This window comes from Paraburkholderia sp. HD33-4 (assembly GCF_021390635.1).
Taxonomy (GTDB): Bacteria; Pseudomonadota; Gammaproteobacteria; order Burkholderiales; family Burkholderiaceae; genus Paraburkholderia.
Map to the genome: position 1 here is coordinate 1,085,078 of NZ_JAJEJS010000001.1, position 56,376 is coordinate 1,141,453.

Genomic DNA, 56,376 nt, shown 5'->3' on the forward strand with positions numbered 1-56,376 from the left:
ACACTCGCTTTATCTGTCCGCCCGCGCGTCGGCACGCGCTTCAATCGCCACGGAGTCAGCCATGAAAACCAGCGCACGCAATCAGTTCAGCGGCGAAGTTGCCGACGTCACGCACGGTGCCGTCAACGACGAAGTCACGCTGCGCACGTCGGACGGTCTCGAGATCGTCGCGATCATCGCGCACGGCAGCGCGAAGTCGCTCGGGCTTGCGCCCGGCAAGCAGGCATTTGCGCTCGTGAAGGCATCGTCGGTGATCGTGATGGTCGACGTCGCGAGGCAACAGGTATCGGCGCGCAACTGCATCGAGGGGACCGTCGCGGCCGTGACGAAGGGCGCGGTCAATTCGGAGGTGACGATCAGCGCGGGCAGCGCGCAGATCGCCGCGATCATCACGAACGATAGCGTCGCGCGCCTCGGCCTCGCCAGCGGCAAGCCGGCGACGGCGATTTTCAAGGCGTCGAGCGTGATTATCGGTGTCGATCAGTAACAGGCTCTCGCGTGAATCTCCGCGAAGCGCGCGCGGGGATTGCGCTTGCTTTACACTGCACCCCTTCTCGCATTCCATCCCGCTCTGATCACGGACGCCGTCATGTTCGAAGTTTCCTCCACCTCGCATCTGCCCAAAGCCGCGCAATACGAAGAGCTGGTCGCGCAGGCGCGCGCGCTGCTCGCCGGCGAAACCGACTGGATCGCCAACGCGGCGAATTTTTCATCGTTCGTGTTTCATTCGTTGAGCGATCTGAACTGGGCCGGCTTTTACTTTCACGATGGCCGCGAACTGGTGGTCGGCCCGTTCCAGGGCAAGCCCGCGTGCGTGCGCATTGCGCTCGGCAAGGGCGTCTGCGGCACGGCCGCGCAAACCCGTCAGACCCAGGTCGTGCGCGACGTGCACGAGTTTCCCGGCCATATCGCGTGCGATTCGGCGTCGCAATCGGAAATCGTGGTGCCGCTCGTCGCACCCGACGGCACGCTGATCGGCGTGTGGGATGTCGACAGCCCGGTCATCGCCCGCTTCGACGAAGAGGACGCGAAGGGCATGGAAGCTCTGTGCGCGGCGTTCATCGAGGCGGCGCTGCCGCGCGGTGTGTAGGGTCGCCGCACACCGCTCCGGGCACCTCCCACGGCGTCGTTGGCGTTTGCCCGCGACGCGTTCGTTCGTTGTCTGTTTTCGCGGCTTGTTTCGAGGCTTTTCTCCACGCGTCAGGCCGCCGGATCGCGAGCGAAAGTCGATATCATCGGCACACTCGCCACGCGCGACGAAAGCGCAGCGCAATGCGCCGCTGTGACGTCTGCGCGCCATGCGTCGGGAACACGCGGATTCGCTTGGATCACCGGGGACAAAGGCCGGCGCGATGCATCATTCCATTCACGTCGAAGCGCGCACGCGGGATGCCGCCCTGGCAGCCGCGCCGTACGGCATGTTCATCTGCACGGCGGACGGCATCTTCGAGACCGTCAACGCCGCTTTCGAAAAGCTGACCGGTTATAGCGCGCAAGAACTGGTCGGCATCCGTTCGTTCGAGTCGCTGCACGATCCCGCCGAACTGGTCAAACGTCGCGCGGAGTTGCCGGCGCTCGCGGCCCTGAACGCGCGTTACGAAGGCGAATGGACTTATCTGCGGCGCAACGGCTCGCCGCTGCGCGTTGCGTTTGCGCTCGCGCCGCTGAACGCCGAAGGCGCGCAGGCGACGTTTCCTGCGCTGCGCTATGTCGGCATCGCGGTCGACATGACCCGCTATGCGCAATCCGAAGCGCGCCTGTGGTACGTCGCGCATCACGATGGCGTCACGCGTCTGCCGAATCAAACCCTGTTCATCGAACGTCTCGAACTGACGATCGCGCGCTGTCAGCGCAGCGGCGGCGGCTTTGCCGTGCTGATCGTCGAGCTCGATCACCTGCGCAAATTGCGCGACGCGCTCGGGCTGCATGCGGCGGAGCTCGTGTTGCAGATCGTCGGCGAACGGCTGCGCGGCATGTTTCCGCACGATGGCACGATCGCGTCGATTGGCGGCACGCAGTTCGCGCTGCTCGTCAATGAAACCGGCGCGGGCGCCGATGCATTCGCCGCCGAAGCGCTCGGCCGCCTTGCCGAAGCGATCGATTACGCCGGCACGTCGCTGAACCTTGCCGCGAGCATCGGTCTCGCCGCGTATCCCGCCGACGGCGCCGATGCGCCGACGCTGATGCGTCGCGCGGGCGTCGCGTTGTCGGCGGCATCGGCGGTGAGCGGCAACGCGGTGCGACGTTTTTCGACCGCGCTCGAAGGACAGGCCGCGCGCCGCTTCGAACTCGAGACGATGCTGCGCGAAGCGCTCGAGCGCCAGCAACTCCACCTCGTGTATCAACCGCAGATCACGCTCGCGACCGGACGCATCGCGCAGGTCGAGGCGCTGCTTCGCTGGAATCATCCGCAGCGCGGCATGATCAGTCCGGTCGAGTTCGTGCCGATCGCGGAAGAGGCTGGGCTGATCGAACGGATCGGCGAATGGGTGATCCGCACCGCGTGCCGCGACGCGGGCAAGCTGCTGCGACAGGTCGGCACGTTGCCGCGGTTCGCGGTCAACGTGTCGCCGCAACAGTTCGCACATCAGGACCTGTTCCACACGATCCGCGACGCGCTGCAGGATGCCGCGCTCGACCCGGCGTATCTCGAGGTCGAAATCACCGAGGGCGTGCTGCTCGGCGACATCGAACAGGCGTTGCAGACGCTGCATGCATTGCGCGCGCTCGGCGTCGAAGTCGCGGTCGACGACTTCGGCACCGGCTATTCGAGCCTCGCGTATCTGACGCGCTTTCCGCTCAATCGCCTGAAGATCGACCGCTCGTTTGTGACCGGCATGTCGCGCGATCCGCAGAGCGCGGCGCTCGTCGGGGCGATCATCGCGATGGCGCATGCGTTGCAGTTGCGCGTGACCGCCGAGGGCGTCGAAACGGCCGAACAGGCGGCACAACTCGAAGCGCTGGGCTGCGATGAGGCGCAGGGCTTCTGGTTCTCGCGTCCGCTGACGATTGCGACGCTGCGCAATGTGTTGAAGCCGTAGCGGGCGGTGTGGTCGGCTAGTTGTCCGTAGTAATTTCCTCGCGCGCCGCGCTTCAGTGCGGTTCGACCATTTCAATCGTTCAGGCGCTCGAGCGCATCGCCGCGGTGCACCGCGCGTATGCCGCTTTTCTCGCTTTCCACTTCGTAGCGCGGGTGCGATTTCGATGCGGCGACGGTCCTGCCATCTACTGTCTCGCGCGTAGAAATGACACGCACGATCCGGCCGTGCGTGACACCTTGCGGCGTGTTCCACCTGACGCGATCGTGAAGTTTCAGATGAGCGGACATGGGATGGGTCCATCGGGAGCGTGGGCGACGGCGACGATATCGACATCCGCTAAGCAAGTCGCGTACCGCGCTGGGTAACGGATGGACGGGAACGCGTCGTGCTTCATCCGCGTTGGGATCAACCACACGAATCAGGCCGCCGATGAACGACTCCCTCTACCGTCTCTTTCATCTTCAGCCGTCGCTGCTCGTCACGCTGACGCACGACGTCGTTCATATCGCCATTGCCGTGCTGATCGTCGCGATCGGCTGGTGGTTGTCGAACCGCGTCGGCGCGATGTTCGCCAAGGCGCTCGCGCGCACCCACGCGGACCCGACCCTCGCGCCGATGCTCGCCGCGATGGGCACGTGGGCCGTGCGCGTGCTCGTCTTCATCGCGGCGCTCGGTGAGGTGGGCATCGCGACCGCGAGCGTGTTGGCCGTGCTCGGTGCGGCTGGCCTCGCGATCGGCCTCGCGCTGCAAGGTACGTTGCAGAACATCGCGGCCGGCATGATGCTGCTGTTGCTGCGGCCGTTTCGCGTCGGCGACGTGATCGAAGGCAGCGGCGCCGCGGCTGGCATCGTGCGCGAGGTGGGGCTCTTCACGACGCGGATCGAACGCGGCGACGGCAACATCGTGTTCGTGCCGAACAGTCAGATCTGGAGCAATCCGGTGATCAACTACAGCTGTGGCGGCACGCAGCGCATCGAGGTCGAACTGGAACTCGCGCAGCGCAAGGACGTGGATGCGGCTATCGGGCAACTGCAGAAACTCGTGGCCGACGAGCCACGCGTGCTGAGCGGCTCGACGCTGGCACCGGTGGTGTCGGTGGCGGATTATCCGGCGGATGGTGGCGCGACGTTGCGGATCGCCGCGTGGGTCAGGTCGCCGGATGTGTCGTTGGCTGGCGGCGACCTGCATCAGAGGGCGCAGGTCGTGTTGGAGAAGGCGGGGTGTGAGGTCGCGGCTTAGGGGTTAGGGTTGCGGGGCATGACATACGGCCTCGACGCGATTGCCAGCCGGGTCGCGCAGAAATGCCGCGTAGTAGTCGGGGTGATAGTGAGGCCTCAGGCCAGGCTGTCCGTCGGATTTGCCACCAGTCGAGAGCCCCGCTTTGCAGAATGCATCGACATGATCGCGGGACGGCGCTTTGAAGCACCAGTGCCGCTTGTTCTCGTTTATTTCGCTTGGGTCGAGATACACGGCCAGATAGGTCGACGAGGTGTCGTCGCCCGTACAACGCTCGCCATAGCCTATGGCGGTGGGGCGGTCGTAGACTTTGCTCGCGCCGAGGGCCGTCATGATGGCGTCGTAGAAACGGCGTGCTGCATCGATGTCGGGTACGCCGATCGAGACGTGGTCGAGAAGCTGCATTGGATGTCTTCCTGTTGAACTTGCGCTGAATTTATACGCGCAACTTGCTCCTGCAGAGTGGCCCGTGGGCTGCGCGCCGGGCCGTGCGCGAAGGAACGTGCGAAGTTCGTCCCTTGGTGCTCGTCTCTATCCTCTTTTCATGAGATCACGAATGATTTTTTCCACCTCGGCCTGATCACCATCGCGCGCACCACCGCCTAGATCGAGGTACTTTTGGTAATCGGCAATGGCCGCTTGGTATTCGCCCCGGTTCCGATGCGCACGGCCCCTGTTGTAGTAGGCGTTGGCGTAGTCGGGCTTCAGGCGAATCGCTTCGTCGTATTCGCCCAGTGCACCGTCGAGGTCGCCCTTGTCGCCGCGCGCATTGCCGCGATTGTTGTAGGCGTCGGCGTCGTCGGGGTTCAGGCGAATCGCTTCGTCGTAGTCGCGCAGTGCGTCGTCGAGGTGGCCCTTGGCCTTACGGGCTAGGCCGCGGTTGTTGTAGGCGTTGGCGAAGTCAGGTTTCAGGCGAATCGCTTCGTCGTAGTCGCGCAGTGCGCCGTCGAGGTCGCCCTTGGCCTTACGGGTCATGCCGCGGTTGTTGTAGGCGTTGGCGTAGTCGGGCTTCAGGCGAATCGCTTCGTCGTAGTCGCGCAGTGCGCCGTCGAGGTCGCCCTTATCCTTACGGGTGATGCCGCGGTTGTTGTAGGCGACGGCGTAGTCGGGCTTCAGGCGAATCGCTTCGTCGTAGTCGCGCAGTGCGCCGCCGAGGTCGCCCTTGGCCTTACGGGCATTGCCGCGGTTGTTGTAGGCGTCGGCGTAGTCGGGCTTAAGGCGAATCGCTTCGTCGTAGTCGCGCAGTGCGCCGTCGAGGTCGCCCTTATCCTTGCGGGTGATGCCGCGGTTGTTGTAGGCGTCGGCGTAGTCGGGCTTAAGGCGAATCGCTTCGTCGTAGTCGCGCAGTGCGCCGTCGAGGTCGCCCTTGTCGTCGCGCGCATTGCCGCGGTTGTTGTAGGCGATGGCGTTGTCGGGCTTCAGGCGAATCGCTTCGTCGTAATCGCGCAGTGCGCCGTCGAGGTCGCCCTTGTCCTGGCGGGTCATGCCGCGGTTGTTGTAGACGTTGGCGTAGTCGGGCTTCCGGCGAATCGCTTCGTCGTAGTCGCGCAGTGCGCCGTCGAGGTCGCCCTTGTCGCCGCGTGCATTGCCGCGGTTGTTGTAGGCGACGGCAACATCGGCATCGGCATCGGGCAGCAGGCGGATGGCTTCGCTGTAGCAGCGCAACTTTTCATCCAGATCGGTTGCATTGAAGCCTTGCTCGAACCACTGCTGCGCCGTGAGCTCCTTCTCTTCAACCGCGGGCGCAGCGGCCGCTACTACCTGATCCTTTTTCGCGGCCTCTTGCGCGGAACTCGAAGCCGGGTGGATCACAGCCGTGAGCGCCACATTCAAGTGCTTTTCGCGCAGGCGGTTCATGGCTTCCATGAAATACTCCACGGGCACGCGCAACGCGTTGTAGCGCTTGAGCGCTTCCAGCTTGCCGGTGAGTTGATTCGCTATTGCCGGGGTACCGAAGTCGAAACTCTCCAGCATCAGCGGCACGATATTGCGGCGGTTATCTAGTGCAGCCTCGATCTCACGGCGCAGCCAGTCGTTGGGCTCGCCACAGCGCTCCAGCGCGGATGGCGTGAGCAGGATCAGGAAGTGCGCGCGGGCCCTGATGTTTTCAAGAATGATGCTCTCGAAGTCGCCGCCGGCGATACCTGTGAAGTCGAAAAAGACGTCGTAGCCGTGCTGGGTCAGATTCTGAAAAATCGCTAGCGCCCACGGCGCATTGGTGCGGCGGTAGCTGATGAAAATCGTTTTCTCGACCCGTTCCATAGCGTCTCCTCCACAAACTGAAGATGCCTGTTAGAAGCGCCCATTATAGAGTTCGCCGGTTCGAAGCATCCGACGCAACCTTGCCCCAGGTGTCTAAATTTCTGGTGGACTTCCTTACGTTCTGTGCGATACCTGATAGTCAGCTACTTGAGCGATCTGGAGCGAGTGAAGGCCGCTGCTTTGATGATCGAAGAGGCCGAGGCGATTCAACGGAAAAGCGATGAATGGAAGGCAGCCGATTTGTAGAGGTAGTGCGCGGGGACAAGTGACGGACAAGCTGCGACAGGCGGCGCTACCGGCCGAAGGGTAAGCGTTCAACGTTGCGCGGCGGGTGCCAGGGCGAGAGCCGCGTGCGAGGCACTTGTCGTTGATGCATCGTCGCTTGTCCGCGCTTAGAGAGAAAACGCTCATCAAGTGAGCCGTGTACGACCGTATGGGGGATCGGATCTCGCTTTCGACACGTCATGCCCTGCGCTTGCGACAACTGCGCGGTTGCTTGCTGGCGACGCGGCCTGTCTTTCTGCCACCAACTGCCCAGCAGCATCTCGATCCAGCCGTCGACCATCCATCGTCGAGCGTCGGCGCTCCTTCATGGCGCGGCGTAATCGAGCTCTCATCATGCTGCATTCCTCGGGCCACTGGGCGTCGAAGCCGCCGCGCGCATCACATAGCCGGGGCGCGAGGGTCGAGCCACTAGCCTCGGACCGGCCTATTCACGGCCTGCTTCCCATCAGGGGAGGGCCGCTTAATTGCAGTGTAATCAGGTAGCGCTCGTCCTGCGGCCGGTTTTCATGAACGAACCGGCGAATGTCGAGCGTTGCCTGATACTTGCCCGCGACCTGCCAGAAGGTCTTCGGATCATCCCCTCGCCGGATGCTCTCGATCATCACAGGTGTGTTGATGATGGGCGGGTAGCGGCTGGCCAGTATGGGGTGCCAGTCGCTCCGCCGTAACTGTTCCTGCAAATCCAGCAGGATCGCCATTGCCTGGTCGAGCGGCAGGGTTTCAACCTGCGGCGAAAGCGTCACCGACCAGACGTTTCCGTGTTCGTCGTACCCCACGTTTAGGAACTTCGATGCGGGCGTCACGAATCCATGTGCGGGATCTGCGAACCGCAGCCGGGCTGGCCGAATCACAACACCGCTCCAGGCTGCACCGGGTTCGAGTGGTGGGAGCGTTGACCGGGATTGCTGGCGCACCTTCTCGTAAGGCTCACCGAGCGTCAGCACAACTTCATCGACGGGCTTTGTCATCGCGTAGAGACCCCACGCGACTGCGCAGCCAATTAATGCGCATGAGAGATACCCGAGCCGTCTGATATTTCGACGCTGCATGACTACCTCGGGTGCGCGATAAGAAAGATGGAGTTTTCGACTGAATACTTATCGGTCGGGTGGTGCAACAGATCGTCAAAACGCTGCGCTGCGCGCAGTACGAACGCCATCCGCTGGCGTGGGTCAGCGAGGTTGGCGAGCGGTTCCCTGCTAAACCTCTCGATTCGCGCGTTCGCTCCGGTCACGGTGCATTGATTGACGAGCGCCAACTGGATTTCCCGCGCCGATCCGGTTGGGATGTTCAGCGCCCACGCGAACTGGTTGGCGCGCATCAGCATGGCGAATGCCGGATCGTCGTACATGGCAGGTTGAAGTATGTTGATCTGTTCATGCTGTGCGAACTGCGTGACACCTCTCGTGATGGCTCCTGCATCGATCGCGCGAAACCCGCGAAGCACTTCTTCCGTGACGTTGGCGAACTGCACGCGATCCGCAATCGGCCAGATTACGGAACCCCGTAATTGCGCGCGCTCCTCGAGGCACTTCTCGAACCGCTGGAGCCCGAACTTCTTGTAGAACATGTGCAGCGGCCAGATGTCGAGAAACAACGCCGTGTTGCCCTTCGCCAACATTTGATAGACCTTGGTTGCGCCTTCGCCGGTCGCCTGATCCGGTCCAGGCATACGCGGCTATACAAAGGGCGATAGACGCTCAAGCGGCGATGCGGTTTTTTCCCACTGCTGGTAGGCGTCCCGCTGACGGTTTGACTTGCTGATCAGTTCGGCGGCATTGAGCAGGCCGCAGCCAACCTGCTTTGATGCGAAGGCCGCGAGCCCGGCCCACTGGAAGCGGCGATCGTCCAGCCATAATTGCCCGTAAGCCCGGTTGATACGGCGGTTGCGTGCGATCGGATCATCTACTGCGACAATCGCTTCGGCCTGCTTCTGGTAGAAGCGCCAGCAGTCGATACAGTCTTGTTTGTCATCTTCCGCCCGCTTTTTTTCGGCAGCCTCTTCTTCTTTCCAGTTCGGATAACAGATCGGACAGCGGGGGTTTTCACACTCTGGCATGAGTTGTTATTCGCGTTGATGTTGTTCTTATGCACAACGCAAGATGCTTGTGTGCAGTCCTCGGCCTGGTCAGGCCCAGCACCTCCCGGCCGGCTTGTCTGCCCGTTGCGCTAGCGGAAGACCGCAGTAGGTGCCCGCTTTTGGAGTAGGGGTGTACAGGGGCCGCTAACCCTACTGCAAGTTCGGCATTTTGTCTGCGCCTGACCGGTGTGGCGGGTAAACCTAACAGATTGTTGACGGGCTATGTTTTTGGGATGCGGCTTGCTTGCGAGGGGAGGGAATGCGTTTCTCGCGTGCACTTCGCCACACGGTCGGAACTGCGCAGCCGTACAGGCCGGCCACCACACGCACACCTACGCGCGCCGAATCGGGGAGGGAGTCGAACGCCCCAAGGGCGTCTGGAAGGGTTGCTGCGGGCATGTATCGCTACAGAACGGCGCGATACGTATAGCCCTCGCCGTATCGCGCCCGCTAGTGATTCATGCGGGGCGGTACGATTAAATAGCGAGGAGATTCCGGCGAATAGGCGGTCTGCGGGCGGACCGTCAGCTCTGCGCGCAGTTTCATGAAACGGGATGATGCTGAATGATCCAGCTTTTTGCTAAAAGCCCCGTCACGCGGTGGTTTGGGGGCGATTGATAATCTGGCGTGATCAGGCGCGATTCTTACATCAGCACGATGTCGTACTGCTCCTGACTCAAATTCGACTCCACCTGCAACGACACCGGCTTGCCGATGAAATCGATCAGCATCGCCAGATGCTGAGACTCTTCCTCCAGAAACAGATCGATCACCTGCTGCGAAGCGACCACGCGAAACTCGCGCGGATTGAACTGCCGCGACTCGCGCAGAATCTCGCGCAACACGTCATAGCAAACCGTGCGCGCGGTCTTCACTTGCCCCTTGCCCTGGCAAACCGGGCATGGCTCGCACAGCACATGCGCGAGCGACTCACGCGTACGCTTGCGCGTCATCTCCACGAGCCCGAGTTGCGAGAAGCCATTGACGGTCACCCGCGTGCGATCGCGCGACAATGCCTTCTTCAGTTCCCCGAGCACCTGGTCGCGATGCTCGACGTTTTCCATATCGATGAAATCGATGATGATCACGCCGCCAAGATTCCTTAGCCTCAGTTGCCGCGCGATCGTGTGCGCGGCTTCGAGGTTGGTCTTGAAGATCGTGTCGTCGAAGTTGCGCGCGCCGACGTAGCCGCCGGTGTTCACATCGATCGTCGTCATCGCTTCGGTCTGGTCGATCACGAGATAGCCGCCCGACTTCAGGTCCACGCGACGCGACAGCGCACGCTGAATTTCCGCCTCGATGTTGTACAGATCGAACAGCGGCCGCTCGCCGGTGTAGTGGTGCAGCTTCGACGATACCGCCGGCGTGAACTCGGCCGCGAAGTCGGCGAGCATCTGATGCGTCTCGCGCGAATCGACCTGGATGCGCGACGTTTCATCGTTGACGAAATCGCGCAGCACACGCTGCGCGAGATTCAGATCCTGGTAGAGCAGGCTGGTGGGCGGCATGCGCTGCCCTTGCGACAGAATCGTCGCCCACGTCTTGCGCAGATACGCGACGTCGGCCGCAAGCTCTTCGCTCGTCGCATCCTCGGCGATCGTGCGCACGATATAGCCGCCTTTCTCATCGGTGGGCAGCACGGCGGTCAGTCGCGCGCGCACGGCCTCGCGCTCGGCCTCGCTTTCGATCTTCTGCGAGATGCCGATGTGCGGCTCCTGCGGCAGATACACGAGCGTGCGCCCGGCAATGCTCACTTGCGTGGACAGTCGCGCGCCCTTCGTGCCGATCGGGTCTTTGACGACCTGAACCATCAGCGTCTGACCTTCGAAAACGATCTTTTCGATCGGCTGATGCGGTGCTTGATGCGGCGCTTCGCCGGCGATGCGCGGATGCCAGATGTCCGCGACATGAAGGAACGCGGCGCGTTCGAGGCCGATGTCGATGAACGCCGATTGCATGCCCGGCAGCACGCGCACGACCTTGCCGAGATAGACATTGCCGACGCGCCCGCGCGACAGCGTTCGTTCGACATGAAGTTCCTGGACGGCGCCCTGTTGAACGAGCGCGACGCGCGTTTCCTGCGGCGTGACATTGATCAGGATTTCTTCATTCATGGTGTTGTTCTAGAAGTCGATGCGCGCTGCACGCAGGAGGGCAGCGGTTTCAAAAAGCGGCAAACCCATGATACCCGAATAGGACCCATCTATATGCTCGATAAACTCCGCCGCGCGTCCCTGCACGCCATAAGCACCCGCCTTGCCGAGCGGCTCGCCGCTCGCCGCGTAGCGGTGCAGCGCGTCTGCGTGCACTGCAGCAAAACGCACCTTCGAGACTGACAACGCCGCGGGCAGCAGCGCGCCATCGGCATCGATCACGGCGAGCGCGGTCAGCACTTCGTGCGTGCGGCCCGCGAGGCGAGTGAGCATGGCGACCGCATCGTCGGCATCGATTGGCTTGCCGAGAATCGCGTCGTCGATCGTGACGGTGGTGTCGGCGACGAGGATCGGGCGCACCGCGTGGCCGCCGTCGACGAGTCGCGCGCGCGCCGCATGCGCCTTCGCGACGCACACGCGCTGCACGTAGTCGCGCGCGGCTTCGCCCGGCCGTTCGGCTTCGAGTGCTTCGGCGTCTTCATCGGCGCGCGGCAGCAGCAACTCGAAACGCACGCCGAGTTGTTGCAGCAGCTCCTGACGGCGCGGACTTTGCGAGGCGAGGTAGACGAACGGATGCAGCGAAGCAGCGGGCGTGGGCATGAACGGGTCTCGATCGAGCGGGAAACGGATGGCGTGGGGGCGGCGAACGCGGCGGGTGTGGAAGAGTGGGCAGGGCGATGTCGACCCGGCGACGCGATCGCATCGATGCCGTCAATGGATGCAGCGCATTGCACAGCGCGTGGGGCGCATCATCGCATGAAGTGGCGGCGATACGTTCACGCGCATCGAGCAGAGCAGCCGCGATGCGCCCTCAGCAACGAACGGATGCCAGGCGTCGCCGTGCCCGGCTCCAGCACTCACGCGCGATGATACGGATGATTCTGCGTGATGGTCCACGCGCGGTAAAGCTGTTCGGCCAGCAGCACGCGCACCATCGCGTGCGGCAGCGTGAGGCTCGACACGCGCAGCATCATATCGGCGCGTGCCTTCAGCTCGGGATCGAGCCCGTCCGCGCCGCCGATCAGAAAGGCCACGTCGCGGCCGTCCTGTTGCCAGCCCGGCAACGCGCCAGCAAGCTGCATCGTGGTCCAGTCCTTGCCGCGTTCGTCGAGCGCGACGATGCGTGCGTTCTTCGGCAACGCGGCTTCGATCTTCTGCCGCTCGGCGGCCATCACGCTTTCGGCCGAACGGCCTGACGAGCGCTGCTCCGGTTTGATCTCGCGCAGCTCGATGCGCAGCTCGGGCGGCATGCGCTTCGCGTATTCGTCGAAGCCGGTCGCGATCCAGTCCGGCATCTTGTGGCCGACGGCGAGGATATGCAGTTTCATCGCGAGGAAAGAAGCGGTGTGGCTGACACGCCGCGCTTACTTGCGGCGTGCCGAGGTCTTGCGCGCGGGCTTCGCGGCCGGCGCTTCCTCTTCTTCCTCGTCGTCGGGCTCGCTTGCGTGCGCGCCGCCGAACGGGTTCGGCGTCGACAGCTTGATGCGCACCGGCTTGTCGCCCCAGATTTCCTCGAGGTTGTAGTACTGGCGCAGTGCCGGCTGCAGGATGTGGACGATCGCGTCGCCGCAATCGACCAGCACCCATTCGCCGATGTCCTCGCCCTCGGTGCTGATGATCTCGCCGCCGGCTTCCTTCACGCCTTCGCGCACGCTCGACGCGAGCGCCTTGGTTTGCCGGTTCGACGTGCCGCTCGCGACGATTACGCGATCGAACAGCGAGGTGAGGTGGCTGGTGTTGAACACCTTGATGTCTTGCGCCTTGACGTCTTCGAGAGCGTCGACGATTACGCGCTGCAGTTTGCGAATATCCATGGAGTTACCGGTGGTACAGATGATGTTGAAGAATATAGTCCCACACCGCGGCGGGGACGTGACTCGCGGCCTGATGCTGTGTTGCGCTGCCCGCACCCGCGTGGGCGAGCCGCTGGTTGACCTGCTCGCGCAGATGCGCGCGAATGTCGGTGGCCGATACGTTGAACGCGAGCGTCGTGTCGATCAGCAGATGGCCGCAGGGCGTAGCCTGCAGCACATCGGCGCGGGCACGACGCGCGGCGATTTCCTTGGCAACCTCGGGGGCGACCGACCCCAGGTCGAAGCCGGGCCGCGTGGCCGCGCCGATATGCGCGAGCTCGAACAGGCGCCGCCAGTCGCGCCATGTGTCGAGATGCACCAGTTGATCCGCGCCGATCAGCAGCGTGATCGATGCGTCGTCGCCTTCGCGCTCGCGCCAGCGTTGCAGCGTGTCGACCGTGTAGGTCGCACCTTCGTGCTCGATTTCGTCGGTCGCGACGCGCACCGTCACGCCGGGAATCGCGAGCGATGCGGCCGCCGCGCGCGTCATCGCGAGTCGATGCTCGGCGGGCGACACGTCGGTCTTCTGCCACGGCTGGCCGGCCGGCAGCAGCACCAGTTCGGTCAGCCGCAGCACGTCGGCGAAGCGCCGCGCGAGCGCGAGATGGCCGTCGTGGATCGGATCGAATGTGCCGCCCAGCAGACCGATCCGGCGAGGCAGGGCGACAGGGTGAGCGTTCGGCTTCAGGTGAGGATCCTTTGTCGTGACCGTAAGCAAGACAGGCGGCGCGTCACACCCACTCGCGCGGCACGAGGAAGTCGCTGTACAAACGCGCTTCCGGCGTGCCCGGCTCGGGCTGCCAGTCATAGCGCCAGTTCACCACGGGCGGCATCGACATCAGGATCGATTCGGTGCGTCCGCCGCTCTGCAGTCCAAACAGTGTGCCACGGTCGAAGACCAGATTGAACTCGACGTAGCGGCCGCGCCGGTAGGCCTGGAACGCGCGCTCGGCCTCGCCGTACGGCGTGTCGCGGCGCCGCTCGATGATCGGCATGTACGCTTTCAGAAACCCCTCGCCGACGCTTTTGAGCATCGCGAACGACTCGTCGAAGCCCGGCGCCGAGAAATCGTCGAAGAAAATCCCGCCGATGCCGCGCGGCTCGTTGCGGTGCTTCAGGAAGAAGTACTCGTCGCACCAGCGCTTGAAGCGCGGGTACAGGTCCGCGCCGTACGGCGCGAGCGCGTCGCGGCACACCTGATGGAAATGCCGCGCGTCCTCTTCGTAGCCATAGTAGGGCGTCAGGTCCATGCCGCCGCCGAACCAGAACACCGGCTCTTCGCCTTCCTTCGTCGCGACGAGCAGGCGCACGTTCATGTGCACGGTCGGGCAGTGCGGATTGTGCGGGTGCAGCACGAGCGACACCCCCATCGCCTCGAAGCCGCGCCCGGCCAATTGCGGCCGCGCGGCGCTCGCCGAGCCCGGCAGCGCGTCGCCGGCCACGTCGGAGAAGCCGATGCCCGCGCGCTCGAAGAACTGACCGCCTTCGAGAATCCGCGTGACGCCGCCGCCGCGCAGCTTCTCGCCGGGCGCGCGCTGCCACGCGTCGGTCGCGAACGCGGTGCCGTCGAAGGCGCCGAGCGTGTCCGCGATATGCGATTGCAGGCCTTGCAGCCAGCTGCGCACGGCTTGTGCGTCGTAGCTCGAATTGCTCATGAATGCAGGTTCTGAGGGCGGCACGCTCGTCGTGCCGCGGGTTCTTCGAAAGAGGGCGATGGCCGCGTTCGCGTCAGGCTGGCTGCCTGCGTGCCCGGACCGCTCATTCGGATTGCGTGGGTGCCGAAGGCGAATTTGGGAGGCGGCGTGCCGCTTCGGTCGATTCGCGGGCTTCGGGCCCGTCTGCCGCGACGAGCGCGAAAGATTCAGTGTAGCGCGCGTCGTACAGCGGACCCGCACTGCAGTGCCTGTGGCACCGTCAGTGCGCAGCCCGCAGCCCGCGGCGCGCGGCGCGCCGCGCGCCGCTCGCGCGGCGGCCGGCGCAAGCGCCGCTTACTTGCCGTCGTGCTTGCGATTGAGCGCGCGATAGCCGATGTCGCGGCGATACTGCATGCCGTCGAACGCGATCTGGTTGATCGTGCCGTACGCGGCCGATTGGGCACTGCGCACCGAATCCGCCAGACCGACGACGCACAGCACGCGCCCGCCCGAAGTGGTCAGCTTGCCGTCCGCCAGCGTGGTGCCGGCGTGGAACGTGACCGAATCCGCGGTTTCGGCGGGGATGCCGTTGATGCGGTCGCCCTTCCTCGGCGTGTCCGGGTAGTTGTGCGCGGCGAGCACGACGCCGAGCGCGGTGCGGCGGTCCCATTCGAGCTCGACGGTGTCGAGCGTGCCGGCGATCGCGTGTTCGACCACCTTCGAATAGTCGCCCTTCAGGCGCGCCATGATCGGCTGCGTTTCCGGGTCGCCCATCCGGCAGTTGAATTCGAGCGTCTTCGGGTTGCCTTGCGCGTCGATCATCAGGCCGGCGTACAGGAAGCCGGTGTAGCGGATGCCTTCCTTCTCCATGCCGCGCACGGTCGGCAGGATGATTTCGCGCATCACGCGCGCATGCAGCTGCGGCGTGACGATCGGCGCGGGCGAGTAGGCGCCCATGCCGCCCGTGTTCGGGCCCTGGTCGCCGTCGAGCAGACGCTTGTGATCCTGGCTCGACGCGAGTGCGAGCACGTGCTTGCCGTCGACCATCACTATGAAGCTCGCTTCCTCGCCGGCGAGGAATTCCTCGATCACGACGCGCGCGCCGGCGTCGCCGAGCTTGTTGTCCGACAGCATCATGTCGACCGCGGCGTGCGCTTCTTCCAGCGTTTGCGCGACCACCACGCCCTTGCCGGCGGCGAGGCCGTCGGCCTTGATCACGATCGGCGCGCCCTTGGCGTCCAGATACGCGTGCGCGGCGGCGACGTCGGCGAAGGTTTCGTATTCGGCGGTCGGGATGCCATGGCGCTTCATGAACGCCTTGGCGAAATCTTTCGAGCTTTCGAGCTGGGCGGCCTCTTTGGTCGGCCCGAAGATTTTCAGACCGCGCGAGCGGAACAGATTGACGATGCCTGCCGCGAGCGGCGCTTCCGGCCCGACCAGCGTGAACGCGATCTGTTCTTTTTCGACGAAATCCGCGAGCGCGGCCGGCTCGGTGATGTCGATGTTGAGCAGACGCTCATCCTGAGCGGTGCCGCCGTTGCCCGGCGCGACGTAGACGAGCTGGACCCGCGGCGATTGCGCGAGCTTCCATGCGAGCGCATGTTCGCGACCGCCGGAACCGACGACGAGTAACTTCATGTGAATCCCCGAGACTTAAAAACCATAAACGGCCGAGCGGTGTGCTCGGCCGTGCAATAAACCATCAACAGCAAGGACCAGCGGCCCCGCGTCCACCGCCATCATTCGTCGGCGATCGACGCGTTTGTATAGACTTCCTGCACGTCGTCCAGATTTTCCAGCGCGTCGAGCAGCTTCTGCATTTTCACGGCATCGTCGCCGGTGAATTCCACTTCGGTCTGCGGCTTCATCGTGACCTCGGCCAGTTCGGCCTTGAAGCCCGCTGCTTCGAGCGCAGCCTTCACCTTCGAAAAATCGTGCGGCGGACACAGCACTTCGATACTGCCGTCGTCGTTCGTCTGGACGTCGTCGGCGCCCGCTTCGAGCGCGGCTTCCATCAGCGCGTCTTCGGCGGTGCCGGGCGCGAACAGGAACTGGCCGACGTGATCGAACATGAACGACACCGAGCCGTCCGTGCCCATGTTGCCGCCGTTCTTCGAGAACGCGTGGCGCACTTCCGCGACGGTGCGCGTGCGGTTGTCGGTCATCGTGTCGACGATCACCGCCGCACCGCCGATGCCGTAGCCTTCGTAGCGGATTTCTTCGTAGTTCGCGCCGTCCGCGCCGCCGACACCGCGCTGGATCGCGCGGTTGATGTTGTCTTTCGGCATGTTGGCGTCGTACGCCTTGTCGACCGCGAGCCGCAGACGCGGGTTCGAGTCGATTTCGCCGCCGCCCAGACGGGCCGCAACCTGGATTTCCTTGATGAGCCGCGTCCAGACCTTGCCACGCTTGGCATCGGCCGCTGCTTTCTTATGCTTGATGTTGGCCCATTTCGAATGACCCGCCATACTTTTCTCCGTCGCGCGCGCCAGCGGGGCGCACGCATAGTGCAATTGTCGTTGCGATGTCGGGCGCCTCGCGTGTTGCGCCTCGCCTGTTGTGTCCCGATCCCAAACCGTCAGGTGAAAGGCTGCCGGCCGCTCGTGCTCGTTGCTCGCGTGGGCCCGTCGGGGCCCGTCGGGGCGGCCGCCCGTGCCGCCAATCTCAGTCTGGCCGTTCCCGCGCGTCGCTCCACGCTTGCCCGCCGCCAGGCGTTCGTCCCGGTTCATGCATGACCGCGGCCCAGGCGGGGCCGCAGGGCGGCAGCGCGGTGGGGGGCGGTCAGCTTGCGCGGCCAGGCGCCGCATGACCTGATGCGAAGGCGCGGGGCGCCAGTCGAAATTGCAGACAATGGTGCGAGTGATCGTGCGGGTCGAGGCGCTCGTCGAGCGGATTCGAATTTTATCACGCCGCGTGGGTGCGGCAGAGGGGGCCGCGGCGCGAAACCGGCCGCAAATGCAGCGAAATCGACGCGAAATTGAAATGGATGCGGCGCGGATGCGTCGCCGGGACGGGGCGGATGCGGTCCCGGGCGGGGCCGGCTTTGGGGCCGCGGCCCCGCCGGGCGGTCCGCGCCGTATCAGTTCTTGGTGCCGAACAGGCGGTCGCCCGCGTCGCCGAGACCCGGCACGATGTACGCATGCTCGTTCAGATGGGAATCGAGCGACGCGACGAACAGCTTGACGTCCGGGTGCGCGTCCTGGAACACCTGCACGCCCTCGGGCGCGGCGACGAGCGCGAGGAACATGATGTTCTCGGCGGCCACGTTGCGGCGCTTGAGCACATCGACGGCGTGCACGGCCGAGTAGCCGGTCGCGACCATCGGATCGCACAGGATGAACACGCGGTCTTCGAGATCCGGCAGCCGCACCAGATATTCGACCGGCCGATGGTCCTCCGCGCGATACACGCCGATGTGGCCGACCCGCGCCGACGGCACCAGCTCGAGCAGACCGTCCGACATGCCGACGCCCGCGCGCAGCACCGGCACGATCGCGAGCTTCTTGCCGGCGATCACCGGCGCGTCGATCTCGACGAGCGGGGTGGTGATGCGGCGTGTGGTCATCGGCAGGTTGCGGGTGATTTCGTAGCCCATCAGCAGCGTGATTTCGCGCAGCAGTTCGCGGAACGTGCGCGTCGACGTGTCCCGGTCGCGCATGTGCGACAGCTTGTGCTGGATCAGCGGGTGATCGAGGATGAAGAGATTGGGGAAACGGCTGTCCTGGGTCATGGCGGGCTCGCGCGGGGCGGCAAGGTGGATCGGTTCGGCGCGCTCATCCGTCGGTTCGTCCACCCCGGGAAACCGGGCGGAGGGTAGGAAAAGCGCGCCACCGCGCAAGTTTACCGAAAGAGTGCCGCCCGGCGATACCTGAGATTGCAGCGACGCGCCACAGTCCGGCACCGATTCTTCTAGAATCTGGGGAAACTTCGCCACGAGGGCATACACATGGATCTGGGAATCGCAGGACGTACCGCGCTCGTTTGCGCGGCCAGCAAGGGTCTGGGACGCGGCTGCGCGGAAGCGCTCGCCGCCGAGGGCGTCAACCTGACGATCGTCGCGCGCACCGCCGAAACGCTCGAAGCGACCGCCGAGGCGATCCGCCAGCAAAGCGGCGTCGAGGTGAAGGCCGTCGCATGCGACATCACCACGCCCGAAGGGCGCGCCGCCGCGCTCGCCGCGTGCCCGCAGCCGGACATCCTCGTCAACAACGCGGGCGGGCCGCCGCCGGGCGATTTCCGCAATTTCACGCACGAGGACTGGATCCGCGCGCTGGAAGCCAACATGCTGACGCCGATCGAGCTGATCCGTCAGACCATCGACACGATGAGCGCGCGCGGCTTCGGACGCATCGTCAACATCACGAGCTCCGCGGTGAAGGCGCCGATCGACGTGCTCGGTCTGTCGAACGGCGCGCGCTCGGGGCTGACCGGTTTCGTCGCGGGTCTCGCGCGCAAGGTCGCGCCGACCGGCGTGACGATCAACAACCTGCTGCCGGGCCTGTTCGACACCGACCGCATCGCGGTCACGTTCGAGGCGCAGGCGAAGACGCACAATATTTCGATCGACGAAGCGCGCAAGCAGCGCATGAAGACGATCCCCGCCGGGCGCTTCGGCAATCGCGAAGAATTCGGCCGTGCCTGCGCGTTCCTGTGCAGCACGCACGCGGGCTACATTACCGGGCAGAACTGGCTGATCGACGGCGGCGCCTATCCGGGCACGTACTGAGCGGGCACCTACCGAGCCGCCGCGCGCGGACGGCACGCGTCACATCACAACAACGATAGTCACAACGGCTTGAGGAGTCTTACGTCATGAGCACCCGCATTGCGCTGATCGCGCACGATCACAAGAAGGACGACATCGTCAAACTGGCCGGCGAATTCGTCGACACGCTCGCGCGCTGCGAGATCGTCGCGACCGGCACGACCGGCGGACGCATCAGCGACGCGCACGGCCTCAAGGTCGAGCGCATGCTGTCGGGCCCGCACGGCGGCGACCTGCAGATTGGCGCGCAGCTTGCCGAAGGGCGCGTCGACATGGTGATCTTCCTGCGCGACCCGATGACGCCGCAGCCGCACGAGCCGGACATCAATGCGCTCGTGCGCGCGTGCGACGTGCACAACATTCCGTGCGCGACGAACATTTCGACCGCGCGCATGGTGCTCGACGCGCTGAGGCTGCGCCTGTCCGGTGACGCGTGAGCGCGCGGCTCGCCGCACCCCCATCCCTAAAGAACAAGGAGACATGATGGTCAAGGCAATCCGATTCGACAAAACCGGCGGCCCCGAAGTCATGAAATGGGTCGACGTCGACGTGGGCGAGCCCGGCGCGGGCGAGATCCGCATCCGCCAGACGGCGGTCGGCCTCAACTACATCGACGTGTATTTCCGCACCGGTCTGTATCCGTTGCCGCTGCCGGGTGGTCTCGGCATGGAGGCGGCCGGCGAGGTCAGCGCGCTCGGCTCGGGCGTGACCGGTCTGAAGGTGGGCGATCGGGTCGCCTATGTCGCGCGGCCGCCCGGCGCGTATGCGCAGGAGCGCGTGCTGCCGGCCGCGCAGGTCGTCAGGCTGCCCGATTCGATCAGCGACGAGCAGGCCGCGTCGGTGATGCTGCAAGGCCTGACCGCGCAGTATCTGCTGCGCCGCACGTATCGGGTGAAGGCCGGCGACACGATCCTGATTCAGGCCGCGGCGGGCGGCGTCGGTCTGCTCGTGTGCCAGTGGGCGAAGGCGCTCGGCGCGACGGTGATCGGCACGGTCGGCTCCGACGAAAAAGCCGAGATCGCGAAAGCGCACGGCTGCGACCACGCGATCGTCTATACGCGCGAGAACTTCACGAAGCGCGTACGCGAGATCACCAACGGCGCGGGCGTGCCGGTCGTCTACGATTCGATCGGCAAGGACACCTTCGAAAAGTCGCTCGACTGTCTTGCGCCGCTCGGCCTGTTCGTGAGCTTCGGCAACGCGTCGGGTCCGCTGCCGCCGATCGACTCGTCGGAATTCGCGGGACGCGGCTCGCTATTCTTTACGCGCCCGACGCTCTTCACCTATATGGCCAAACGCAGCGACTACGAGGCGATGTCGGCCGAGCTGTTCGACGTGCTGAGTTCAGGCAAGGTCAAGACCAGCATCAATCAGCGCTATGCGCTGCCGGATGTCGGGCAGGCCCATGCGGACCTCGAAGGGCGCCGCACGACGGGCTCGACGATCCTGCTGCCGTAAAAATCACAGCGCGGCCCCCGACCGCGCTAGCCGCCTCCCTCAAGTCAAGGCCGTTTCATCGCGAGATGAAACGGCCTTGTCCGTTTACGCGATTTTTACGCGCGCCCCGCGATCTTTGACCAGCCCTTTAGGCGGATCGGCATACCGTTCCATCTATCCAAAATCCGTAAATGGGGAACAAAAATGGATGTGCTGTATGTCGGGGGCCTGGCGCTGTTCGCCGTGCTGACCTTTGGGCTGATTGGCGGCTGCGAGAAGCTGATGCAGTTCCGTCGCGGACAGGGAGCACGCTGATGACCTGGATGCTATGGCTGGCCGGCGCGTCCACCGCGCTGCTGTTCATTTATCTCGTGTATGCGCTGCTGCGCGCGGAGGACATTGAATGAACACGAACGATGTCCTGCAGGCGAGCCTTTTTATCGTCGTGCTACTGGCCGCCGCGGTGCCGGTGGCGAGCTATCTCGGCGCCGTGATGGACGGCAGCTCGCGCGTGGTGCGCTTCGGCGCGCCGCTCGAACGGCTGCTTTACCGCATCGCCGGCGTCGATCCATCGCAGGAAATGGGCTGGAAGCACTACGCGATCGCCACGGTCGCGTTCAATGTGTTCGGCATGACATTCCTGTATGTGCTGCTGCGTGTGCAAGGTTGGCTGCCGGGCAATCCGCAGCAGTTCGGCGCGATGTCGGTCGACAGCGCGTTCAACACCGCGGTCAGTTTCGTGACCAACACGAACTGGCAGGACTACACGCCCGAGCAAACGGTCAGCTATCTGACGCAGATGCTCGGCCTGACCGTGCAGAACTTCCTTTCGGCGGCAACCGGCATCGTCGTCGTGATCGCGCTGATTCGCGGCTTCGCGCGTCATACCGCGCAGACGATCGGTAACTTCTGGGTCGACCTCACGCGCGTGACGATGTATGTGCTGATTCCGATGTCGATGATCATCGCCGCGCTGCTGATGAGCCAGGGCGTGATCCAGAACTTCAAGGCATATCAGGACGTGCCGACGCTGCAGACCACCACCTACGCCGCGCCGAAACTCGACGCGCAAGGCAATCCGGTGAAGGACGTGAAGGGCAATCCGGTGACGGTCGATACGCCCGTGAAGACGCAGACGATTGCAATGGGCCCGGTCGCATCGCAGGAAGCGATCAAGATGCTCGGCACCAACGGCGGCGGCTTCTTCAACGGCAACTCCGCGCATCCGTACGAAAACCCGACGCCGTTCTCGAACTTCGTGCAGATCTTCTCGATCCTGATCATCCCGGCCGCGCTCGCGCTCGTGTTCGGCCGCGTGATCGGCGACCGCCGGCAAGGCGTGGCCGTGCTCGCGGCGATGACGATCGCATTCGGTGTCTGCGTGTTCGGCGAGATCAGCGCCGAGCAAAGCGGCAATCCGGCGTTCACGGCGCTCAACGTCGATCAGTCGGCCAACGCGCTGCAGGCGGGCGGCAATGCCGAAGGCAAGGAAACGCGCTTCGGTATCGCGCAGTCGGGCATCTTCACGGTCGCGACCACGGCGGCTTCATGCGGCGCGGTCGTCAATACGCACGACTCGCTGACGCCGATCGGCGGCCTGTACCCGATGCTGCTGATGCAGCTCGGCGAAGTGATCTTCGGCGGCGTCGGTTCCGGCATGTACGGGATGCTGGTGTTCGCGCTGCTCGCGGTGTTCGTCGCGGGACTGATGATCGGGCGGACTCCTGAATATGTCGGCAAGAAGATCGAGGCCTACGAGATGAAGATGGTGTCGATCGTGGTGCTGCTCACGCCGCTGCTCGTGCTGGTGGGCACCTCGATCGCGGTGCTCACGGATGCGGGCAAGGCCGGCATCGCCAACCCCGGCGCGCACGGCTTCTCCGAGATCCTCTACGCGTTCAGCTCGGCCGCGAACAACAACGGCAGCGCGTTCGCGGGGCTCTCGGTGAATACGCCGTTCTACAACTGGCTCACCGCGATCGCGATGTGGTTCGGCCGCTTCGGCACGATCGTGCCGGTGCTTGCGATCGCGGGCTCGCTCGCCGCGAAGAAGCGTATCGGCGTCACCGGCGGCACGCTGCCGACGCACGGACCGCTGTTCGTCGTGCTGCTGCTCGGCACGGTGCTGCTGGTCGGCGCGCTGACCTACGTCCCGGCGCTCGCGCTCGGTCCCGGCGTCGAGCATCTGATGATGATCGGCGTGCATTGACGCGGCCTCGATCAACGACGCCAACGACCGAACCGGCGCTTGCACGCGGCACGCCTGCAAGCGCACACGGATATTCGAGGATTCAATGACTGAACATAACGCTACACGGTCCATGTTCGACCCGGCGCTGCTGCGCCCGGCGATCGTGGACTCCTTTAAAAAGCTGACGCCGCGCACGCAGTTTCGCAACCCGGTGATGTTCTGCGTGTACGTCGGCAGCATTCTGACCACCATTCTGTGGATCGCCGCGCTCGGCGGTCAGGCCGAGGCGCCCGCGGGCTTCATTCTCGCGGTCACGCTCTGGCTGTGGTTCACGGTGCTGTTCGCGAACTTCGCGGAGGCGCTCGCCGAAGGCCGCTCGAAAGCGCAGGCCGCGTCGCTGCGCAGCGCGAAGAAAGACGTGATGGCCAAGAAGCTCAACGAGCCGCATCCGAAGTCGCCGATCCGCATCACGACCGCGACCGATCTGCGCAAAGGCGACGTCGTGCTGGTCGAGACCGGCGACGTGATTCCGGCCGACGGCGAAGTGATCGACGGCGTCGCGTCGGTCGACGAGTCGGCGATCACCGGTGAATCGGCGCCGGTGATCCGCGAGTCGGGCGGCGACTTTTCGTCGGTGACGGGCGGCACGCGCGTGCTGTCGGACTGGATCGTCGTGCGTGTGACGGCGAATCCGGGCGAGGCGTTCCTCGACCGCATGATCGCGATGGTCGAAGGCGCGAAGCGTCAGAAGACGCCGAACGAAATCGCGCTGACCATCCTGCTCGTCGCGCTGACGATCGTGATGTTGCTCGCCACCGCGACGCTGCTGCCGTTCTCGATCTTCTCGGTCGAAGCCGCGAAAGCGGGCCACGTGGTGACGATCACCGCGCTCGCCGCGCTGCTCGTGTGCCTGATCCCGACGACGATCGGCGGTCTGCTGTCGGCGATCGGCGTGGCCGGCATGAGCCGCATGATGCAGGCGAACGTGATCGCGACCTCGGGCCGGGCGGTCGAAGCGGCCGGCGACGTCGACGTGCTGCTGCTGGACAAGACCGGCACGATCACGCTCGGCAACCGCCAGGCGTCGCAGTTCCTGCCCGCGCCGGGTCTGAGCGAAGAAGCGCTGGCCGATGCCGCGCAACTGTCGTCGCTCGCCGACGAAACGCCGGAAGGCCGCAGCATCGTCGTGCTCGCGAAGCAGCGCTTCAATATCCGTCAGCGTGATATGGGCTCGTTGCACGCGGTGTTTCTCGCGTTTACCGCTCAGACCCGCATGAGCGGCGTCGATCTGTCTCCCCCGGGCACCCCCGCCGGCACGCATGGCCGTGAAATCCGCAAGGGCGCGGCCGATGCGGTCAAGCAATACGTCGAAGCGAACGGCGGCCGTTTCCCGACCGAAGTCAGCAATGCGGTCGCCGAGGTCGCGCGCCGCGGCAGCACGCCGCTCGTGGTCGCCGAGAAGGGCGAGCAGGGCGCGCGCGTGCTCGGCGTGATCGAGTTGAAGGACGTCGTGAAGGGCGGCATCAAGGAGCGCTTCGCCGAGTTGCGCAAGATGGGCATCAAGACCGTGATGGTGACGGGCGACAACCGCCTGACCGCCGCCGCGATCGCGGCCGAAGCGGGCGTCGACGACTTCCTCGCGGAAGCGACGCCCGAAACGAAGCTCGCGACGATCCGCGCGCATCAGGCCGAAGGGCGTCTGGTCGCGATGACCGGCGACGGCACTAACGACGCGCCCGCGCTCGCGCAGGCCGACGTCGCGGTCGCGATGAACACCGGCACGCAGGCGGCGAAAGAGGCCGGCAACATGGTCGACCTCGATTCGAATCCGACCAAGCTGATCGAGATCGTCGAGATCGGCAAACAGATGCTGATGACGCGCGGCTCGCTGACCACGTTCTCGATCGCCAACGACGTCGCCAAGTACTTCGCGATCATCCCGGCCGCGTTCGCGTCGACGTATCCGGCGTTGAATGCGCTGAACGTGATGCATCTGGCGACGCCGACCTCGGCGATCATGTCGGCGGTGATCTTCAACGCGCTGATCATCGTGCTGCTGATTCCGCTCGCGCTGAAGGGCGTGCGCTATCGCGCGCTAGGCGCCGCGATCCTGCTGCGCCGCAATCTGCTGATCTACGGCCTCGGCGGGATCATCGTGCCGTTCATCGGCATCAAGCTGATCGATATGGTGCTGGCCGCGTTCGGCTGGGTGTGAGCGCAAAGCGCGTCGCTACGCAGTAACCAGAAGTGATGAATAGGGAAAGAGACCCATCATGAAAAATCTGTTCCGTCCGCTGATCGTGATCTTCGCGGTGCTGACCGCGCTCACCGGACTCGCTTATCCCGCCGTGATGACCGCGTTCGGCCAGGCGGCGTTTCACCAACAGGCCAACGGCAGCCTGATCGAGCAGAACGGCAAGGTGGTCGGCTCGACGCTGATCGGCCAGCAGTTCGACGCGCCCCAGTATTTCTGGGGCCGGCTGTCGGCGACGAGCCCGATGCCGTACAACCCGCAGAACTCGGGCGGCTCGAACCTCGGGCCGAACAACCCGGCGCTGCTCGACGAGATCAAGGGCCGTCTCGACGCGCTGAAGGCCGCCGGCACCGACATGTCGAAGCCGGTGCCGGTCGATCTGGTGACGTCGTCGGGCAGCGGCCTCGATCCGGAGATCAGTCCGGCAGCGGCCGCGTACCAGGTCGCGCGGGTCGCGCAGGCCCGTCACCTCGCGCCGAGCGACGTGCAGGTGCTCGTCGAGCGCTACACGACGGGGCGTCAGTTCGGCGTGCTCGGCGAGCCGCGCGTGAATGTGCTGAAGCTCAATCTGGCGCTCGATGAAATGAAGCGCGGTTGACACTGAACGCAACGGCAAAGCTCCGGCCGCGCTTGCGGTTCATCGATAAACAGCGGCGTCCGCGTGGCGCCGCGCCGCCATTTGCGGACTGGCGCGGGCCGTGCCACCATGCAGGCACCGCCGCTCGCACGACCATGACAATCACTGAGCATGAACCGCCCCGATCCTGACGAACTGCTCGACAAGCTGCAGCGCGACGAAGAAAAGCGCCAGCGCGGCCGGCTGAAAATTTTCTTCGGCGCTTCGGCCGGCGTCGGCAAGACCTATGCGATGCTGCAGGCCGCGCGCCGCCGCCTGGACGAAGGTGTCGACGTGCTGGTCGGCATCGCCGAAACGCACGGCCGCAGCGAAACCGCCGCGCTGCTCGCGGGGCTCGACGTGCTGCCGCTCGTGCAGATCGAGTATCGCGGCCGCAAGCTCGGCGAGTTCGATCTCGACGCCGCGCTCGCGCGCAAGCCGCAACTGATCCTCGTCGACGAACTCGCGCATTCGAACGTGCAGGGCGCGCGTCATCTGAAGCGTTGGCAGGACGTCTACGAACTGCTCGACGCGGGCATCGACGTCTACACGACAGTCAACGTGCAGCACCTGGAGAGCCTGAACGACGTGGTCGGGCAGATCACCGGCATCCGCGTGTGGGAGACCGTGCCCGATCGCGTGTTCGATCATGCCGACGAAGTCACGCTCGTCGATCTGCCGGCCGAGGAACTGCTCGATCGCATGCGCGACGGCAAGGTGTACATGGCGCAGCAGGCCGAGCGCGCGGTGCGTAACTTCTTTCGCAAGGGCAACCTGATCGCGCTGCGCGAGCTGGCGCTGCGCCGCACCGCCGATCGCGTCGACGCGCAGATGCGCGAGTACCGCGCCGATCGTTCGATCCAGCGCATCTGGCAGGCGCGCGAGCGGCTGCTGGTGTGCGTCGGTCCGGGTCCCGAAGCGCCGGCGCTGGTGCGCTCGGCGGCGCGCCTCGCCGCGAGCCTGAAGGCCGACTGGCTGGCGGTCTATGTCGAAACGCCGGCGTTGCAGCGCCTGCCCGACGCACGACGCGAACGCACGCTGAACGCGCTGAAACTCGCCGCCGAACTCGGCGCCGAGACCGCGACGCTCGCCGCTGCCGATGCGCTCGATGCATTGATCGGTTACGCGCAGGCCCGTAACGTATCGAAGCTGGTGGCGGGCGCATCGTCGCGCGCGGGCGCGAGCCGCTGGTTGCGCCGGCCGCTTGGCGAGCGCATCGCGGAGAAAAGCGGCGATCTCGATCTCACGCTGATTCGCGTCTCGTCGGAGCGCGACGGCGGCGAGCAGCGGCGGCTGCTGAACACGACCGCGAACGCGTGGCGCGAGGCGTTGAGCGCGGCGCGCGAGCGTCGTTCGCCGCCGCGCACGTACGCGTTCGCGCTCGCGATCGGCGCGGCGATCACGCTGCTGTCGAGCCAACTGATCGACCGCATCGATCTGACCAACCTCGTGATGCTGTATCTGCTCGGCGTGATCTTCACCGCGGTGAAGCTCGGGCGCGGGCCGGGTGTCGTGCTGTCGTTCGCGAGCGTCGCCGCGTTCGATTTTTTCTTCGTGCCGCCGCGCATGTCGCTGTCGGTCTCCGACACGCAGTACCTGCTGACGTTCTTCGGCATGCTGCTGACGTCGCTCGTGATCAGCCATCTGACGTCGAGCCTGCGCCGCGAGGCGAGCGTCGCGCAACGTCGTGAACAACGCACCGGCGCGATGTACGAGATGGCGCGCGAGCTTGCCGCGGCGCTCGCGACCGAGCAGATCGTCGGCATCGGCAGCCGGCACGTGAGCGAGGTGTTCGGCGCGCGCGTCGCGATTCTGCTGCCCGACAGCGTCGATCAGGTCAAACAGAAGATCGAGGACCCCGACGCGGCGATCACGCTCGAAGGCGACGCGCTCGATCTCGACGTCGGCCAGTGGGTCTACGATCAGCAGAAGCCGGCCGGGCACGGCACCGACACGCTGCCGGCCGCCGCGGCGCTGTATCTGCCGCTGAAGGCGCCGATGCGCACGCGTGGCGTGCTCGCGGTGGTGGTACGCGACGAGCGCGAACTGACCGTGCCCGAGCAGCGGCGCATGCTCGATGCGTTCGCCGCGCAGATCGCGCTCGCGCTCGAACGCGTGCATTACGTCGATATCGCCCGCGATGCGCTCGTCAACATGGAGTCGGAGCGGCTGCGCAATTCGCTGCTGTCGGCGATTTCGCACGATCTGCGCACGCCGCTCACGACGATCGTCGGGTTTTCGTCGATGCTCGCGCAGGGGCGGCAGAGGGCGCGGGTGGAGGGCGAGACCCCGGCGCAGGCCGCCGCACGAAGCGAAGCGGCCTCGAACGTGCAACCCGATGCGCAATCCAGCGCGCACCGTAACGACGAACTCGTCGACGCAATCCACGAAGAAGCGCTGCGCATGACCGGCATCGTCACGAACCTGCTCGACATGGCGCGCCTGCAGGCCGGCAGCCTGCAACTGAACCAGCAATGGACGCTGCTCGAGGAGACCGTCGGCGCCGCGCTGCGCGCGTGCAAGCGCGTGCTCGCCGATCGTCCGGTGCAGGTCACGCTGCCCGCCGATCTGCCGCTGTTGCATCTCGACGCGGTGCTGATGGAGCGGCTGTTCTCTAACCTGTTCGAGAACGCGGCCAAATACACGGCGGCCGGCACGCCGCTCGCGATCGGCGCGCAGCAGATCGATGCGGACGGCGCGCCGTTCGTGCGCATCACGATCGACGACAACGGCCCGGGCCTGCCCGCCGGCATGGAAGCGCGCGTGTTCGAGAAGTTCACGCGCGGCGAGAAGGAGTCGGCGAAACCGGGCATTGGCCTTGGGCTCGCGATCTGCCGCGCGATCGTCGAGGCACACGGCGGTACAATCGGCGCGCTCAACCGGATTGGGGCGAATGGCCACGTCGAGGGCGCGCGCTTCTGGTTCACGCTGCCGGTCAAGACGCCGCCCGAGGCGCCCGACGCGCTCGATACGCTCGATACGCTCGAAGACGAAGGCGCGGCCGAGGTGCAGCCGCATCCGGACGGGGAGCCGTCGCAGCGCGTCGAGTCGTCGCGAGTTGCCGAGCCCGCCCAACCCGGCACAGCGCCCTCCGACCCGCATACGCCCATCCAGTCCGGTAACGCTGCCACCGACACCGCCGCCGACCTCAACCCGTTCACCCGACCCACCCATGAGTGACCTGAGCATCACCGTCGTTCTGATCGAAGATGAGAAGCAGATTCGCCGCTTCGTGCGCACGGCGCTCGAAGGCGAGGGCATCGCCGTGTACGACGCCGAGACCGGCAAGCAGGGGCTCGTCGAAGCGGCGACGCGCAAGCCCGATCTCGTGATCGTCGATCTGGGCCTGCCCGACACCGACGGCCTCGACGTGATCCGCGAGCTGCGCGGCTGGAGCGAGTTGCCGGTGATCGTGCTGTCGGCGCGCACCCAGGAAAGCGAAAAGGTCGCCGCGCTCGACGCCGGCGCCGACGACTACCTGACCAAGCCGTTCGGCGTGTCCGAGTTGCTCGCGCGGATCCGCGCGCATCTGCGGCGGCGCAATCACGGCGGCGCGAACGAATCGCCGCAGGTGCGCTTCGGCGCGGTCACCGTCGACCTCGCGCTGCGCCAGGTCACGCGCGACGGCGCCGCGATCCATCTGACGCCGATCGAATACCGGCTGCTGGCAACGCTCGTGCGGCATGCCGGCCGCGTGCTCACGCATCGGCAGTTGCTGCGCGACGTGTGGGGGCCGTCGCATGTCGAGAGTCACCACTATTTGCGTATCTACATGGCGCATCTGCGCGGCAAGCTCGAACGCGATCCGGCGCAGCCCGAGCACATCGTTACGGAGACGGGCGTCGGCTATCGGCTGGTGGGCGCGGTGTGAGCGCGTCCGCGATACCGCTCCGCTATAATCTCCCGTCGTAAGGACGACCTTACGCGTGGATCAATCATCGGGGACGGCCCCATTTTTCATGGAGCTGTTTCGATGTCCTGGTTTCTTCTATTGATTGCCGGTTTGCTCGAAGTCGCGTGGGCGGCCGGTCTCAAAACTTCCGAAAGTTTCACCCGCTTCTGGCCGTCGGTCTTCACGATCGTGACCGCGCTCGGCAGCTTCGTGCTGCTCGCGCTCGCGATGCGCCAGTTGCCGCTCGGCACGGCCTATGCTGTATGGACAGGGATCGGCGCGGTCGGTGCGTTCATCTTCGGTGTCGTGATGATGGGCGAGGCGTTGACGGTCGCGCGCGTCGCCAGTGCGTCGCTGATCGTGATCGGTCTCGTCGGGCTGAAACTGTCGTCGGGGCATTGACCTCGCGGCCGGAGCCGCTCAGCTAGCCACGGCCTTTGCCGGAAAGCCACAGCGAGGCTTCGCCGCTCTACGTTCTGCGAATTGACGTAGCTATAATGAGACAGAAACGACCTTGAGATTGTCCGCGGCCTGGCTGGCGCGGCCGGCCTGGCGAGCCTGACGGCTTCGGCGCGGAACGCTTGCTCGTACCCGCCGCGGCGCCCGGCACGCACAAAGCGCGTGGAGGCGGCCATGCTTGAATCACTTTCGCTTGCAGCGGGCCTTTCGTGGGGCAGCGGTCTGCGCCTCTACCTGACGGTCCTGCTGGCCGGCGTGTTCGAACGTCTGGGCCTCATTCACCTGCCGAACACGTTGTCCGCGCTGTCGTCGCCATGGGTGATCGGCGCCGCGGCGGTGCTGACGCTGGCCGAATTCCTCGCCGACAAGATCCCCGCGTTCGATTCGCTGTGGGACGCGATCCATACCTTCATCCGCATTCCGGCCGGCGCCGTGCTGGCCGCCGGCGCGCTCGGCCACGCCGATCCGGCGTTGCTGACCGTCGCCGCGCTCGCGGGCGGCACGCTCGCCGGCACCGCGCATCTGACGAAGGCGGGCACCCGCGCGCTGATCAACCTGTCGCCGGAGCCGGTGTCGAACGTCGTCACGTCGACCGCCGAGGACGGTCTCGTCACCGGTGGCGTGCTGCTCTCGCTGTTCGCGCCGCTCGCGTTTCTGGTCTTGATGGTAGGCTTTCTGCTGCTCGCGGCATGGGCGTTGCCGCGATTGTGGCGTGGCGTGCAGGGCGGTTTTCGCGGCATGGCCACGCACATGGTGTCGCGATTTGCGAGGAGCAGGCACGATTGAGCGAAGCACTACCAGGATCCAAGGCGGGTTCAAGAACGCGCGCCGACACGAGACCGGCGCGTCGGCTCGGCGGCATCGATCTGGTGCGCCAGGCCATGCGGATGACGGCGCGCGACTGGCGCGCGGGCGAACTGACGATGCTGCTGCTCGCGCTCGTGCTGGCGGTCGCGGCGTTGTCGAGCGTCGGCTTTCTTGGCGATAGGCTGCATCAGGGGCTCGAGCGCGATGCGCGGCGCATGATCGCCGCCGACTTCATCGTGCGCGCCGATCATCCGGTCGACCCGCAATTCGCCGCCGAGGCGCATGCCCTGGGCCTGCGCACCGCCACCACGGCAATCTTTCCCAGCATGATCAATTCGACCGGCGCGCAGCCGGCGTCGCGGCTCGCCGCCGTCAAGGCGGTGTCGACGGGTTATCCGCTGCGCGGCGCGTTGCGCATCGCGGCGGCGCCGGGTGCGTCCGATCATCCGGCGACCTCGATTCCGGCGCCGGGCACCGTGTGGGTCGACCAGGAATTACTCGACGCGCTGAAGCTGAAGATCGGCGATGCGGTGAAGGTCGGCAATCGCGACTTCACAGTCGCCGCGCTGATCACGCGCGAACTCGATCGCGGCTTCTCGTTCGTCAACTTTTCGCCGCGCCTGATGCTGCGCGCCGACGACGTGCAGTCGACCGGCCTGATCACGTACGGCAGCCGCGTCACGTACCGGTTGCTGGTCGCTGGCGCCGACGACGCGGTCGCGCGCTTCGCACAGTTCGCGCATGACCACGTCGACGGCGGCAAGATGCGCGGCGTCGCGCTCGAGTCGCTGCAGGACGGCCAGCCGCAGGTGCGTCAGACGCTCGATCGCGCGGGCCATTTCCTGACGCTGGTGTCGCTGTTGACCGCGCTGCTCGCGGCGGTCGCGATCGCGATGGCCGCGCACCGCTACATGCGCCGGCATCTCGACGGCTGCGCGGCGATGCGCTGCCTGGGCGTGAGCCACGCGGCGCTGCGCGCGCTGTTCACGCTCGAATTCGTCGGGCTCGGCGTGATCGGCGGCGTGTTCGGCGTGGCGCTCGGCTACCTCGGACATCTCGCGCTGCTGACGTGGCTCGGCGGCCTGATCGACGTGGTACTGCCGCAGCCGACGCCGTGGCCCGCGTTCGAAGGCGTCGCGGCCGGCCTCGTGCTGCTGCTCGGCTTCGCGCTGCCGCCGCTGTTGCCGCTCACGCGCGTGCCGCCGGTGCGCGTGCTGCGGCGTGAATGGGGCGAGGAGGGACGCACCGCATGGGCTGCCTATGCATTCGGCATCGCGCTGTTCGCGGGGCTGCTGATTCTCGCCGCTGGGGAGTTGAAGCTCGGCGGCATCGTCGCGGGTGGATTCGCGGGCGGGCTGCTGGTGTTCGCCGGCATCGCGCGGCTCGCGTTATGGGGCGCGGCGCGCGTGGTGCGCAGCGAGCGCGTCAATGCGGGCATCGGCTGGCGCTATGCGCTCGCGTCGCTCGAGCGGCGCAGCAGCACGAGCGCGCTGCAGATCACCGCGCTCGGCATCGGCCTGATGTGCCTGCTGCTGATCGCGATGACGCGTAACGACCTCGTGCAGGGCTGGCGCAAATCGACGCCGCCCGATGCGCCCAACGAATTCATCATCGACATCCAGCCCGATCAGCGCGACGCGGTCACGCAGTATCTGGACGGGCACGGCATCGCCGGCGCGGCGCTGTCGCCGATGGTGCGCGGGCGGCTCGTCGCGATCAACGGCCGCGCGGTCAACCCGGATTCGTTCAAGGGCGAGGACGCGCGGCGACTGGTGGACCGCGAGTTCAACCTGTCATACACGACGCAACTGCCAGACGACAACCGGATCGCCGCGGGCAACTGGTTCGGCGACACGACGAAGCCGCAGATCTCGATCGAGCAGGGTCTCGCAAAGCTGATCAACGTGAAGCCCGGCGACGTGCTGCGCTTCGACGTGACCGGGCTCACCGTCGAGGCGCCGGTCACGAGCGTGCGCAAGCTCGACTGGGGGTCATTCAAGGTCAACTTCTTCGTGCTGATGCCGCCGGTCTCGCTGCAGGATTTTCCGGCGACGTTCATCACGAGCTTCCATCTGCCGGCGGACAAACAGTCGACGATCGACGGCCTGATCGCCGCGTATCCCAATCTGACCGCGATCGATACCGGTCCGATCCTCGCGCAGGTGCAGCGCGTGTTGCAGCAGGTGATCGGCGCGGTGCAGTTCCTGTTCGCGTTCACGCTCGCGGCCGGCGTGCTGGTGCTGTACGCGGCGCTCGCCGGCACGCGCGACGAGCGTATGCGAGAATCCGCGCTGCTGCGCGCGCTGGGCGCGTCGCATCGTCAGGTGCGCTCGGTGCAGGTGGCCGAATTCGTCGCGGTCGGCGCGCTGGCTGGCCTGATGGCGGCGGTGGGCGCGCAGATCGTCGGTTCGATGCTGGCCACGCACGTGTTCGAGTTCTATCTGGACTTCGATCCGTGGGTGCTGCCTGCTGGCATTGCCGCCGGGGTCGCCTGTGCGGGCGTCGGCGGATGGCTGAGTCTGCGGCACGTGTTGGCGCGGCCCGCGCTGCAATCGCTGCGCGACGCGTGAGTTTTCTTTCTGATCTTTTTTGCTGTTGAGCAGGGTATGAGCGATTTGAACGACGAAGCGTCCTCGGACAAGCCGACGGCCTTCGACCGGGTGGGCGGCGAGGCGCGCGTGCGCGAACTGGTCGACCGGTTTTACGACCTGATGGATCTCGAGGCGGATTTCGCCGGGATCCGCGCGCTGCATCCGGCGTCGCTCGAAGGTTCGCGCGACAAGCTGTTCTGGTTTTTGTGCGGCTGGCTCGGCGGCCCCGATCATTACATCACTCGCTTCGGCCATCCACGTCTGCGCGCGCGGCATCTGCCGTTTGCGATCGCGTCGAGCGAGCGCGACCAGTGGCTCAGATGCATGGCCTGGGCGATGGAGGATGTCGGCTTGCCCGAGCCGCTGCGCGAGCGCCTGCTCGGCTCGTTCTTCGAAACCGCCGACTGGATGCGCAACCGCAATGGCTGACATGCCGCAGCACGCCACGTCGGCGCCGTACTCGCCCGAAGCCGACCGTGCGGCGCTCGCACCGCGGGCGCGCGAGGTTCTCGACTGCTGGTTCGGCGCACCGGGCACGGCGGAGCACGGCACGGAACGCAAGCTCTGGTTCAAGCGCGATGACGCCGTCGATACGATGCTGCGCGAGCGTTTCGGTGACCTGATCGATGCGGCGAACGCGGGTGAACTCGACGCGTGGCAGGCCACGCCGTTGGGCGCGTTGGCGCTCGTCATCGTGCTGGACCAGTTTTCGCGCAACTGCCATCGCAGTACGGCGCGCGCCTTCGCGAGCGACAGCAAGGCGCTGCAAACCGCGCAACGGATGATCGCGAGCGGCGCCGATCGGTTGTTGCCGAACGTGCAGCATCGGGCGTTCGCGTATCTGCCGTTCGAGCACGATGAAACGCTCGCGAGCCAGCGGGAGTCGCTGCGTCTGTTCGAACGGCTCGCTCAGGAGCCTGGCGGCGAGGGCTACTATCAGTACGCGCTGCTCCACGCGAAAGTGATCGAGCGGTTTGGCCGCTTTCCACATCGTAACGTTTGGCTCGGACGTGAATCGAGCGACGCAGAGATCGCGTTTCTGCGCGAGCCTGGTTCGTCGTTCTGAATCAACGCGGACGCGCGCGGGCGGTACTCGCCCGGCGCGGCGCGCGGCGCGGCTCTACTCGTCGCCTTGCGTCTTGCCCGCCACGGGCGTGCGCACGAATACGCGCAACAGTTCATCCGAATCGCCCGGCCGCGCTCCGGACCAGAACAGCCGCCATTCGCCGGCCGGCGGCCGCGCGTTGTCGCGGCGGCTTTCCTGGATCAGCCACGTGCAGGCGGTGGTGCGCGGATCTTCGCTCGGCTGATGCACGATGCCCGTGTAGTAGAAGAGCATCGGCGCTTCGGATTCGCCGAGTCCGGAACTCGCCATGCAGTCGCCGTCGTTCCATTCGATATTCATCTTCTCGCCGAGGTCCCGGAACACCGAGCGGTAGCTTTTCGCGTAGTCGAGCCACGGCAGCAGCAGCGTGCTGACGAGCCCCCAGACGAGCATCGCGCCCGCGCACCAGCTGAGCGCGCCGCGCCATTTGCCTGCGTGCTTGAACGACGGCAGCAGCCACAGCCAGCCGATCGTCAGCAGCAGCGCGCCGACGATCAGCGCGGGCGAGATCGGCAGCACCCAGTCGAGCGGCAGCCAGCGGCCGAGCAGATGCAGCGACGCATGGTTGCTCGCGGGGCCCGTCATGGTCGACCAGACGATCCACACGAGCGCGGCCGCGCTGCCGAACAGCACGCGGCTCGTCATATCCCAGCCGGTATGCAGGCGCGCCGGCAAGCGTTCGACGCCCTGCATCGCGACCAGCGCGAGCGGCGCGATGAACGGCAGGATGTAGAGCTCGCGGACCGTCGCCGAGCTCTGCAGCACCGCGAAACCGATGCCCGCGAACAGCAGCGGCAACGCGACGCGCGGATCGCGCCAGCGCCGCCATGCACCACCTGCGAGCGCGGCCAGAGCGAGCGGCACGACCGGAAAGCCGACGCTCAGAACGGTGCGCAGCACGAACAGGCGGCTCTCGTTTTCGGAGCCGAGCTCGGCGACCGAAAAACCGAAGAAGCGCCCGACGTTGTTGTCCCACAGCCAGACCTTGAAGAGTGCCTCGGAGCGCAGGTAGAAGCAGATCGGCCAGATCAGCGCGAACGGCGCGCAGACGAGCGCGGCGACGCAGAGCGCGCCGGCGAAGCTGCGGCTGCGACATGCGGGATAGAGCAGCAGCGCTGCGCAGGTGGTGGCCCCGAACACGAGCGGCACGAACAGCCCCTTGGCGAGCAGCGACACGCCGATGCCCGCGCCGAACATCGTCGCGCCGCTGATGATCGCGTGACGCCGCGCGCGGGCATCGAGCGGTTCGGTCTGGCGGGCGGCCTGCGCGCGCATCGGCAGATACGACGCGGCGCGCGGGTCGTCACGCAGATGCACGAGCACGAGTTCGAACAGTCCGCAAAAGCCGAGCGCGGCGCCGGCCATCAGCGCGACGTCGGTCATCATGTCGTGCACGTGCTTGACGACGACGAGCGTCCCGCCGAACAGCGCGAGCGTACCGATCACCCGCAGGTCGAACCAGCTCGACGTATCGACCGCGCGACGCGCGACGCGCGCGGTGTAATACACCGTCAGGCCCGCGAACAGAGCGCTCGCGAGCCGTGCCGCATCGTGCAGCGGCAGATAGCGGCCGAACATCCATGCGAGGCCGGCGGCGACCCAGTCGTAGATCGGCGGCTTTTCGACGAAGGGCTGGCCGGCATTGGTCGGCACGACGAGGTCGCCGGTATCGAGCATGTGCTGGACGATACCGAACGTGTAAGTTTCGTCCTGCTTCCACGGCTCGTGGCCAAGAATGCCGGGCATCAGCCATGCGCACAGGATCGCCAGCGCGACGAGCCACAGCAGCGGACGGATCGCCGCGAGCGCGCGCCAACGCTGCAGGCCGCGCATGGCGCGGTCTGCAGCAACGGCGGAGCCTGTTGCGTGGGCGGTGTCGACGCTGTGTATCGCTGCGGCCGAAGCCGGATCCCCTGCCGCCGGATGGGTCTGCGCGTCGGTAAAGTGGTGCGCGGTGCTGGCGGAAAGCGCGGCCTCATGCGCGCCGCCTGCCGGAGCGGCCGAGGCCGCCGCGCTGGCATTGTGCGCGCGCCAGCGCGTGGACTGCTTGTCTTGCATCGAACTCTCTGGTCAGCGTACGCGGCGGCGTTGGCCTCGTACTTATGTTTTGCTTACGTCGCCTGCGGATGCATACGATCCGGGTGATTGTAGCGCCCCATTATTACTGAAGATTACAGGTGAAGAGAGGCGCGCATTCCCTGCGCATTTATGTCGCATTTGCGACGGATCGACGGGGATTCGTGGAAGGAGACGAGAGCAGAGGGCGCGCGCGCCGAAACAGCCGCTGCCGTGGCCGGCCGCGCGTTCCATTCAGGGCTTGCGTCGCGGCGTGCGCGACGCTCGCTCAGCGGCCGCCGGCGACGTCGAGCAGCGCGCCCGTCACGTACGACGACGCGTCGCTGAGCAGCCACACGATGGCCTCGGCGACTTCGTCGGCGCGGCCGGGGCGGCCGAGCGGCGTGGTGGCGCCCAGTTGCGCGGCGCGCTCGGGCTTGCCGCCGCTCGCGTGGATCTCGGTGTCGATCAGACCCGGGCGCACCGCGTTCACGCGCACGCCCTGCGGGCCGAGCTCTTTCGCGAGGCCGAGCGTCATCGTGTCGATTGCGCCTTTCGAGCCCGCATAGTCGACGTATTCGTTCGGCGAACCGAGCCGCGCCGCCGCCGACGAAACATTGACGATTGCGCCGCCCGCGCCGCCACGCTGGGTCGACATGCGCCGCGCCGCTTCGCGCGCGCACAGATAGGCTCCGAGCACGTTGACGTCGAACATGCGTTTCAGACGCGCGAAGTCCATGTCGGCGAGCTGGCTCGACGGCGCGACGATGCCGGCGTTGTTGACGAGCGCATCGATGCGGCCGAAGGTTTGCTGCAGCGTATCGAACATGCCGGTCACGTCGGCCTCGTTCGCGACATCGCCGGCGATCGGCACTGCGCGGCCGCCCGCGCGTTCGACCTCGGCGACGGTTTGCTGCGCGGCGGCGAGGTCGCGAACATAGTTCACGCCGACGCACCAGCCGCGCGCGCCAAGCAGAAGCGCGGTGGCGCGGCCAATGCCGCGGCTGCCGCCGGTGATCAGAACAGCTTTCGTCATCGCAACCTCATCGTAGGGATGAGGCGCGCGCGGCGCGCCTCGCTCGGGTTCGGCGGACCGGCCTTCAGATCGCGTCGCTTTGCACTGTCGCCCATTTGTCGCGCGCGGGCGGCGCGTAGCGTTGCAGCTTGCCGATCAGCGTGAGCGGATCGGCGTCGATCTGCAGCATGTCGAGATAGGTCTTGCGCAAGAAGCCTTCGTCGATCGTATGCTGAAGCAGGCGGATCAGTGGCTCGTAGAAGCCGCCGGTGTTCAGGAGTGCGACCGGTTTGCCGTGGTAGCCGAGCTGCGCCCACGTGAAGACCTCGAACAGTTCCTCGAGCGTGCCAGCGCCGCCCGGCATCGCGACGAACGCATCGGACAGCTCAGCCATCATCTTCTTGCGATGATGCATGTCGGGCACCACGTGCAGCTCCGTCAGGCCGTTATGACCGACTTCCTTGCTGACCAGCAGCTCGGGAATCACGCCGACCGCGCGGCCGCCTTCGGCCATCACGGTATCGGCGATCACGCCCATCAGCCCCACCTTGCCGCCGCCGTAGACGAGCGCGAGATCGGCCTCGACCAGCGCGCGGCCGAACGCGCGCGCCGCCTGCGCATACAACGGGTTGGCTCCCATCGAGGAGCCGCAATAGACACACACCGACTTCATGCTCAACTGTCCTTCGATTCGTTGCGAGGCGCGGCGCCTTCACGCGGCGGCAGGTAGTCGTAGAACTCGCGCTTGGGCAGCGTGCCCGATACGAGGTCGTCGAACAGCTGCCGCGAGCGGCCGCGCAGGTAGGGCGCCATCAGCGAGACGATCTGCACGCTCACCTGATGCAGCTCTTCGCGGATCGCTTCCTGCTCGTTGTATTTGCGCGGATTCATCACGAACTGATAGGACAGCCAGTAGGTGCCGATCACGCCCACGTTGGTCGCGATCACCTGCATTTCCTGCGGCGTCGCGACCATTTCGCCGTCGGCGACGAGCTGCTCGCAGAACTGGCTCGCGAAGCGCACCTTGTGGCTGATGATCTGCTTGAAGTGCGTCTCGAGCGTGCGGTTGCGCGCGAGCAGGTCGTTCAGGTCGCGGTACAGGAAGCGGTAGCGCCACGTGAAATCGACCATGTATTGCAGATACGACCACATTTCGTCGATGGTCGCGCGATGGTCGTCGGGGAAACGCAGACGCTTCTCGATCTCCTGCTCGAACTGGCTGAAGATGCTGTTGATGATGTCGTCTTTGTTGCGGAAGTGGTAGTACAGGTTGCCTGGACTGATTTCCATTTCCTCGGCGATCGTCGTCGTCGTGACGTTCGGCTCGCCGATTTCGTTGAACAGCTTCAACGACAGTTCGAGAATCCGTTCGCGCGTGCGGCGGGGAGGTTTGGCTTCCATGTCGTCCGGCCCTGGTTATGCCGGGCTGGGGCGCGCGGCGGCGTGCCGCTGCTGCGTGTTCCACCCGGATGCGGTTGGTATTTTGAGCTCTCCCGAACCCGCTGCGATGCGGCGGGCCCCCCGAAAGGGCAGGATGACGCGAGGCGCGATTACGTTCGCGCGAGCGCTTTCCTGTGAGACCGTCAAACGATTATAAACCGAGCGTTCTAATACCCAACCGCCTGTGCGGATTTTCATTCCGGGGGATGTGGCGGAGCGAGCGCGTTGGCCGCGCATGAAGCGTGCGCTGATATGCGCGCTTCGACCCGCGTCGAACCTCAAAGCCACGCGCGAATCCAGCCGACCACCAGCGGACCGACGATCACCCCCCACGTCATCAGACACATGCCGAGCGCGACCATCACGGCCGCGCTGCCGAGATCTTTCGCGCGACGCGACAGCTCGTGACGCTCGAGCGAGATCCGGTCGATTGCCGCTTCGACGCTCGAATTGAGCAGCTCGACGATCAGCACGAGCAGCACCGAGCCGAGCAGCAGCACGCGCGACACGGGGTCGACGGGCACCACGAGGCCGCACGGGATCAGGATCGCGGCCAGCGTGAGTTCCTGCCGGAACGCACTCTCCTCGCGAATCGCAACGCGAAAACCGGCCAGCGAGTTTTTCATCGCGTGCCATGCTCGCGTGAGGCCGCGGTTGCCTTTGTAGGGGTTGAAGGGCAGCGGGGCGAGCGGGTCGTCGGGGCTGAGCGGCTCGTGGGGGGCGTCGCGGGTTGCGTCGTGCTGCGCGCCGCCCGCGACGTTGGCGCCGCCGTTCATGGTCCTCGCCCCGTTCACCCGCCGCACGGTATCCGCGTGCGCGGTTACACCAGGCTCGCGGACGTCGTCGAATGGTTCGATGCTCGTGTTGTCGCTGGTGGACTCGACGGCGCGCAGTGCGCCGTTCGACGCGCCTTCGGCGCTGGATCGACTGCTTCGCATGGGTAGCTCCGCGCGCCGCATCACGCAGCGGCGCTTTCCTCACGATACGCCGGGCCGCGCAGTGGCTTCAGATGCGCGGCGAATTGTGCGGACGCCGCCGCCCACGAGAAGCGCTCGGCCCACGCGCGCGCATGCGATCGATCGATCTTCAATGCTTCGAGACAGGCTTCGCGCAGTTCCTCGTGCATCGCACCGGCGCCGCCGTCGCCGAGCACGTCGATCGGACCGGTGACCGGATAGGCGGCCACCGGCGTGCCGCATGCGAGCGCTTCGAGCAGCACGAGCCCGAACGTGTCGGTGCGGCTCGGAAACACGAAGACGTCGGCGGCCGCGTAGACCTTCGCGAGTTCGGCCTGCGACAGCACGCCCAGATAGTTGACCTGCGGATAGCGCGACTTCAGTTCGGCGAGCGCCGGACCTTCACCCGCGACCCACTTCGAGCCGGGCAGATCGAGCTGCAGGAATGCCTCGACGTTTTTCTCGACCGCCACGCGTCCCACGTACAGGAAGATCGGCCGCGCGGTGTTGAGCACCTTCGAGTCCATCGGGCGGAAGATCTCGAGATCGACGCCGCGCGTCCACAGCACGACGTTGGTGAAGCCGAACTTTTCGAGGTCCTGCTTGACGACGGGCGTCGGCGCCATCACCGCGAGCGACGGCCCGTGGAACCAGTGCAAAAACTTGTAGGTTGCCGCGAGCGGGATGCGAAAGCGCGCCTGCACGTACTCGGGAAAGCGTGTGTGATACGCGGTCGTGAACGGCAGCTTGTGCTTCAGCGCATACGCGCGCGCGGCCATGCCGAGAGGACCTTCGGTCGCGATGTGCAACGCGTCGGGCGCGAAACGGTCGATGCGCTCGTGCAGCCGACGGCGCGGCAGCAGCGACAGGCGTATCTCCGGATACGTCGGGCACGGAATGGTGCGAAATTCGAGCGGTGTCAGCAGATCGACCTGATGGCCGAGCGCGGTGAGTTCGCGCCGGGTGTTCTTCAGCGTGCGCACGACGCCGTTGACTTGCGGCTCCCATGCGTCGGTGACGATCATGATCTTCATCGCGTTGTTCATCGCTGCGGGCCCTTTGGAATTAAAGAGTGGAACTGCTCAGGCAGTGGCGCGGGCTTTTTGCGTGCCCGCCTGGGGCGCGCGCAGCGCGGTCCAGAAGATCACCTTGAGCTCGCCCTCATAGGTCTCGACGAGCGCCGACAGACTCTCGACCCAATCGCCATCGTTGCAATAGAGCACGCCGTCGATCTCGCGCATCTCGGCCTTGTGGATGTGTCCGCAGACGACACCGTCGCAACCGCGGCGACGCGCTTCGTCGGTCATCACCCGTTCGAACGACGAGATGAAGTTGACCGCGTTCTTGACCTGATGCTTCAGGTATTGCGACAACGACCAGTACGGGAAGCCGAGCTTGCTGCGAATGCGGTTGAACCAGCGGTTCAGCACGAGGATCATCGTGTACAGCGTGTCGCCGAGATACGCGAGCCATTTCGCGTGCTGGATCACGCCGTCGAACAGATCGCCGTGCACGATCCACAGGCGCTTGCCGGCGAGCGTCGTGTGGAACGCTTCGCCGCGCACGTGAATGTCGCCGAACGCGAGGTCGCAGAACTGGCGCGCGGCTTCGTCGTGATTGCCGGGCACGTAGATGACCTGCGTGCCTTTGCGCGCTTTGCGCAGCACTTTCTGCACGACGTCGTTGTGCGCCTGCGGCCAGTACCAGCCTTTTTTCAACTGCCAGCCGTCGATGATGTCGCCGACGAGGTACAGGTACTCCGATTCGTTGTGGCGCAGGAAGTCGAGCAGATAACCTGCCTGGCAGCCGCTCGAACCGAGGTGGATGTCCGAGAGCCAGATCGTGCGATAGCGGTGCGGATCGTCGTGGCCGTCGTCGTGATGGTCGGCGTTGGCATCGAGAGATGGCGTCGCTGGCAGCGGCAGGCCGTGATGAGTAGAACCCGGGGCGGGCCGGAACGCGACGGAGTCGACGCTCGGACCGGTTTGACGAAACAGGGAAGTCGCGGACGTATTGGGGTCCATGGCTCACGCGTCGAGTGGCGGTGCCCGTATTGGGCCGGGCGCGCGTGACTTCGGCGTGACAGTCATGAGAAGTTCTTATTACGGGGGGGCCTTGGCGGGGCCTGTTTTGTTCGTTGTTCTGGCTTGGTTGGCCTGTTGTTGGGCCCCTGTGCGGGGCCGGGGCTTTTGTCGTTGTTCTAGCGTGGTTGGCCTTTCCTTGCTGTCTTATCGGTCTATTAGCGTTGCCCCTGTGCGGGGCGGCACCTACTTTCTTTGCTGCTGCAAAGAAAGTAGGCAAAGAAGACAGCTCAAACCGCCAGCTCATAAGCGGGGCCCCTGGCTCGGAAGGGGCAGTGGTGCATCTGGAATCCGTGCCCTCGCACATTCCGCTCCGGTGACAAAGCCATCATCCCTCCCACTCCGCACTGCGTGCGTCGCGGACGGGTCTGCGAGGAGACCCAACGGTTTGGCCCGCGCAGCGGGGCCGTCGGCTCGCCCGGCGATGCGCTAAAACAACCAGTGGTTTTTGAACGGGGATTCGGCGCGCGCAGCGCCGCCGGAGGAATGACGGCCTTGTCACTGGTGCGGAATGTGCGGGAGCACGGATTCCAGATGCACCACTACCTCATGCCGACCGGGGGACCCGCTTAAGAGTTAGCGGTTTGAGCTGTCTTCTTTGCCTACTTTCTTTGCAGCAGCAAAGAAAGTAGGTGCCGCCCCGCACAGGGGCAACGCTAATAGACCGATAACGCAGCAAGGAAAGGCCAAGAACGCTAGAACAACGAAAAAAGCGCCGCCCCGCACAGGGGCAACGCCAATAGACCGACAACACAACAAGGAAAGGCCAAGAAAGCCAGAACAACGAAAAAGCGCCGCCCCGCACAGGGGGCCACGCTAATAGACCGATAACACAACAAGGAAAGGCCAACACCGTATGAGCACCGGCCCAACCCCAAACAAAACCTCACCCCTTAACCCGCTTGCCTTCAACATCCGGCAACAGCACAGTCAACACCCCAATCAAAGGCAAGAACGAGCAAACCTTATACACAAACGCAATACTCGTCGCGTCAGCGAGCTGCCCCAGCACCGCGGCACCAACCCCACCCAACCCAAAAGCAAAACCAAAGAACAACCCAGCCACCATCCCCACCTTCCCAGGAATCAACTCCTGCGCATAAACCAGAATCGCCGAGAACGCCGAGGCGAGCACCACCCCGATGACGACAGTCAGCACCCCCGTCCAGAACAGATTCGCATACGGCAGCAGCAGCGTAAAAGGCGCGACGCCAAGAATCGACACCCAGATCACGTACTTACGCCCGATCCTGTCGCCGATCGGCCCGCCGATCACCGTCCCCGCCGCGACCGCCGCGAGGAACACGAACAGATGAATCTGCGCGGCCTGCACCGACAGATGGAACCTGTCGATCAGATAGAACGTGAAATAGCTGTTGATGCTCGCAAGGTAGAAGTACTTGGAGAACACCAGCAGCACCAGCACGCTCATCGCCATCATGACCTTGTTACGCGGCAGCACCGCGTGCGCCACCTGGCCGCGCGCTTTCTTGACCGACGGATGACGCTTGTACCAGCGGCCGATCTGCGTGAGCACGACGATCGCGACGAGCGCCGCCGCCGAGAACCACGCAATGCTGCGCTGGCCATGCGGAATCACGATCAGCGCCGCAAGCAGCGGCCCGAGCGACGAACCCGCATTGCCGCCGACCTGGAACAGCGACTGCGCGAGACCGTGGCGGCCGCCCGACGCCATCCGCGCGACCCGCGACGACTCCGGATGGAACACCGACGACCCGCAGCCAACCAGCGCCGCCGCGATCAGCAGCACACCGAAGTTCGGCGCGATCGACATCAGCAGCAGCCCGGACAGCGTAAAGCCCATGCCGACCGGCAGCGAGTACGGCTTCGGATGCTTGTCGGTATAGCTGCCGACGAGCGGTTGCAACAGCGATGCGGTGATCTGGTAGGTCAGCGTGATCAAACCGATCTGCCCGAACGACAACGAGAAGTTGTCCTTGAACATCGGGTAGATGGCGAGGATCAGCGACTGGATCATGTCGTTGAGCAGATGCGAAAAGCTGATCGCACCGAGCACGGAATACACGGTGCGCTGCACCTTCGCGGCCGCCGGCGCGGCGGCGGCCGGGGACGCGCTCGCCCCCGTGGCGGATGCGCCGGCGAGGGCGCTTTTATCGAGGCTCGTTTCCATACGCTAGAAGAAAAAGATCAGGCAAACGGTGAGATGAAAAATCGGCGTTGAGCCGGCGCGGGAAGCGCGCTTCGTAGGCGCGTTTCGCGAAGCTCCGCGGCATTTCGTCGCGGCAATCGGCTTTTTTTGAGTGTTTAGCGAAGTTTAATGTGGCCGGAGCGAATTGTAAGGACAAGTTTTGTCGCGAATCGGACATGGGGCCGGATGGCTTCGCTGTCGGCGATGAAAGGCGAATCGTCTGCTCCGACCCGCCGAGGTTTTTTTTGACGGTTTTTTGTCTGCGGTATAAAGCGCTCGCGATTGCGCGGCTCACGAAGCGGCGCGTCGAACATGGGACTGGGAACGGCAAGCGGCGCACGACCCGCCGCCGTCTGATCGAGCGACATTCAAGATCGCGAAGCAGGCTGCCGTAGACCCGGAGAGACAAGCGCAGAGCCGGAACCGACCTTGCCGGCGCGTCGACACGTGGGGATGGGGATGATGAAAGCAGTGGCACACAGCGCAGCGGCAACGAAGTTCAACGGCCTGTCGGTAAAGGCGACGCTGCGGATCGCGTTCGCGATCCTGCTCGCCGGCACGCTGCTGATCGGCGTGTTTTCGTTGTTGCAGATCGGTCGGCTCAACGCCTCGACGCAATCGATCTACGATCAGGGCCACGTCGCGAGCCGCGCCGCCGAGGAGGCGCGCGGCCACATGTTGCGCGCGAGCCGCGCGCAAAAGATGCTGCTGACCGCAACCACCGCGAAGGAGCGCGACGAACTCGGCGCCGACATCGAGCGCGGCCTCGCTGGTCTCAACGAGCAACTGCGCACGCTCCAGCAGTATGTCGATACATCGGATGCGAAAGCGCTCGGCGAGCAGAAGGCGTTCGCCGCGGCGGTCACGGCATGGAGCAGCCATCTGCGCGACTTCGTCACGCTCGTGAAAGCGCAGCCGCTCGATCTGTCGCAGATGAACTGGCAGGTCGGCACCCAGGACGTTTCGCTGCTGGTCGAAACCGGCAAGCTCGAAAAGCTCGTCGACGAACTCGTCGCCGAGCGCGGCACCGCCGCGAAGGCGACGATCGACGCGTCCGGCTTCATCTACCGCTCGTCGTTCGTGATGATCGCGGTGATGACGCTTGCACTGATCGTGCTCGCGTTCGGCATCGCCGCGTGGGTCGTGCGACGGCTCACCGCGCAACTCGGCGGCGAGCCCGCGTACGCGAAAGAGATCGCGCGCCGCATCGCCGCCGGCGATCTGTCGAACCGCATCGCGCTCGGCGGCAAGGACCGTTCGAGTATGCTGTTCGCGCTGTCCGACATGCAAAGCGGACTCGCGACGACGGTCGCCGACATCGCGTCGAGCGCCGATGCGATCGCGACCGCGTCTGGCCAGATTTCGATGGGCAATCTCGACCTGTCGCAACGCACCGAGCAGCAGGCGCTCGCGCTCGAGCGCACCGCGAGCAGCATGGAACAGCTGACGTCGACGGTGCGTCAGAACGCCGACAACGCGAAGCAGGCGAGCACGCTTGCGAACAACGCGTCGGAGATCGCCGAGCAGGGCGGCGCGGTCGTGAGCCGCGTGGTCGCGACGATGAACGACATCAACGACAGCGCGCACAGCATCGGCGACATCATCGGGGTGATCGAGGGGATCGCGTTCCAGACCAACATTCTCGCGCTGAACGCGGCCGTCGAGGCGGCGCGAGCGGGCGAGGAGGGGCGGGGCTTTTCGGTCGTCGCGGCGGAAGTGCGCAACCTCGCGCAACGCAGCGCGGCCGCCGCGAAGGAGATCAAGGGCTTGATCCAGACTTCGGTCGAGCGCGTCGGCAACGGCTCGACGCTCGCCGCGGACGCCGGTCAGACGATGGACGAAGTGGTGAAGGCCGTGAAGCGCGTGACCGACATCATGGGCGAAATCTCGGCGGCGTCGTCCGAGCAGAGCGCCGGCATCGAGGCGATCAATCTCGCGGTCACGCAGATGGACGCGGGCACGCAGCAGAACGCCGCGCTGGTGGAAGAGGCCACCGCCGCGGCCCGCTCGCTCGACGATCAGGCGCGCGGGCTCAAGGCGATGGTGGGACAGTTCAGGCTGTAAAACGAGCGGCGGCGCGGACCTCAGCTCGCCTTGTTCGACCCGGACGCCGACGCCGTGGCGGAGCCCGTCCCCGGCCGCACGACTACCGTGCAGGTCGTGCCCGCGGCCAGCATCACGTCGGCGGGCACCGAGTCGATGCGCACGCGCACCGGCACGCGCTGCGCGAGGCGCACCCAGTTGAAGGTCGGATTCACGTCCGCGAGCAGCTCGTGGCTTTGCGGATTGTCGCGGTCGTAGATGCCGCGCGAGATGCTCTCCACGTGGCCTTGCAGCGTGCCGCCGCTCATCAGCCGCACTTCGGCCTGATCGCCGACGCGCACGTGCGGCAGCTTGGTTTCCTCGAAGTAGCCATACACCCAGAACGAGTGACTGTCGACGATCGCGAGCTTCGCGGCGCCGGCGCTCGCATAGTCGCCGCGGAACACCGAGAGGTTGGTCACGTAGCCGTCGACCGGCGACACGACGCGGGTGCGCTCGAGGTTCAGCTTCGCGGCATCGAGCGCGGCGAGTGCCTGCTGATAGGCGGCATCGGCGGCGGACGCGGTATGCGTCGCGTTTTCGCGGCTTTCCTTCGACACCACCTGCGAATCCATGTCGGCACGCCGTTGCGCGTCGTCGCGCTTCATCTGCAATTCGGCGCGGCGCGCGGCAACGGCGGCCTGCGCCTGCTCGACCGCGATCTGGTAGTGCGACGGGTCGATCTGCATCAGCAGGTCGCCCTTCTTCACCAACTGGTTGTCCTTGACCGGCAAATCGACGATCGCGCCCGACACGTCCGGCGCGACGTTGACGATCTCGGCACGCACGCGGCCGTCGCGGGTCCACGGTTCGTCCATGTAATGGACCCACAGCACGCGGCCAATCAGGATCGCGACGGTGAAAATGACGGCTGTCGCGATGAAGCCCAGAAGATTTCGGATGGTCATGTTTCGACTCTGATCAACGATAAACGGCGAGGCCGAGAAGGCCGCACACGGACACGAGCAAGCTGGCCCGGAACAGGGAGGGGTGCCACACCACGCGATACAGGCCCGTATAGGCGATCACGCGATCGAGTAGCCAGGTCAGCGCGGCACCCGCGATGAACAGCAGCAGAACGGCCGGCACATAGGCATCGAGCACGGCGATATCACGCGGCATGAGGAACTCCTTCTTCTTCTGATGCGTCCGCGCGCGCGCCGATCGCCGAGGCGAGCGGCGACTGCGGATCGAGCAGCGCGGTACGGATGAAATGCAGTTGACTGAGGATGCGCAGCAGCTGATGGCGTTCTTCGCGCGACGGCGTGAAACCGGCCATCATCTGCTGCACCTGCGCGATCGCATCGGCGGTGGCCGCGAGCGCGCGCGCGAAGTGCTGCTCGCGCGGGCGCTCGAACAGCGCCGCGAGCGCATCGCGCAGTACGCGCATCGCGACGCGCCAAGCTGCCGCTTTGTGGTAGCGCGGCTCGTTGGGCAGCGTCGCGATTTCGCGGCGCAAGTCGATCACCGCGTTGCCGACCTCCAGCACCGAAAACAGCCAGCGCAGCGTGTCGCGCTTCGTCTCGGGCTCGTTCTGCGACAGCGCGTTGATCTGGAACATCAGATCGCGCGCGCCGCTTTCGAAGCGCGAGCGCACGCGCGCCAGACCCACGCGGCCGGCCAGCACCACCTGGCGGCGCAGGTCGACGAGCAGGCGGTTGCGCAGCCACGGCGTCGACGGCGGCAGCAGCACCGCGAATGCGATCGACGACACCAGCATCGACAGCACCAGCGCGAGCGCATCGTTCATGAACGCGCTCGGGTCGTAGTGCATCACGTTGTCGGGTCCGGCGAGAAAGCAGAAGAAGATGCTATAGCCGACGCCGTAGCCCGCGAGCTTCGCGCGCGTGGTCATGAACACGCCGAGCAGCAGGAACGGCGCGAGCGCGACGCACAGCATCGCGAAGCCGTCGATGTGCGGATACACGCCGAACACCGCGATCATGCCCATCAGCGTGGCGAGCAGCGTGCCGCCGGCCATCTGGAACGCGGTGCGCTTCGGATCGGGCGACGACGACGCGAGCGCGCACACGGCCGCCGCGTTCAGCGTCAACGTCGAGCCGCTCGGCCAGGCCGTCGCGATCCAGAACGCGCCGAGCACCATCATCACGATGGTCGCGCGCAGGCCCGCGACGCCGGCCGCGATCGCGTTGGTTTTCGGCTCGTAGCGCTCGATCCAGCGTTCGCGCGCGTGCGTGTCGACCGCGAGCGACGCGTAGGTCGCCGCGTACGCGTGCAGGTCGTCGATGAAGCGGTACAGCAACTCGGCGGCCGTGTCGAAATCGAGCAGCGGCGCGTCGGGGTGCGTTTCGAGCTCGCTGCGCGTCGCGCGTACTCGCCTCGGCAACTCGGCCTTGTACGTATCAAGTTGCGCGGCGGCGTGCGCGGCGTCGGCCGCGCTCAGCACCGGCTCGCCCGACTTCGCGAGCAACGGCGCGATCTCCTTGAAGTACGGCTCGAGCGCGGCGATCGCAATCGACGCGCCGTGCGTGCTGCTGTCGCGCAGACGGTTCATCAGCTGATGCAGCGCGTGAAAGCGCGTCGACGCGGTCATGAACTCGCTGTTCAGACGCGCGAGGCGCCCGCCGCGCATGCGCGAATCGGGGCCTTCGAACACGGCGACGCTGCGCGCGGCCTCGAAGCCGACGATATCGGCGACGAAGCGCGCATTGGTCGCCTCGATCTGCGCGCGGTCGTTGCGTCCGGCGAGCGACGCCGACACGTACTCGACGAACGCCGAGAAGCGCGCGCGCACAGTGCCGCGCATCTGCAGGCCGGCGAACTGCGGAAACACGAGGCCGCTGACCGCGCCCGCGCAAATGATGCCGATCACCACTTCCGCGACCCGCGTGAGCGCGCTCAGGAACGCGCCGTCCGGATGCTGCGACGCGGGGATGCCGATCAGCGCGGCCGTGTAGCCCGCGAGCACGAATCCGTACGAGCGGAAGTTTCGATTGCGCGCGGCGCCGGCGGTGCAGATGCCGACCCAGATCGCGGTCGAGATCAAAAACAGCTCGGGTTGCTGCGCGAACAGGCCGATCAGCGCGAGCATCACGACGAGACCGACCAGCGTGCCGCAGATCCGGTAGAAGCTCTTGGCGAACACCGCGCCGCTTTGCGGCTGCATCACGATGAACACGGTGGTCATCGCGGTGCGCGGCTGCGGCAGATCGAGCTTCATCGCGATGCCGAGCGCGAGGAAGCACGCGGCGAGCGACTTGAACAGATAGATCCACACGAGGCCGTCGGTGCGCGCCCAGTGGGCGGCGGCTTCGTAGAGCGCGGCGAACGACGCGGGGCGCGCGCTGGAGGAAGAGGGGGAGGCGGACATGGCCTGGCTCACTCGGCCGCGGGCGCGTTCGGGGCGCGCGCGGCGGTGGTGGTGGTGAGGCCTGCGGTCGTCTTCGCGGTGGCGTTGGCATCCGTATCCGCTGTCGCCGCGCCGCTCTTGCCCTTGCCATGCGCCGGCAACGTCTCGTTGTCCCGCGGACCGTTGGCCGGATCGTCGAGACCGCCGCCGAGCGCCGTCATCAGCGACGCGTGCGCGCCGAGACGCTCGGCCTGCACCTTGGCGACGCCTTCCTGCGCGCGCAGCAACTGGTTTTGCGCGACCAGCACGTTCAGATAGTCGGTCAAGCCGCGCCGGTAACCTTCGCGCGACAGATCGTAGTTCCTGCGCGCGGCGGCGACCGAGCGGTCGGCGTCGTCGGCCTGAGTGGCCAGCGAACGGATGCGGATCACCTGGTCGGAGATGTCCTTCAGCGCCCCCACGATCGACTGGTTGTAGCGCTCGACCGCCTCGTCGTAGCCCGCCGACGCGGCGCCGAGCTGCGAGCGCAGCCGGCCGCCGTCGAAGATCGGCAGCGTCAGCGCGGGACCGACGCTCCAGCTATGCGACGGACTCTTCAGAAACTGGAACAGCGGCCCCATCGCCGCATAGCCGCCGATCGACGCGAGCAGGTTGATGTCCGGATAGAACCCGGCCTTGGCGACGTCGATGCCGCGCGCCTGCGCGGCAACCGTCCAGCGTGCCGCGACCACGTCCGGACGATGGCCAATCAGAGCCGCGGGCAGCGCGGCCGGCAGACCGGCCGGCGCGGCGAGCGACAGCGTCGGACGCTGGATCGCGTCGCCGCCGCCCGGACCCTTGCCCGCGAGCGCGGCCAACTGGTTGCGACCGAGCGCGATCTTTTCCTCGATGGCGTCGATCTGGCGCTCGTACTCGGGCATCGGCGTTTCGGCCTGGCTCACTTCGAGCTGCGTGCCGATGCCGCCCTTCAGGCGCCGGTTCGCGAGGTCGACGATCTGCTGCTGTTGCTGCAGCGTGGCCTTCGCGATGTCGAGCAACGCGTAGTTCATCGACATCTCGATATAGGTGCGCACGACATTCGCCTGCAGTTCGAGCTGCGCGGCGCGCGCGTCGGCGGCGCTGGCGTGCGCGAGGTCGAGCGCGCGCTCGGCGGCGTTCTTGTCCTTGCCCCAGAAATCGAGGTGATAGGCGAGGGCGAGCGTGCCGGTGTTGTTCCACGACTGCTCGCCGGCGAGCGGCCCGGGACCGTAGAAGACGTTGTCGGGCCACTGCTCGCGCTGGATCGACAGGCTGCCGTTGACTTGAGGCGCGAGCGCCGCGCGGGCGACGCCGGCCATCGACGCCGCCTCGCGCACGCGCGCCTGGGCCACCGCGAGACTCGGATTGCCCGCCTGCGCGTCCGCGATCCACTGATTCAGCTGCGGATCGTTATAGACGCGCCACCAGTCGGCGGCAGGCCACAGTGCGTCGGCATTGGCGGCGCGGATCGCGTTGCCCGCGTCGAGCGACGAAGGATCGATCGTGTGCGTTTGCGGCGCCACGCCTCCGGTACTTGCGCACCCGGCGATTGTTAATAGGATCGTAAGAACCGCGGTTGCGGCGATCCCTTTGGGTACCGGAGACTGCACGATTTCCTCCAAATTTGACTATAGAACCTTGTGCGCAATTATATTTTTCGATCGATTGCGGAATAACCGGTAAAGATGCAAGGCATTTTTACGCTTTATGAGATAATTGCCATTGCTGATCGTGTAACAATCGCTGCCGATTATTCGCAATTGAGTTGCATGGGACCGGAGTAGGGGCTAAAGCGCCAGCACTGGTCGACAGAGGATAGGTATGGACACGCTTCAAAACATGCGCGTTTTCGTCCGCGTCGTCGAAGCGGGCAGCTTCACGGGCGCCGCGCAACATCTGAATACGACGACGGCCTATGCGTCGCGCGCGGTTTCCGATCTGGAAGCGCATCTGCGCACGCGGCTTTTGAACCGGACCACGCGCCGCATCGCGCTGACCGAGGCCGGCGAGCGCTATCTGCAGCGCTGCGAGCAGATTCTCGCGTACGTGGATCAGGCGGAGGCCGAGGCGAGCGACGCGCACGCGCGCCCGTCCGGCAAGCTGAAGGTTCACGCGATGACGAGCTTCGGCCAGCACTACGTGGTGCCGGCCGTGGGCCGATACCAGGAGCGCTACCCGGACGTGCATGTCGAATTGACGCTCGCGCAGCGCATGCCCGATCTGCTCGACGAGGGCTTCGACGTGTCGCTGACGCTCGCGACCGGCCTGCCGGATTCGGGGCTCGTGTCGCAGCGCATCGGCAGCGCATTCAGCATTGCGTGCGCGTCGCCGGCGTATCTCGAGCGACATGGCGTGCCGCAAACCCCGGCGGACCTCGCGCAGCACAACTGCCTGCAGATGGTCACACCGGTGTATCCGTCGGACAAATGGACCTTCGAAGGTCCGAACGGCGAGGAAATCGTGTCGCTCGGCTCGACGAAGTTCCAGGTGAACGTGGCCGAAGCGATGGTCGTGGCCGTCGCCCAGGGCATGGGCGTGGCGCTGATTCCGATCTACTCGGCGATCAGCGGTTTGCGCAGCGGTGAACTGGTGTGGCTGCTGCCCGAGTACACGTCGCAGCAGATGAACCTGTATGCGCTTTATCCGTCACGGCAGTATCTGGATGCGAAGATCCGCACGTGGGTCGAATTCCTGCGCGACGAGTTGCCCTCGACGCTGGCCGCGGATCAGGCGGAGTTGCGGCAGTTCGCGCGGACCTGAACGGTCTGCTCGTCATGGGTTGACGTTGGTGCGGCACGCGGAGTGCGGGACGCGCAGTCCGGCACACGCAGTGCGGCACGCGGTGTGCGGCACGCAGCGTGACACCCTGTTACACACGCGCCGCGTCGCAACATTTCTTTACTTCTACCGCGCAGTCGATTTGTTAACGTGTCGTTCACGCGTCGCCGCTTTGGTCGGACGCGCTGGATCCGCCGCCGTTCGGCATCTCGCAACCACTGAAGGACGACACATCCATGGATACGCACCTGATGATCGGCTTGGCCGTCATGTTTGGACTGATTGGCGTCGCCGCGTCACGCGATCTGCTGCGCCGCATGCGCGAACAGCAGCCACAGCTCGTGCCGGTCGAGGTCGAGTCACAGGACGCGCAGCGGCGAGAGCAGTGAGCAACGCGAGCGGGTCGATCCGATGCAGCCGGCCCGCTAGCATCCGCTACTAGCACCCTCTAGATCTCGACGACCTTGTCCCACGCAAACTGCGGATTTTCCCACTGGCGGGTGCGTCGGTCGAAATAGCCGCGCGGATTGCACACGACGCGCGTGCCGTTCACCACATAGTCGAACGACGTATGCGTGTGGCCATGAATCCACAGCGCGACAGGCGCGCGCACCAACTCCGGCAGATGATTGACGAAGCCCGCCGACACGCGGTCTTCGGCAAAGCGCTCGGCCAGACTCAGCCGATGCGGCGCGTGATGCGTGACCACGATCGTTTGGCCGGCGAACGGTTTGGCCAGCTCGCTTTCGAGCCACGCGCGCGCATGCCGGTGCAGCGCAAGCGAATCGGCAGGCGTGAAGTCGCGAGCGGCGTCGCGCGGGTCGTGCGGCCAGTTCATCTGGATCAGTCCGCGATAATCGAGCATGACCTTGCGCGCGGCGACGATCGACTCCTCGATTGCGTCGGGCGTTGCGCCGTACAGTTCGAAGTCGGTCCACAGCGTCGTGCCGAGCACGCGCCAACGGCCTTCTGGATCGACGAACGCGGCGTTGTTCAGCACATGCAGGTTGTCGACCTGCGCGGCCGCGTCGAGCGTGGCGCTCTCCAACGCACCGAACTCGCCGTCGTAGTACTCGTGATTGCCCGGCACGTAGACGACCGGCACCGTGTCGTCGAACGCCTGCGCGGCCCAGCGCGGGCCCGCCGCATGGTTGTGGATGTCGCCCGCCAGCACGATCAGATCCGCCTGCGCATGCGGGATCAGTTCAGGCTCGTCGTTTTCCAGATGCAGATCGGACAGCACGCGAATCTTCACGGACGCGACTCCTGCGAAACGCCTCCACGCCGGATCGCGGAGGCTTCTGACATTAGCGTAGCACCTTGCCCGGATTCATCAGGTTCAACGGATCGAGCGCCTGCTTGATTGCGCGCATCATCCGCACCTCGACGTCCTGCTTGTAGTGCGCGGCCTCGTCGATCTTCAGTTGGCCAAGCCCGTGTTCCGCACTGATGCTGCCGCGATGCGCATCCACGCTGTCGTAGACGATCCGGTTGATCGGGCTCTGGTACTCCCGCAGGAACGCCTTCGCATCGACGCCCTCGGGTGCCTGCACGTTGTAGTGCAGATTGCCGTCGCCGAGATGGCCGAACGTGACCATGCGTGCGCCCGGCGCGGCTTGCGCAATCGCCGCATCGGTCGACTCGATGAAGTGGCCAATGCGTGAAATCGGCACCGCGATGTCGTGCTTGATGTTCAGGCCTTCCTCGGCCTGCGCGAGCGGAATGTGCTCGCGCAGATTCCAGAACGCGCGCGACTGCGCGAGGTTTTCCGCGACCACGGCATCTTCCACCAGACCCTGCTCGAGCGCGGTTTCCATCAGCCCCTCGAACAGCGTGCGCGCGTGCACTTCGCTTTCGCTGTCGGACAGTTCGAGCAGCACGACCTGCGCATGCGGTTCGGTGAACGGATAACGCATCTGCTCGAAATGCCGGCCGACGAGGCGCAAACAGAAATCCGACATCAGCTCGAAGCCGGTCAGCAGCGGCCCGGCGACGCGTTGGGTGAGCGCGAGAAAATCGAGCGCCGCATGGGGCGACGCGAGCGCGGCGAGCGCGGTCACGCGCGCGGCCGGCTGCGGATGCAGCTTCAGCACGGCCGCGGTGATCAGGCCGAGCGTGCCTTCCGCGCCGATGAACAGGTCGCGCAGATCGTAGCCGGTGTTGTCCTTGCGCAGACCGCGCAGGCCGTCCCACAGTTCGCCTTGCGGTGTCACCACTTCGAGGCCCAGGCATAGCTCGCGCGTGTTGCCGTAGCGCAGCACACCGGTACCCCCCGCGTTGGTCGACAGATTGCCGCCGATCGTGCAGCTGCCTTCGGCGGCGAGGCTCAGAGGAAACAGACGCCCGGCCGCTTCGGCGTGCTTTTGCACGTCGGCGAGGATCACGCCGGCTTCGACGGTGATCGTGTTGTTGTGCGGATCGATGTCACGCACGCGGTTCAGGCGACGTAGGCTGATGACCGCCTGCGAGCCGCTCGTGTCGGGTGTCGCGCCGCCCGCGAGGCCGGTGTTGCCGCCCTGCGGCACCAGCGCGACGCGATGGTCGACCGCGAGCCTGACGAGCGCAGCGGCTTCGGTGGACGTGGCCGGGCACAGCACCGCGCAGGCCGCGCCGGTGTAGCGGCGGCGCCAGTCTGTCAGGAAGGGCGCGGTGTCGTGCGGATCGGTCAGTACGTGGGCCGCGCCGATGGCGTCGCGGCAGGCGGCGATAAAAGCGGTGTGGTTCATGTGGGGCGGTTGGCGGTGTTAGGTGCGGGCACGGTGTCGGAGCGTGGAGGCTGTCAGGCGGGCGGCGGCGGTTCGCCGGCAGCCTGCCGGGCCGCCTGGTTTGCGGCCTGATTTGCAGCCTGATTTGCAGCCTGTCTCGCGGTTCGCTTCGCCGCGCGCTTGAATGGCCCGACATACGCGAGCGCGCAGGCGAAGAAGATCACGGCAAGCGCCGCTTGCAGCCAGCCGAGCCGGGCGCTCAAGCCATGATCGCTCCAACCTCGAACAATGCCCTCGGCGAAATACAGCAGAATCAGCATCGACGCCCACTGCAGCGTATAGAGCCGGCGTCGCCACACGCCCGGCAACGCGGAGAGCAGCGGCAACGCTTTCAGCACGAGCAGCGAGCCGCCGGGGCGCAACGGCGCGAGCCACCATTCCCATGCGACGGCAAGCACGATCATCGCGACGAGCGTGAAAGTGGCGAGGAGCGCGGCGGCGCCTTTGGGCTGCACGGGCGCGAGGGGTGCCGAGGCCGACGCGTTTGCTGCATTTGCCGCGAGGCTCACGGTTGCCGCCTTGGGATGGTCGTCGGAGTTCGTGATCGCAGCTTCAGCGCCGCGAGCGTCCCGCAGGGCTGTGTCGCGTTCGATCGGTTGCGGATGCGGTTGGTTCACGGCTTTACGCTCACGGTCTTTCGCTCATCGACGCCGCCGTGCGCGCCACGCGCGCACCCAGCGCGGTCGCCAGCGTGCGTTCGTCGGCGGAGATGCCCTGGCTGGCCGTGCCCGCGCGCGCGAAATGCGATGCGCCGTATGGCGTGCCGCCGGTTTGCGTGGTGGTCAGCGTGCTCTCGGTGTACGGAATGCCGACGATCAGCATGCCGTGATGGAGCAGCGGCAGCATCATCGACAGCAGCGTGGATTCCTGGCCGCCGTGCAGACTGCCGGTCGACGTGAACACGCAGGCTGGCTTGCCCGACAAGGCGCCGGATAGCCACTGCGGCGTGGTGCCGTCGAGAAAGTATTTGAGCGCGGCCGCCATGTTGCCGAAGCGGGTCGGCGAGCCGAGCGCGAGGCCGGCGCATTCTTCGAGGTCGCGCAGT

General features: G+C 65.7%; 52 protein-coding genes and 1 pseudogene (1 of these 53 running past the window's edge). 22 read left to right on the forward strand and 31 right to left on the reverse strand.

The window, feature by feature from the left end; genetic code table 11:
* The first annotated feature begins 61 nt into the window (after positions 1-61).
* The 3 genes from L0U84_RS04835 (at position 62) to L0U84_RS04845 (ending at position 3,041) form a co-directional block, all read left to right on the forward strand.
* Entirely contained in the window at positions 62-487 is a 426-nt protein-coding gene (locus L0U84_RS04835) for a TOBE domain-containing protein (RefSeq protein WP_233848186.1), read from the forward strand.
* Between the two features lie 102 nt (positions 488-589).
* Entirely contained in the window at positions 590-1,090 is a 501-nt protein-coding gene (locus L0U84_RS04840; RefSeq protein ID WP_233848187.1) for a GAF domain-containing protein, read from the forward strand.
* 262 nt (positions 1,091-1,352) lie between these two features.
* Positions 1,353-3,041 carry a putative bifunctional diguanylate cyclase/phosphodiesterase gene (locus tag L0U84_RS04845; protein WP_233848188.1) on the forward strand — a complete coding sequence of 563 codons (1,689 nt, stop codon included), beginning with the start codon at positions 1,353-1,355 and terminating at the stop codon, positions 3,039-3,041.
* Positions 3,042-3,112: 71 nt separating this feature from the next.
* Here the strand turns inward: L0U84_RS04845 and L0U84_RS04850 are convergent, their stop codons facing one another.
* Positions 3,113-3,328: a DUF2945 domain-containing protein gene (locus tag L0U84_RS04850; protein WP_233848189.1), complete on the reverse strand. Its 216-nt coding sequence runs from the start codon at positions 3,326-3,328 to the stop codon at positions 3,113-3,115.
* 142 nt (positions 3,329-3,470) lie between these two features.
* Between L0U84_RS04850 and L0U84_RS04855 the strand changes: the two genes are divergently transcribed.
* Positions 3,471-4,280 carry a mechanosensitive ion channel family protein gene (locus tag L0U84_RS04855; protein WP_233848190.1) on the forward strand — a complete coding sequence of 270 codons (810 nt, stop codon included), beginning with the start codon at positions 3,471-3,473 and terminating at the stop codon, positions 4,278-4,280.
* Between the two features lie 3 nt (positions 4,281-4,283).
* Here the strand turns inward: L0U84_RS04855 and L0U84_RS04860 are convergent, their stop codons facing one another.
* The 13 genes and pseudogenes from L0U84_RS04860 to upp all read right to left on the reverse strand — a co-directional run bounded on the left by L0U84_RS04860 (position 4,284) and on the right by upp (position 18,274).
* Positions 4,284-4,682: a VOC family protein gene (locus L0U84_RS04860; protein WP_233848192.1), complete on the reverse strand. Its 399-nt coding sequence runs from the start codon at positions 4,680-4,682 to the stop codon at positions 4,284-4,286.
* A gap of 126 nt (positions 4,683-4,808) precedes the next feature.
* On the reverse strand, positions 4,809-6,539 hold the full coding sequence (locus tag L0U84_RS04865; protein WP_233848193.1) for a tetratricopeptide repeat protein: 1,731 nt from the start codon (positions 6,537-6,539) through the stop codon (positions 4,809-4,811).
* 713 nt (positions 6,540-7,252) lie between these two features.
* Positions 7,253-7,792 carry a flagellar biosynthesis sigma factor gene (locus L0U84_RS04870; protein WP_233848194.1) on the reverse strand — a complete coding sequence of 180 codons (540 nt, stop codon included), beginning with the start codon at positions 7,790-7,792 and terminating at the stop codon, positions 7,253-7,255.
* Positions 7,793-7,875: 83 nt separating this feature from the next.
* Positions 7,876-8,883: pseudogene (locus L0U84_RS44150) on the reverse strand (DUF2515 family protein).
* A gap of 665 nt (positions 8,884-9,548) precedes the next feature.
* Positions 9,549-11,018, reverse strand: coding sequence for a ribonuclease G (gene rng, locus L0U84_RS04885; protein WP_129959580.1), 1,470 nt, complete (start codon positions 11,016-11,018; stop codon positions 9,549-9,551).
* A 9-nt stretch (positions 11,019-11,027) separates the two neighbouring features.
* A complete protein-coding gene (locus L0U84_RS04890; RefSeq protein WP_233848198.1) occupies positions 11,028-11,657 on the reverse strand; it encodes a Maf family protein in 630 nt (209 codons plus the stop codon).
* Between the two features lie 257 nt (positions 11,658-11,914).
* Positions 11,915-12,385, reverse strand: a complete 471-nt coding sequence (rlmH, locus tag L0U84_RS04895) for a 23S rRNA (pseudouridine(1915)-N(3))-methyltransferase RlmH (RefSeq protein ID WP_008919684.1) — start codon at positions 12,383-12,385, stop codon at positions 11,915-11,917.
* Positions 12,386-12,421: 36 nt separating this feature from the next.
* Positions 12,422-12,871, reverse strand: a complete 450-nt coding sequence (gene rsfS / locus L0U84_RS04900; RefSeq protein ID WP_233848200.1) for a ribosome silencing factor — start codon at positions 12,869-12,871, stop codon at positions 12,422-12,424.
* 4 nt (positions 12,872-12,875) lie between these two features.
* Positions 12,876-13,571, reverse strand: a complete 696-nt coding sequence (locus tag L0U84_RS04905; RefSeq protein ID WP_233851936.1) for a nicotinate-nucleotide adenylyltransferase — start codon at positions 13,569-13,571, stop codon at positions 12,876-12,878.
* A gap of 70 nt (positions 13,572-13,641) precedes the next feature.
* Positions 13,642-14,565 (reverse strand): oxygen-dependent coproporphyrinogen oxidase, encoded by a 924-nt coding sequence (gene hemF / locus L0U84_RS04910; RefSeq protein ID WP_233848203.1) that lies wholly within the window; start codon positions 14,563-14,565, stop codon positions 13,642-13,644.
* Positions 14,566-14,898: 333 nt separating this feature from the next.
* Entirely contained in the window at positions 14,899-16,182 is a 1,284-nt protein-coding gene (gene purD / locus L0U84_RS04915; RefSeq protein WP_129959591.1) for a phosphoribosylamine--glycine ligase, read from the reverse strand.
* Positions 16,183-16,283: 101 nt separating this feature from the next.
* Positions 16,284-17,012: a YebC/PmpR family DNA-binding transcriptional regulator gene (locus tag L0U84_RS04920; RefSeq protein WP_233848205.1), complete on the reverse strand. Its 729-nt coding sequence runs from the start codon at positions 17,010-17,012 to the stop codon at positions 16,284-16,286.
* 611 nt (positions 17,013-17,623) lie between these two features.
* Positions 17,624-18,274, reverse strand: coding sequence for a uracil phosphoribosyltransferase (gene upp / locus L0U84_RS04925; RefSeq protein WP_062126416.1), 651 nt, complete (start codon positions 18,272-18,274; stop codon positions 17,624-17,626).
* Between the two features lie 216 nt (positions 18,275-18,490).
* Between upp and L0U84_RS04930 the strand changes: the two genes are divergently transcribed.
* From L0U84_RS04930 to L0U84_RS05000, 15 genes are all read left to right on the forward strand, one after another.
* Positions 18,491-19,270 carry an SDR family oxidoreductase gene (locus L0U84_RS04930; RefSeq protein WP_233848208.1) on the forward strand — a complete coding sequence of 260 codons (780 nt, stop codon included), beginning with the start codon at positions 18,491-18,493 and terminating at the stop codon, positions 19,268-19,270.
* Positions 19,271-19,356: 86 nt separating this feature from the next.
* On the forward strand, positions 19,357-19,746 hold the full coding sequence (locus L0U84_RS04935) for a methylglyoxal synthase (RefSeq protein WP_129959597.1): 390 nt from the start codon (positions 19,357-19,359) through the stop codon (positions 19,744-19,746).
* 46 nt (positions 19,747-19,792) lie between these two features.
* Positions 19,793-20,767, forward strand: coding sequence for a quinone oxidoreductase family protein (locus tag L0U84_RS04940; protein WP_233848209.1), 975 nt, complete (start codon positions 19,793-19,795; stop codon positions 20,765-20,767).
* Positions 20,768-20,950: 183 nt separating this feature from the next.
* Positions 20,951-21,061, forward strand: a complete 111-nt coding sequence (locus L0U84_RS04945; protein WP_129959723.1) for a potassium ABC transporter ATPase — start codon at positions 20,951-20,953, stop codon at positions 21,059-21,061.
* Positions 21,061-21,153 (forward strand): K(+)-transporting ATPase subunit F, encoded by a 93-nt coding sequence (gene kdpF, locus L0U84_RS04950; protein ID WP_085484604.1) that lies wholly within the window; start codon positions 21,061-21,063, stop codon positions 21,151-21,153. The genes L0U84_RS04945 and kdpF overlap by 1 nt, the downstream gene beginning before the upstream one ends.
* Complete coding sequence (gene kdpA, locus L0U84_RS04955) at positions 21,150-22,955, forward strand: potassium-transporting ATPase subunit KdpA (RefSeq protein WP_233848210.1); 1,806 nt, start codon at positions 21,150-21,152, stop codon at positions 22,953-22,955. Before kdpF ends, kdpA begins: the two co-directional genes overlap by 4 nt.
* Before the next feature lie 85 nt (positions 22,956-23,040).
* Positions 23,041-25,152, forward strand: coding sequence for a potassium-transporting ATPase subunit KdpB (gene kdpB, locus L0U84_RS04960; RefSeq protein ID WP_233848211.1), 2,112 nt, complete (start codon positions 23,041-23,043; stop codon positions 25,150-25,152).
* A gap of 58 nt (positions 25,153-25,210) precedes the next feature.
* A complete protein-coding gene (kdpC, locus tag L0U84_RS04965) occupies positions 25,211-25,789 on the forward strand; it encodes a potassium-transporting ATPase subunit KdpC (protein ID WP_233848213.1) in 579 nt (192 codons plus the stop codon).
* Positions 25,790-25,939: 150 nt separating this feature from the next.
* Positions 25,940-28,987, forward strand: coding sequence for a DUF4118 domain-containing protein (locus L0U84_RS04970; RefSeq protein ID WP_233848214.1), 3,048 nt, complete (start codon positions 25,940-25,942; stop codon positions 28,985-28,987).
* A complete protein-coding gene (gene kdpE, locus L0U84_RS04975; protein WP_129959604.1) occupies positions 28,980-29,678 on the forward strand; it encodes a two-component system response regulator KdpE in 699 nt (232 codons plus the stop codon). The genes L0U84_RS04970 and kdpE overlap by 8 nt, the downstream gene beginning before the upstream one ends.
* 102 nt (positions 29,679-29,780) lie before the next feature.
* Complete coding sequence (gene sugE / locus L0U84_RS04980) at positions 29,781-30,101, forward strand: quaternary ammonium compound efflux SMR transporter SugE (RefSeq protein ID WP_233848215.1); 321 nt, start codon at positions 29,781-29,783, stop codon at positions 30,099-30,101.
* A gap of 231 nt (positions 30,102-30,332) precedes the next feature.
* Positions 30,333-30,944, forward strand: coding sequence for a DUF4126 domain-containing protein (locus tag L0U84_RS04985; protein WP_129959608.1), 612 nt, complete (start codon positions 30,333-30,335; stop codon positions 30,942-30,944).
* Positions 30,945-31,045: 101 nt separating this feature from the next.
* Positions 31,046-33,535, forward strand: a complete 2,490-nt coding sequence (locus L0U84_RS04990) for an ABC transporter permease (protein ID WP_233851938.1) — start codon at positions 31,046-31,048, stop codon at positions 33,533-33,535.
* Positions 33,536-33,571: 36 nt separating this feature from the next.
* Positions 33,572-33,985 (forward strand): group II truncated hemoglobin, encoded by a 414-nt coding sequence (locus L0U84_RS04995; RefSeq protein ID WP_233848216.1) that lies wholly within the window; start codon positions 33,572-33,574, stop codon positions 33,983-33,985.
* Positions 33,978-34,622: a DUF924 family protein gene (locus tag L0U84_RS05000; protein WP_233848217.1), complete on the forward strand. Its 645-nt coding sequence runs from the start codon at positions 33,978-33,980 to the stop codon at positions 34,620-34,622. Before L0U84_RS04995 ends, L0U84_RS05000 begins: the two co-directional genes overlap by 8 nt.
* A 54-nt stretch (positions 34,623-34,676) precedes the next feature.
* On the opposite strand, the gene L0U84_RS05005 is transcribed toward L0U84_RS05000, so the two are convergent.
* From L0U84_RS05005 to L0U84_RS05045, 9 genes are all read right to left on the reverse strand, one after another.
* Positions 34,677-36,719, reverse strand: coding sequence for an ArnT family glycosyltransferase (locus tag L0U84_RS05005; protein ID WP_233848218.1), 2,043 nt, complete (start codon positions 36,717-36,719; stop codon positions 34,677-34,679).
* Positions 36,720-37,005: 286 nt separating this feature from the next.
* A complete protein-coding gene (locus L0U84_RS05010; RefSeq protein WP_233848219.1) occupies positions 37,006-37,752 on the reverse strand; it encodes an SDR family oxidoreductase in 747 nt (248 codons plus the stop codon).
* A gap of 64 nt (positions 37,753-37,816) precedes the next feature.
* Positions 37,817-38,404, reverse strand: coding sequence for a TIGR00730 family Rossman fold protein (locus L0U84_RS05015; RefSeq protein WP_233848220.1), 588 nt, complete (start codon positions 38,402-38,404; stop codon positions 37,817-37,819).
* A 2-nt stretch (positions 38,405-38,406) separates the two neighbouring features.
* Entirely contained in the window at positions 38,407-39,132 is a 726-nt protein-coding gene (locus L0U84_RS05020) for a TetR/AcrR family transcriptional regulator (protein WP_018419991.1), read from the reverse strand.
* Between the two features lie 317 nt (positions 39,133-39,449).
* On the reverse strand, positions 39,450-40,109 hold the full coding sequence (locus tag L0U84_RS05025; RefSeq protein ID WP_233848225.1) for a diacylglycerol kinase: 660 nt from the start codon (positions 40,107-40,109) through the stop codon (positions 39,450-39,452).
* 20 nt (positions 40,110-40,129) lie between these two features.
* Positions 40,130-41,161, reverse strand: coding sequence for a glycosyltransferase family 4 protein (locus L0U84_RS05030; protein ID WP_233851940.1), 1,032 nt, complete (start codon positions 41,159-41,161; stop codon positions 40,130-40,132).
* 48 nt (positions 41,162-41,209) lie between these two features.
* Positions 41,210-42,151, reverse strand: a complete 942-nt coding sequence (locus L0U84_RS05035) for a UDP-2,3-diacylglucosamine diphosphatase (protein WP_233848226.1) — start codon at positions 42,149-42,151, stop codon at positions 41,210-41,212.
* 943 nt (positions 42,152-43,094) lie between these two features.
* A complete protein-coding gene (locus tag L0U84_RS05040; protein WP_233848227.1) occupies positions 43,095-44,360 on the reverse strand; it encodes an MFS transporter in 1,266 nt (421 codons plus the stop codon).
* A gap of 134 nt (positions 44,361-44,494) precedes the next feature.
* The gene (locus L0U84_RS05045) at positions 44,495-44,746 is read right to left on the reverse strand and encodes a hypothetical protein (RefSeq protein WP_233848229.1); all 252 of its coding nucleotides are present in this window, start codon (positions 44,744-44,746) and stop codon (positions 44,495-44,497) included.
* Between the two features lie 94 nt (positions 44,747-44,840).
* On the opposite strand from L0U84_RS05045, the gene L0U84_RS05050 reads away from it, so the two are divergent.
* Positions 44,841-46,442, forward strand: coding sequence for a methyl-accepting chemotaxis protein (locus L0U84_RS05050; protein WP_233851941.1), 1,602 nt, complete (start codon positions 44,841-44,843; stop codon positions 46,440-46,442).
* Between the two features lie 20 nt (positions 46,443-46,462).
* Here the strand turns inward: L0U84_RS05050 and L0U84_RS05055 are convergent, their stop codons facing one another.
* From L0U84_RS05055 to L0U84_RS05070, 4 genes are read right to left on the reverse strand one after another with little or no spacing between them, the layout of a single operon-like run.
* Complete coding sequence (locus tag L0U84_RS05055) at positions 46,463-47,368, reverse strand: efflux RND transporter periplasmic adaptor subunit (protein ID WP_233848231.1); 906 nt, start codon at positions 47,366-47,368, stop codon at positions 46,463-46,465.
* Between the two features lie 13 nt (positions 47,369-47,381).
* Positions 47,382-47,582 (reverse strand): DUF1656 domain-containing protein, encoded by a 201-nt coding sequence (locus tag L0U84_RS05060; RefSeq protein WP_129963269.1) that lies wholly within the window; start codon positions 47,580-47,582, stop codon positions 47,382-47,384.
* Positions 47,572-49,791: an FUSC family protein gene (locus L0U84_RS05065; protein WP_233848233.1), complete on the reverse strand. Its 2,220-nt coding sequence runs from the start codon at positions 49,789-49,791 to the stop codon at positions 47,572-47,574. The genes L0U84_RS05060 and L0U84_RS05065 overlap by 11 nt, the downstream gene beginning before the upstream one ends.
* 8 nt (positions 49,792-49,799) lie before the next feature.
* The gene (locus L0U84_RS05070) at positions 49,800-51,398 is read right to left on the reverse strand and encodes an efflux transporter outer membrane subunit (RefSeq protein WP_233848236.1); all 1,599 of its coding nucleotides are present in this window, start codon (positions 51,396-51,398) and stop codon (positions 49,800-49,802) included.
* Positions 51,399-51,609: 211 nt separating this feature from the next.
* Between L0U84_RS05070 and L0U84_RS05075 the strand changes: the two genes are divergently transcribed.
* Together L0U84_RS05075 and L0U84_RS05080 are read left to right on the forward strand one after the other, a co-directional pair.
* Positions 51,610-52,548 carry a LysR family transcriptional regulator gene (locus tag L0U84_RS05075; protein ID WP_233848238.1) on the forward strand — a complete coding sequence of 313 codons (939 nt, stop codon included), beginning with the start codon at positions 51,610-51,612 and terminating at the stop codon, positions 52,546-52,548.
* Between the two features lie 254 nt (positions 52,549-52,802).
* Positions 52,803-52,955: a hypothetical protein gene (locus tag L0U84_RS05080; RefSeq protein ID WP_233848240.1), complete on the forward strand. Its 153-nt coding sequence runs from the start codon at positions 52,803-52,805 to the stop codon at positions 52,953-52,955.
* A gap of 59 nt (positions 52,956-53,014) precedes the next feature.
* Here L0U84_RS05080 and L0U84_RS05085 read toward each other — a convergent pair whose 3' ends face one another.
* The 4 genes from L0U84_RS05085 to wrbA all read right to left on the reverse strand — a co-directional run.
* Positions 53,015-53,821, reverse strand: coding sequence for a metallophosphoesterase (locus L0U84_RS05085; protein WP_233848247.1), 807 nt, complete (start codon positions 53,819-53,821; stop codon positions 53,015-53,017).
* A gap of 52 nt (positions 53,822-53,873) precedes the next feature.
* Positions 53,874-55,292 (reverse strand): FAD-binding oxidoreductase, encoded by a 1,419-nt coding sequence (locus tag L0U84_RS05090; protein WP_233848248.1) that lies wholly within the window; start codon positions 55,290-55,292, stop codon positions 53,874-53,876.
* 53 nt (positions 55,293-55,345) lie between these two features.
* A complete protein-coding gene (locus tag L0U84_RS05095; RefSeq protein WP_442794025.1) occupies positions 55,346-55,840 on the reverse strand; it encodes a DUF2069 domain-containing protein in 495 nt (164 codons plus the stop codon).
* Positions 55,841-55,958: 118 nt separating this feature from the next.
* Positions 55,959-56,376, reverse strand: the 3' portion of a protein-coding gene (wrbA, locus tag L0U84_RS05100; RefSeq protein ID WP_233848249.1) for an NAD(P)H:quinone oxidoreductase. It continues 185 nt past the right edge of the window; the window shows 418 of its 603 coding nt (coding positions 186-603); its start codon lies beyond the right edge, outside the window; it ends in the stop codon at positions 55,959-55,961.

Excerpts from the sequence above, each read along its gene's own strand:
- L0U84_RS04835 (WP_233848186.1), top strand. The coding sequence starts at position 62 with ATGAAAACCAGCGCACGCAATCAGTTCAGCGGCGAAGTTGCCGACGTC.
- L0U84_RS04840 (WP_233848187.1), top strand. The coding sequence starts at position 590 with ATGTTCGAAGTTTCCTCCACCTCGCATCTGCCCAAAGCCGCGCAATAC.
- L0U84_RS04845 (WP_233848188.1), top strand. The coding sequence starts at position 1,353 with ATGCATCATTCCATTCACGTCGAAGCGCGCACGCGGGATGCCGCCCTG.
- L0U84_RS04850 (WP_233848189.1), bottom strand. The coding sequence starts at position 3,328 with ATGTCCGCTCATCTGAAACTTCACGATCGCGTCAGGTGGAACACGCCG.
- L0U84_RS04855 (WP_233848190.1), top strand. The coding sequence starts at position 3,471 with ATGAACGACTCCCTCTACCGTCTCTTTCATCTTCAGCCGTCGCTGCTC.
- L0U84_RS04860 (WP_233848192.1), bottom strand. The coding sequence starts at position 4,682 with ATGCAGCTTCTCGACCACGTCTCGATCGGCGTACCCGACATCGATGCA.
- L0U84_RS04865 (WP_233848193.1), bottom strand. The coding sequence starts at position 6,539 with ATGGAACGGGTCGAGAAAACGATTTTCATCAGCTACCGCCGCACCAAT.
- L0U84_RS04870 (WP_233848194.1), bottom strand. The coding sequence starts at position 7,792 with ATGACAAAGCCCGTCGATGAAGTTGTGCTGACGCTCGGTGAGCCTTAC.
- rng (WP_129959580.1), bottom strand. The coding sequence starts at position 11,018 with ATGAATGAAGAAATCCTGATCAATGTCACGCCGCAGGAAACGCGCGTC.
- L0U84_RS04890 (WP_233848198.1), bottom strand. The coding sequence starts at position 11,657 with ATGCCCACGCCCGCTGCTTCGCTGCATCCGTTCGTCTACCTCGCCTCG.
- rlmH (WP_008919684.1), bottom strand. The coding sequence starts at position 12,385 with ATGAAACTGCATATCCTCGCCGTCGGCCACAAGATGCCGGACTGGATC.
- rsfS (WP_233848200.1), bottom strand. The coding sequence starts at position 12,871 with ATGGATATTCGCAAACTGCAGCGCGTAATCGTCGACGCTCTCGAAGAC.
- hemF (WP_233848203.1), bottom strand. The coding sequence starts at position 14,565 with ATGAGCAATTCGAGCTACGACGCACAAGCCGTGCGCAGCTGGCTGCAA.
- purD (WP_129959591.1), bottom strand. The coding sequence starts at position 16,182 with ATGAAGTTACTCGTCGTCGGTTCCGGCGGTCGCGAACATGCGCTCGCA.
- L0U84_RS04920 (WP_233848205.1), bottom strand. The coding sequence starts at position 17,012 with ATGGCGGGTCATTCGAAATGGGCCAACATCAAGCATAAGAAAGCAGCG.
- upp (WP_062126416.1), bottom strand. The coding sequence starts at position 18,274 with ATGACCCAGGACAGCCGTTTCCCCAATCTCTTCATCCTCGATCACCCG.
- L0U84_RS04930 (WP_233848208.1), top strand. The coding sequence starts at position 18,491 with ATGGATCTGGGAATCGCAGGACGTACCGCGCTCGTTTGCGCGGCCAGC.
- L0U84_RS04935 (WP_129959597.1), top strand. The coding sequence starts at position 19,357 with ATGAGCACCCGCATTGCGCTGATCGCGCACGATCACAAGAAGGACGAC.
- L0U84_RS04940 (WP_233848209.1), top strand. The coding sequence starts at position 19,793 with ATGGTCAAGGCAATCCGATTCGACAAAACCGGCGGCCCCGAAGTCATG.
- L0U84_RS04945 (WP_129959723.1), top strand. The coding sequence starts at position 20,951 with ATGGATGTGCTGTATGTCGGGGGCCTGGCGCTGTTCGCCGTGCTGACC.
- kdpF (WP_085484604.1), top strand. The coding sequence starts at position 21,061 with ATGACCTGGATGCTATGGCTGGCCGGCGCGTCCACCGCGCTGCTGTTC.
- kdpA (WP_233848210.1), top strand. The coding sequence starts at position 21,150 with ATGAACACGAACGATGTCCTGCAGGCGAGCCTTTTTATCGTCGTGCTA.
- kdpB (WP_233848211.1), top strand. The coding sequence starts at position 23,041 with ATGACTGAACATAACGCTACACGGTCCATGTTCGACCCGGCGCTGCTG.
- kdpC (WP_233848213.1), top strand. The coding sequence starts at position 25,211 with ATGAAAAATCTGTTCCGTCCGCTGATCGTGATCTTCGCGGTGCTGACC.
- L0U84_RS04970 (WP_233848214.1), top strand. The coding sequence starts at position 25,940 with ATGAACCGCCCCGATCCTGACGAACTGCTCGACAAGCTGCAGCGCGAC.
- kdpE (WP_129959604.1), top strand. The coding sequence starts at position 28,980 with ATGAGTGACCTGAGCATCACCGTCGTTCTGATCGAAGATGAGAAGCAG.
- sugE (WP_233848215.1), top strand. The coding sequence starts at position 29,781 with ATGTCCTGGTTTCTTCTATTGATTGCCGGTTTGCTCGAAGTCGCGTGG.
- L0U84_RS04985 (WP_129959608.1), top strand. The coding sequence starts at position 30,333 with ATGCTTGAATCACTTTCGCTTGCAGCGGGCCTTTCGTGGGGCAGCGGT.
- L0U84_RS04990 (WP_233851938.1), top strand. The coding sequence starts at position 31,046 with ATGACGGCGCGCGACTGGCGCGCGGGCGAACTGACGATGCTGCTGCTC.
- L0U84_RS04995 (WP_233848216.1), top strand. The coding sequence starts at position 33,572 with ATGAGCGATTTGAACGACGAAGCGTCCTCGGACAAGCCGACGGCCTTC.
- L0U84_RS05000 (WP_233848217.1), top strand. The coding sequence starts at position 33,978 with ATGGCTGACATGCCGCAGCACGCCACGTCGGCGCCGTACTCGCCCGAA.
- L0U84_RS05005 (WP_233848218.1), bottom strand. The coding sequence starts at position 36,719 with ATGCAAGACAAGCAGTCCACGCGCTGGCGCGCGCACAATGCCAGCGCG.
- L0U84_RS05010 (WP_233848219.1), bottom strand. The coding sequence starts at position 37,752 with ATGACGAAAGCTGTTCTGATCACCGGCGGCAGCCGCGGCATTGGCCGC.
- L0U84_RS05015 (WP_233848220.1), bottom strand. The coding sequence starts at position 38,404 with ATGAAGTCGGTGTGTGTCTATTGCGGCTCCTCGATGGGAGCCAACCCG.
- L0U84_RS05020 (WP_018419991.1), bottom strand. The coding sequence starts at position 39,132 with ATGGAAGCCAAACCTCCCCGCCGCACGCGCGAACGGATTCTCGAACTG.
- L0U84_RS05025 (WP_233848225.1), bottom strand. The coding sequence starts at position 40,109 with ATGCGAAGCAGTCGATCCAGCGCCGAAGGCGCGTCGAACGGCGCACTG.
- L0U84_RS05030 (WP_233851940.1), bottom strand. The coding sequence starts at position 41,161 with ATGAAGATCATGATCGTCACCGACGCATGGGAGCCGCAAGTCAACGGC.
- L0U84_RS05035 (WP_233848226.1), bottom strand. The coding sequence starts at position 42,151 with ATGGACCCCAATACGTCCGCGACTTCCCTGTTTCGTCAAACCGGTCCG.
- L0U84_RS05040 (WP_233848227.1), bottom strand. The coding sequence starts at position 44,360 with ATGGAAACGAGCCTCGATAAAAGCGCCCTCGCCGGCGCATCCGCCACG.
- L0U84_RS05045 (WP_233848229.1), bottom strand. The coding sequence starts at position 44,746 with ATGTCGCTCGATCAGACGGCGGCGGGTCGTGCGCCGCTTGCCGTTCCC.
- L0U84_RS05050 (WP_233851941.1), top strand. The coding sequence starts at position 44,841 with ATGAAAGCAGTGGCACACAGCGCAGCGGCAACGAAGTTCAACGGCCTG.
- L0U84_RS05055 (WP_233848231.1), bottom strand. The coding sequence starts at position 47,368 with ATGACCATCCGAAATCTTCTGGGCTTCATCGCGACAGCCGTCATTTTC.
- L0U84_RS05060 (WP_129963269.1), bottom strand. The coding sequence starts at position 47,582 with ATGCCGCGTGATATCGCCGTGCTCGATGCCTATGTGCCGGCCGTTCTG.
- L0U84_RS05065 (WP_233848233.1), bottom strand. The coding sequence starts at position 49,791 with ATGTCCGCCTCCCCCTCTTCCTCCAGCGCGCGCCCCGCGTCGTTCGCC.
- L0U84_RS05075 (WP_233848238.1), top strand. The coding sequence starts at position 51,610 with ATGGACACGCTTCAAAACATGCGCGTTTTCGTCCGCGTCGTCGAAGCG.
- L0U84_RS05080 (WP_233848240.1), top strand. The coding sequence starts at position 52,803 with ATGGATACGCACCTGATGATCGGCTTGGCCGTCATGTTTGGACTGATT.
- L0U84_RS05090 (WP_233848248.1), bottom strand. The coding sequence starts at position 55,292 with ATGAACCACACCGCTTTTATCGCCGCCTGCCGCGACGCCATCGGCGCG.